Genomic DNA, 57,671 nt, shown 5'->3' with positions numbered 1-57,671 from the left:
GAATCTTATTTACCGAGTCCGCTGTGCAGTTGTTCCCGCAGTTGAGCGACATTCACCCGCTCTTGAGCCAGTTGGACCCTCAGTACCTCCACTTGTTTGCTGAGCTGCTCGGATTGCTGGCGCAGCTCTTGTAGCTGCTTATCCCTGTTGTCCATATACTGCTTCCGTTCCCTGAGCAGCTTGTCGCTCTTCTTCTCATAATCGAGATATTGGGTTTGATCCAGTTGCATCCACTTGAGTAATTGTGGAACCTTGAAGGTGGTGTCAATCGGCTTGCTAATAACATCCTTCTTGCGTCCTGCATAGCATATATATTTGCTCTGTACCTCGACTCTCAGTTCATCAAAATAAGACTCCAGCAGCCTGCACAAGCTCCCAACATAGTAGGAATGCTTATGATCATGGAAGGGGAGGTAGCCGAAGGGCACGGTAATAATGACCCTCCCCCCCTTCTTCAGCAGACGGTAAGCAGCTGACAGCAACTTGTTAGGCTGGGAAAAATGCTCCAGAATCTCCCCCATGATGACCGTGTCATACATTCCTTCCTTGGGCTGCAGCATCGTTATATCCTTTAGTAGAAAGCGGGCCTTCCTCTGTACCAGGATCGATTCCTTCATCAGCTCACTCCTGGCGTACTTGATGCTTGTATCCTCAATATCAATACCTGTGACCTGGAAGCCCTCACGGGCCAACAATATGGAGGTGATCCCTTGACTGCAGCCAATGTCGAGCACTGTGTTCCCGACCACACGCTTGCATATCCAGTGCACGCGCTGTCGTGTAGCTTCATGGGACTGCTCGGAATTCACCAGACCATAATAGCGCAGATTTACCTGATCATTATTCGCCATCTGACTTTCCCTCCCGCCTATTATCCAAGCGGTTATCTGAGCGGACGGGCATCCGCGGCCAGCATGCCGCCTCTTTTCAACAGATTCGCAATCCCCTCTTCATCCAGAAGGTTCGCATTGGAGTGGTATTTGTCAAAGGTAACAGCCGGATATGTCTTGTACCTCTCCACCAGCTCTGCCGAAGGATGGGAAGGCAGTATGACATAATATTGTTCGCTATACTTATAGGTGTAGGGAGTTTCATAAGGCGATACCAAGTCCTCATGCAGCTTCTCTCCCGGACGGATTCCGATCTCCTTGAAGCCTACCTCCTGCTTGGATAAGTACTTGCCCAGCGTCTTCGCTAAGTCCGTAATCAGACAAGCATTCATCTTCATCACGAACGTCTCCCCACCAATTGCGGCATAAGAAGCCTCCAGCAGCAGATCAATGGCCTCTGAGACCGTCAGAAAGAACCGGGTCATATCCTTTTGCGTGAGTGTCAGATCCTTGCCATCCAGAATCTGCTGCTTGAACAGCGGCACCACGCTGCCGTTCGTTCCCAGCACATTACCGCCACGGATACATACGAAGCGGGTATTGGGGCTCAACCGATTGGCTCGAATCATCAGCTTCTCTCCGAGCGCCTTGGTCATGCCATAGAAATTGATCGGGTCCACTGCCTTATCGGTGGAGACATCGATAACCTTTTCGACCCTCTGCTCGATACTGGCCTTAATAATATTCTCCGTACCCAGCACATTGGTCTTGAGCGCTTCCTGCGGATATTCCTCACAGACAGGCACATGCTTGAGCGCAGCGAGATGGAATACATAATCCACGCCGCGGCAGGCCTCATGAACAGCCTCATAATCCCGTACGTCACCAATGATGAACTTGATCACCCCGGACTGGAACGTTCGCTGCATCTTGACCTGTGAGAATTCATTACGGGACAAGATACGAATCTCGCGCGGGGCTTTCTTGAGCAGCTTGCGAGTCAACTCATACCCCCACGATCCCGTACCACCTGTGATCAGAATCGTCTTGTCTTTGAACATGAGAATCTCCTTCCCGTCTTGGAGTATTAAATGTACCACCAGTTCGGCATTCGTCCGCATTCTAGATCAAATGCCCCTGAGATACACATCTACATAAAGTCATTCAGAATGTTCTTCATATTGGCGGGAGTCAGCCTGGTAATATGCGCCGGCAGCCGCTTCTTAGAGGTAATGGAAGGGTGCACGATATTAACGTAGTTCCGCGGCTTCAGCAGCTCATGGCGCATCTTGATGGCATAGCCGTGTCCTCCGGGAAGCTTGTAGCGCTTGCCCGCCATGAAATCTTTGACACTATAGATGAAGGTATAATATTGCGGCGATTCAAAATACATCGGAATCATACTGTTCTCCACGGTATCCCACATGTAGCCATACTGGGTAATCAGCACTTCGGTGGCAGGCATATGCTTGAACTGATGGAGCTGTTGGACGAAGGTTTTGTGAAAGAGATCATCCGAATCCTGACGAGCGATGTACACATCCTCATAGCCTGTAATGTAGGCTTCGGTCTGGCGCTTGGCCTCAATACTGGTCACAAAGCGGATATGAGCCGGAAGTGACGGATATTTACTAAGAACAGACTTGATGATCTGCTCGCAGCCTCCTGCTATCTTAATCAGACACAGATAATCCTGATTCGTCTGCTTCTTCAGGCTTCGCAGCGTGTATTTCTGAAAGATAGCAATCCGATTGGCAATCCACGGCTCCGTCAGCCTTGCAGGGTCGAGGCCATAGTTGTTGAAATTGATTTCAATTACGACTCTTTTGCTTGACATTCACTCACTTCCTTGCGTTGTTATCCTTCTCCTATGCTCGCAGCATATATTAACTTATGAACGATCCTTTCAATTGGAATGGACAATCGCTAGCTATCAGCAAAAGATAGTTATTCGCTAGCTCTGTCGCGATATTGTATCCGGTGCAAAGACAGAACAGGCTGATTTTCTGATGCCAATCAGGTCTGGAGTACAAGCGTGCGCGCTAACTTGTTCATAGAATCTCTTATGAGGAGAGGCAAGCTGCAAAGGAGTGTGCTGTTATGGCCAATAGCGTCCATTTGGGGCAAGATGAAGTCATCCGAAAAATTGGTATGGCCCTGGAGACAGGGCAACCCTTTTCACTGGTTCGGATTGGCGACGGGGAGAACCTGGTACTGTCACAAAATTCCGTCATGTCCATGGATGAGATTCTGCAGGAGCCTTGGGTCATCAAAGCCAATCAGGGACAAAAGGGTGTAAAGCTTCCTAATATTTCGCTCAGGAATCTACTGGTCAGTTCCATTCGCAGAGCCGATATTGTAGGTCTGCTCCCACCCGGGGACCAGATTATCCAGGCTCCTTCTTATCTCAAGCGAGAGCTGACGGACAAGATCATGACTCACTATCAATTGCGTCCAATCCACACCTGTCCGGCATGGATCAACCGCCAGCTGGCGCAGGACCCGCGGTTCTGGGCTATGCTGCGTGGACGACGGATTATGCTCATGTATCAATCCATTGCCCAACTGAAGAGCGTACTCCAGAAGGATCCTTACCGTATGCAGGTTACGTTGACCTTCCCATTCGTCCAATACGAACAGATGACCGAAGCTCTGCAATTCATGCTCCACAACCGCGACAAGTTCGATGTGGCTTTGATTTGCTGTGGCGTGAATGCAGTCGTCCTGGCACAGAAGGTGGCCGAGTTGACAGGTAAGGTAGGAATTGACTTCGGCAAGGCCTCCAACATTCTGATTAAAGGCAAACCAAATTAGAGTAGCTCTACAAATAGGACTTATCTCTCCGTGTGCACAAGCACAAAAAAAATAGCAATCTTCACTAGGAAGATTGCTTCTACATAGCAGCCGTTTGAACAGCTACAGGATGATTGTCCGGATTAGTCGCGGCTGCGCAGCTTAGCGAGAAGACGGACCATTTCCAGATACAGCCACACCAACGTAACCATCAGGCCGAAGGCGCCATACCACTCCATATATTTCGGTGCCCCCTGCTCAGCTCCTCTCTCAATGAAGTCAAAGTCCAGGACCAGATTGAGCGCAGCCACTACAACGATGACGAGCGAGATAATGATACCGATCAGACTGTTATCATGAAGATAAGGTACGGTAATACCAAAAAAGCTCAGAACAAAGCTCAGTAGGTACATTAATGCAATGCCTGCAGTGGCAGCAAATACGCCTAATCTGAAATTCTGGGTAGCACGGATGACTCTTGATTTATAAGCCAGCAACAAAGCTATAAATACACTCATGGTCAACAGAGCGGCTTGCAGGGTAATTCCATAATACAAAGCCTCATAGTTGGCAGACAGTGCCCCAACGAACAGCCCCTCCGCAATAGCATATATAGGCACCAGATAGGGCGCTGTTGTTGGTTTGAAGGAAATGATCAGGGCCAGAATGAATCCCGCGATGGCACCACCGATGATGAGTCCCCCCACCGAATACCCGTTGAAATACATCGTCCAGGAAACGATAGCTGCACCGATCAGGATGGCCAATGTCATGAAAGCCTTATTGACCGTGCCCCCAATCGTCATCGGCTCGTGTGAGCCATAAAAGTCGTCCCTTTCAAAAGTGTTGTCATTTAATGTCGGATTACCACTACGTCCTACCAAAAGTTGCTCCCCCTAATAGTCATATTTTCTCAAATATATCATATCATGCTTATAACAGGCTTATTTTTATTTGCCGCTCCTATGTATATGCTTATAATCTCGTATTTAGACTGCTAGCATAGCCAAAATTCAAAGCTCACATCAATATAACTTAAAAAAGTCTATTTATATCATCAATTTTATCTTTTCAGGAATATTATGGTCTTTCCGACATACGCTAATTAAGGTATAATTTGTCGGATGCTGAATGCTGTGATTAATATTACATATTTTTAAGGAGGAATTTATTTTATTATGGAATGGTACTTAAAGGTGTTGAAAAATTATGTTGGCTTCTCTGGAAGAGCAAGACGCAAAGAGTACTGGATGTTCGCGCTATTCAATGCTATCGCTGTTCTAGTTCTTGCTATAATAGGGCAACTGATTGGCATTGAGCTTCTCCTAGTCTACCTGTACTCTCTGGCTGTTATGCTTCCTAGTTTGGCTGTAATTATTCGTCGTTTACATGATATCGGCAAATCTGGTTGGTGGTACCTGCTTAGTTTCGTTCCATTCGGTGCTTTTGTTGTACTGTATTTCCTTTGCCTTGATAGCGAGCCAACGGATAATCAGTATGGACCTAATCCGAAGTTCTCTGGAGACAAATACTAATTTCTTATAACAGCATGCAGTATACAGCATTTGTGCATAGAAGAGACCTGACTCACTCTGAATCAGGTCTCTTTTTTCTTCTTTTATTCTATTAATCATGAATATACTTCCTGAATAGACTGCAATCACAACTGCTCACTATGTACTGAGCCCCGCAGCAGTAGTCCATTCCCGACACAAAGCTTTCCCAATTTATGCTCTATGCGAACGTGTTCACATCCGTTATACTGTAGGCTGTATCATTTCCGTGCGGAGATGACGAACCCATTATATTGGAGGCATTGGCAACACATGCAAAGCGCATCGCATACTCAAGTCAAGATTGTAACGGCCGATCCTAGCGGGATTGGTCTATTCGGGCTGGCGATCGTCACACTCGTCGCTTCGTCCCAAAAGCTGGGCCTGACTGAAGGCCTTGGCCTCGTCATTCCATGGGCCGTATTCCTGGGAGCTTGTGCCCAGCTACTAGCATGTCTGCTGGATGCCAAGCACAACAACACCTTCGGCATGACAGCCTTCGGAGCCTACGCGTTCTTCTGGTTCTCCATGGCAGCTGGCTGGATGATCAAGCTCGGCACGTTCGGCCCTGAGCTTGCCGCTCAGGTGGACGGACGTCAGCTCGGCTTTGCATTCGCAGGGTACCTGATCTTCACCATCTTCATGACCATCGGGGCTATGGAGACACACAAGGTACTATTCTTCATTTTCCTGCTGATCGACTTCCTGTTCCTTGGACTCACACTGAACGCCTTCGGGATTGCAGAGGAAGCATCACACGCACTGGCAGCATACTCTGAGATGGCGATCGGTTTGCTATCCCTTTATGGCGCAGGCGCAGCAGTACTGAATGTCCATTTTGGACGAGTGTTCCTTCCTGTAGGACGTCCGTTTGGTATTTTCAAGCCTCGCAGCTAGCCTATTCACTTAGGTATTTAGAAGCTATTCAGCGTAAATGAAGCCCGAGTTAGCTCCTGCAATGTATGCAGGGGCTTTTTGGAATTTTGCCTATATGAACAGCTGCATATCCGACTGAAGTGCATCCCCCAAATATGTCTGGGCATCCATAATCTCAACTTCTGGAATGAACTCTTCTGGTTTGAAGCCCATGATCTCGACAGACAGCTTGCAGGCACAGAACCGAACATCCTTCTTGCGTGCCCCCTTAAGGTAATGAATCAGCTTTGGAGCCTCGTGCTCCTCGATCATATCTGTCATCATCTGTTTGCCCAGTCCACTGAAGTTCATATGTGAGAGCGGCAGCTCCTCCGGTCCCTTGGGCGTCATCCAGCTCATCATTTTCTCATGCAGCGTCTTGCCTTCGTTCGTCATTCGTTCCGGGTCACGCAGCACCAACAGCCCCCAGAATGCAAAGAAAAGCGTCACCTCCACGTCCATATCCCGAGCAGCATTAGCCAGAATCAATCCAGCCATGACCTTATCGTAATCCCCACTGAAGATTAGCAGGTTCATCTTTTTGCCCATTACACAGCCTCCCAGCTTGAATGCATACCACAGCCATGGGTCCTACTTTTTGCCCCCTATATCGAAATGAATCCCGATGCTTCACTTCATCCCTTCCCGGATGACTGAACACCAGTCCCTAACCATGCACTGTCTGCATAGTATGGTCCTTCCTGCTCAGGGTATACCAAAAAACCGGATACGAATGTATCCGGCCACATGGTTCATATGATGAACAAGCGTACTCGCTATCATTAGCTAAAGGTTAATTGGTAGCCTAGGTTCACTCACCGCCGAAGAGTGCTTCATACGCCGGGCATGGCAGCTTCTCCAGATATTCCTGTAAGGCCTGTGGCCTGTTCTGATATATATTACTCAGAGACGTACCTTGATAAATATTGCCGATCACCACCGGATGACAGAGCTCACAGATAATGATGTCTCCGTTCCCGTGCAAATGGAGCTGACGAGTACCATCTACGCAATTGGAGAAGTACACCCCAGGCTGGCCTTGAAGTCCGAGACGATCCGCAAAGCGATCCATACATGTAAAGTACAGCATCGTATCTTCCTGCTTGTGCGCAATGAGCTCCTGAACCGAACGAATCAGTGCTTCGCGTGAAGCGATCTTGTTCCAGCCGCGATGATCCATAATGATGCTGTTCTGGATCTCATGGATTCTGACACCCAGATCATATACACGATCACTGATGTCCAGCATCCGGCCCTGTGTCTCATCGAACAGTAGCGTCTCCAGCACGGTGCTGATACCTGCTTCTGTACAAGCTCGAATGTTATGTTCAATCTTCGCATGAACTTGGGCAGGCACTCGATAGTAAGCAGCATACCGCTCAGCATCCGTAAAGTTATATGAAATGTGAATATTGGACACACCAGCTTCATGTAGCTGCATGACACGCCGTTCATTAAGCAGGCTGGCATTCGTATTCAGCTGTGTATCAATTCCATGGCTGGAGCAGTATTGAATAATGTCCAGACAATCCTGAAATCTCAAGGTGACCTCACCGCCCGACAAGCGCACCCGCTTCAGCGTAGGTAGCTCACTAATCACACGAATGACCTCTTGGCCGCTGATGCAATTTCCATCATCGCGCTTATAGGCACAGCAGTAGTCGCATTTAAGATTACAATTCGAAGTTACACCAACCTCCAGCCCATCCAGCTCATATTGATCTGGCTGCTGCAGCTCAAGTGCTTTGTATACATTTCCTACGGTCAAAGAAGATACCCTCCCGGTTCCTGAATTCGCCTCTTTACCTTGACCAGATCGAATGTGAATGTAGAGACGCTTCCCTAGATCATTCACATGAGCTTAGACTCGGTCAAAGTATTAATGGCTTAACTAAATAATTATAGCGAAGGGAACCGGGCTCGGATATGACATACCTTACGTTCGCAGATGAGTCGCCGTTTGCCGTTGACGTGACTTATTCCTTCGGCTGACCTGCTGCCTCCCACGCTGCAATCTCCTCACGCACACGTGGGGCTACCTCCGTCCCGAGCAACTCAATTGCCCGCATGACTTCCTCATGAGGCATGGTACCCAGCGGTACATGCAGCATGAAGCGAGTGATGCCGACTTCCTTGCGCAGGTGAATGATTTTCTTGGCTACAGTCTCAGCATCGCCAACATACAGAGCACCTTCAGGACTACGAGCCGCATCGAAGGTCGCACGGCTGTAATGGCCCCAGCCACGTTCACGACCCAGCATATTCATGACAGCTTGGGCTGGAGGGAAGAACTTCTCAGCTGCTGTATGATCATCGTCCGCAATGAAGCCGTGCGAATGAGAGGCAACGGTTAACTTGGAGGTATCATGTCCTGCATGTGCTGCTGCCTTCTTGTACAGCTCCACCAGTGGAGCGAATTGTACGGGGCGTCCACCAATAATGGCCAATACCAGAGGCAAACCTAGCAAGCCAGCACGAACGACGGATTCCTGATTACCACCGCTTCCAATCCAGACAGGCAATGTCTGTTGTACTGGACGCGGGTATACACCCAGATTATGAATAGCTGGACGATGCTTGCCCTCCCAGGTGATCTTCTCCGACTGACACAGCTTCAGCAATAAATCCAGCTTCTCATCGAATAGCTCGTCATAATCATTCAGATCATAGCCAAACAATGGGAACGACTCAATAAAGGAGCCACGCCCCGCCATAATCTCAGCACGACCATTCGAGATCCCGTCCAATGTCGCAAAATCCTGGAACACCCGTACAGGATCGTCTGATGATAAGACCGTAACCGCACTGGTGAGACGGATTCGGGAAGTCTGAGCAGCAGCCGCAGCGAGTACAACAGCAGGGGAAGAGGCTGCATAATCCACACGATGGTGTTCACCGACACCATAGACATCCAGGCCAACCTGATCAGCTAGTACGATCTCCTCTACTACCTCACGCAGACGCTGCGCATGACTCATGACCTCGCCTGTCTTCACATCCGGTGAAGTCTCCACGAATGTTGTAATTCCAATTTCCATGTTAATGGCCTCCCTGTACGATAATTTTTGAATATCATATTTACAACCTTTTGGTTAGCAACTTACTTAATTCTACTCATAACTTATCTTTATATTGAACTATTTTCTCTTTCCTTGCAAGCCTCATTCATCAAATTTTGTGCGGAATTAAAATGTATGTGGAGACAGGCATCATTTTTAAGGCTTACATTATGTAAATAAAAGGGTATAAAACTAATTATTGCATGAAATCAAGACGAATAATGAGGGTATTTATTCAAAATTCTGTATGTTACTCTGTATAAGAAAGCGCTTACAATATAAAGTGAAGGAGACAAGTTAACCATGATCAAGCGTAAACGAAAAGCCTTTTTACCGTTAGCCGTCATTGCCGCTTTGCTCCTCAGTGTATTCCCCTCCGCCTCTTCTGCTCAGGAATCAGGCCGTGAGGGCATAGTCACCTCCTCCAATGCTACTCCGAGTTCATTGCAGTCCTACGTTGAGGATATGGCTCCCGGCTGGAATCTTGGTAATTCACTGGATGCTGTAGGCTCTGACGAGACTGCATGGGGCAATCCACCCATCACACAGCAGTTAATTCAGAACGTCGCAGCCCAAGGATACAAGAGTATACGTATTCCTGTCACCTGGAACGCCCACATCGGCCCTGCACCTGAGTACACCATTAATCCTGCCTATTTGAATCGGGTAGAGCAAGTCGTGAACTGGGCACTTGACGAAGATCTATACGTCATGATCAATCTCCATCATGATTCCTGGCTGTGGATCAGCCATATGGAACAGAATCGTACACAGGTCCGAGCCCGCTATGATGCTGCCTGGGAGCAGATTGCTGAACGCTTCAAGAACCATTCCTCCAAGCTGATGATGGAGAGCGTCAACGAGCCTCGCTTCAGCGATGGCGGTACTACCAGCGAAGCCCTGTCCTTCAGCATGCTTGAGGAGTTGAACGTATCTTTCCACGATATCGTACGTAGCTCAGGCGGCGAGAATGCCACACGTCCGCTTGTGCTCTCCACATTGGAGGCATCACCAACACAAGAACGTATGGACGAGCTCTACGACACGATTGAGCAACTGGATGATCCGAATCTGATAGCCACCGTCCACTTTTACGGATTTTGGCCCTTCAGCGTAAACCTTGCTGGATTTACCACCTTCAATCAGGAGGTACGCAGTGACATCACGAACACCTTTGATCGAGTATACAACACGTTTGTCGCACGCGGCATTCCCGTCATCCTGGGTGAATTTGGACTCCTCGGCTTCGATAAGAATACCGACGTCATTCAACAGGGAGAGAAGCTGAAATTCTTCGAGTTCCTGGGACACTATCTGCAAGATAAAGGCATAGCCCCGATACTATGGGATAATGGACAGCACTTTGGCCGTCAATCCTTCACATGGTCTGATCCTGATCTATTTGCCATTATGAAAGCGGGCTGGACAGGACGCTCTGCGACAGGGAATAGCGATCTGTTATTCCTGAGAGCCGGAGAGTCCATTACAGACAAGCCACTGCCTGTGAACTGGAACGGACACGGACTGGTCTCGCTGAAGGCAGGAGCCACAGCCTTGGTGGAAGGCGAGGATTACACAATCAGCGGTAATACCCTTACTTTGAAGGCTGGAACACTGCAAGGCCTGATCTCCAGTAATACTCATGGCGAACAAGCCGTGCTGACAGCCAAATTCAGCGGTGGAGCAGACTGGAAATGGCACATCATCGTATACGACACACCGCAGCTAGGCAGCGCTACAGGCACGACTAACAGCTTCCAGATTCCGACTCAATTTAAGGGAGACCGACTGGCCACCATGGAGGCCGTATATACGTCCGGAGGCAATGCAGGCCCGCACGACTGGACATCGTTCAAAGAATTCCATACCACCTTTGTTCCGCAGTACAACGCACAGCACATTCAATTACAGCCTGAATTCTTCAATTCTGTACGTGACGGACAGGTTAAGCTGACCTTCCACTTCTGGAGCGGAGCCAAGCTGGATTACTATATTACAAAATCGGGCAATAGCGTTACAGGCCAATCACAGCCTTAAGCCGTCCATGGAGTGTTCTGGTGAGGCTATGCTAACCTCGCCTTCCCACGATAAACAGCCGATTCCGGAGAGCTTAACCCCCTGGAATCGGCTGTGTTAATGGTTAAGAGTTCAAAAATAACCCTACATTAGTATGTCTAACTATTTGCCCCGTACCGTGTTCACAGCTACTTCCAGTGCAGATATAACCTTGTCACACCACACGTCGAATTCCGGATCCTCTGTCTGCAGCTCAGGATGCTCCAGAATATGCTGCACGGTACGACGGATCCCCTGATCCAGGCGCGTCGTAGCCACGAAGTCAGGGACCAAGCGCTTCAGCTTGGCATTATCGAAGACGACCGAATGTGCTTTGTCGCCCAGCAGCCCACCGCGATAATCCTTGGCACCACCACATGCAGCCAGAAATTCCGACGGTACATATACGGCCTTGAGTGGTACACCCAGCGCATCAGCTACAATACTGTACACCTGGTTCCATGTCACCGTCTCATCAGAAGTGATGTTCACAGCCTCTCCAATCGCATGGATATTGCCCATAAGCCCGATGAAGCCTTTGGCAAAATCACTACTGTGCGTCATCGTCCACAGCGAGGTACCATCCCCGTGAATGATAACAGGCTGATGATTCAGCATCCGCTTGGCAACCTGCCAGCTACCCTTGGCACCCGATACTCCAAGTGGAATGGAGCGCTCACTGTAGGTATGGCTAGGTCTTACGATCGTGACCGGAAAGCCCTGCTCCCGATACTGTGTCATCAGGTAATGCTCACAGTCGATCTTATTCCGTGAATACTCCCAGTAAGGGTTGGCGAGTGGAGTTCCTTCCGTAATCCGATAGTCGGATAGCGGCTTCTGGTAGGCGGAAGCAGAGCTGATGAAGATATATTGCCTGGTCTTGCCTTGGAAAAGGCGAAAATCCCTCTCTACATCCTTCCGATCAAATGCAATGAAATCCACCACCACATCGAACTCGTGTCCCTCCAACAGACTGGACACCTGCGTCTCATCATGAATATCTCCCTGTAGAAGGCGAGCACCTTCCGGCAGAGAAGCATTTCGCGTTCCCCGGTTGAGTAAGTACAGCTCACAGCCCTGTTCCAGCAGAGAGCTTGTAATGGCAGAGCTAATCGTTCCCGTTCCTCCAATGAATAATGCTTTCATGACGTCTGACACCTCCATCTTAAGAATCGACATTGAATCCCTGTCCAATCCCACCATAACATGCAGCTCTATGAATCACAATTCTGGTTGGCTCAATCATCATTTGGGAAGACTAGGCTTCACCATAGCTACAAATGTCTCTGTCTCTAATACAGATCACATCATACAGACCTACAAGATACAGCTTTACAAGATACAGGCTTACAGATACAGGTTCCAGCATGAAAATAACACAAGAACTTGTAACATAACACTCTTTGGTGTTATATTGAACAAAATAAAAAGAACACCTCTAGGTGTCACATTATAAAGGAGGCCATTATGCCTGAAAAATCATCCATTCCCGACATTCGAAAAACCGTGCAACTGAAAGCTCCGATCGAGAAGGTCTGGAATGCCGTAGCCACTGCCGAAGGAATTGCAGCCTGGTGGATGCCAAGTACATTTGAGCCTATTCTTGGCTATGAATTCACTCTTCATGCCGGTCCTTTCGGAGACTCTCCCTGCAAAGTGATCGATATTGACCCTAATTCACGATTGGAGATCGCTTGGGGCAAGGACTGGCGGCTCATCTTTGAGCTGCGGGCTCTTACCTCTCACACGACTGAATTCACATTGATTCACACAGGCTGGGATGAAGAGACGGTCACCGAATTCGGGCAACCACATGCAGCCATCAGGGAACGAATGAACGGGGGCTGGGAAGGCATCGTTCACGACAAGCTTGTCCAGTATGTAGAGGGGTAACTATGTCTGCTACAGCTACCAAATATGATGTATTCCAGGCCATTGCCGATCCTACACGCCGCCAGATTCTGCACCTGCTCGTAGGCCAGGAAATGGCGGTCGCTGCTATCACAAGACAATTTCCCATCACACGGACTGCGATCAACAAGCATCTGTTCGTGCTGACAGAAGCCGGACTGGTCCAGCCGCAGCGAGTAGGGCGCGAGACGCGTTATACCCTTCAATCTGAGCCGCTGTCACAAGTACAGCAATGGGTGCACTTCTTCGAGCCGTACTGGGATGACAAGCTACGGGCTCTTCAGGACTATGTAGAGAACCCTGAACAACCGTAGCACACGTACATTACCCATTACACATCACACCCAGTACCTTTACGGACTATATGTAAATGTAAGTTAAATCTGCTGCAGCGGCAGCCCCGTCAACCGCTGTTCAGCTCCAGCCAAAAAGGATCGGTCATGGGCGATGTTCCCATACCGATCCTTTTCATTACATAACCTGCTCCTGAGATTCATGCCAGTGCAAGAGTCTCTTCTCTGCATACCCGCACAGGGAATATAATATCAGCCCCATGATGCTGAGGATCAGCACTGCTGTCATAATAAGGTTGATATCATAGGTCTCACTGCCAAGGATGACCAGATAACCGAGCCCGGCCTTGGCGCCGATCATTTCTCCTATGACCGCCCCTGTGATCGCGTAGGTAGTTGACACCTTCACCCCCGACATGATGGAGGGGAGAGAATACGGAATCTCCACCGCGAGGAACTTCTGGAGCGGACGGGCTCTAAGGACATGTAACAGATCCTTCATGTTGGATTCTACCGAGCGAATCCCAATAATGGTGTTCACCATGATGGGGAAGAATACAACCAGAATCACCAAGGCAATCTTGGAGCTCGCACCGAGGCCGAACCATAGAATAAACAACGGTGCAATCGAGATTTTGGGCGTAATCTGGGCAAGCACGACATATGGCGTAATTAGACGCTCCATCAGCTCACTTTTGGCCAGCACATATCCGAAGACCAAACCAAGCAAGCAACCAATGCCAAAGCCGACAGCAATCTCATACAGTGTAGTTGTAACATGCTCACTGAAGCTGCTTGTACTGGTTATACGAATGAACTCTGAGGCATATTTCAATGGTCCAGGCAAAATATGCTCAGGTACTTGAGACACAGATACATACATCTGCCACAGGACCAAGAAGATCAGAAAGGTCAACAGTGTAATAGTGGTCTTGCGCACACTCTTCCTCATATTATCACCTGTGTTACTTCAGATTGGTTAATACCAATTCTTCGGCCGGGAATGAATCGGCAATAATACCGAACTTTTGCTGACTGTCGATGGCGGTCTGCCATCTTGCCATGTCTGCTGCTCCATAGCCCTCTGTCTTGGTGAGCTCACTTTGCCATAAGTAAGGAACGAATACTTCATTAAAAATCTTGGCAACAACCTCTTCTTTGCCTGCAAAAGTAGGAGCATACTTCTCTACAGACATTTGAATGGAGGATTCTATGTTACCGCCCTTAATAATGTAGTCCAGCGCTTGATCCAGTGCTGTGGTAAATCCGATAACATTCTCCTTGTTGGATGCTAGATAAGACTCGGAGGTCACGACAACGTTACCAAAGGAGGGGAGGACTTCATCGGAGCGGAATTCTGCGACATCCTCACCGCTATTTTGCAGTTCCACCGTTCTCAGCATGGAGAAGATGATCGCATCTACTTCATCGGCAACCAGAGCATTCACGATCGCGCCGCTGCCTACAATCTTCACGTTAACGTCACGAATACTAAGTCCGTGGCTTTCAAGCAATACTTGCAGCTGTATGTAGTTGGGGCTGCCATAGCTGGTCACGGCAATCGTCTTGTCCTTAAGATCCGCAGGAGTACTGATACCGCTGCTCTTCTTGAAGATCGTGGCACCCAGGCCATGCTGGTATGTAGTGTGTACGACTTTTACCGGGAGATCCTGAGACTTGGCTGTAACTACCGTGTCTGCATTCGGAAAGCCGAACTGTACGTTATTAGCAGCGACATTCCGTATGATAGTAGCGGCATCAGCATACAGGAACTCCACATCCAGGCCCTGCTCCTTGAAGAAGCCTTGCTCCTTGGCGACATACATTGGAGCGTAATAAGGCACCGCTGCTCCGTCAATCTGAACCGTAACCTTGCGTAGCTCACCGTTAGCAGCCTCTTCCTTCCCGGAATCCTGACCTGTGTTCGCAGAGCCATCACTGCTCCCCGCCGCTCCGCACGCTGTCAGCACGCTGATCAACAACACAGACATCAGTAGCATCATTACTTTCTTCATACCATGTTCCCCCTACGTGTTAGATTTTTTTATATCTAGACCTTAAGCATCACTAAGTCGAACAGCTCCGCGCAGGCAAGCTATGATCTGCTCTGCTTGGAGTCGTGCCAGAACAAGAGACGATTCTCCAATAGGCCGATGCACGCATAGAAAATAATACCCACAATAATGGTGTAAATAATGGAGGCGAACAGCATGGGTGAGTTGTAAGTGGTGCTGTTGAAGACCAGCAGGTACCCTAGTCCATTCTCGCCAGAAATCCATTCCGCTACAATAGCCGCAATGACAGCCTGCACCATCCCCACTTTCAGACCAGCAAAGATCTGTGGCATAGCATATGGAAGCTCCACCTGCAGCACCTTCTGCCACCAGTTCAAGCCTGTAATCTGCATCAGGCCCTTCAGGTTATATGTAATACTCTTGAGTCCGAAGATCGTACCCAGCATGACCGGAAAGAAAACCATCGAGATAATGAGTACCAGCTTGGAGGTAAGTCCCAGACCGAACCAAATGACGAACAAGGGTGCCAATGCAATCTTGGGTGCTGTCTGTGCCAAGAGGATATAAGGCATCAAGGCCTCCTCCAGTAGCTTGACTTTGCCAATCAGATAGCCCATTACACAGCCAAGCACAATCCCAAGCAGAAATCCAGCAAAGACCTCGCCTGTGGTCACGGAGAAATGAAACATGAGGTCCTGCGTGGTGAACATGTCAATCATAGCCACTCCTACAGCTGATGGCGCAGGCAGCAGAAACGCTGGAACATCAAAAAATCGAACATATAATGACCAGATTAACACGAGAACGGCAACGGCTGAGACATACTCCCCGATTATTCTAAGTCTAGCCATCCTATCCCAACACTTCCCGAAGTGTCTTGACATATGTAACGAATTCAAGCGTCTCCTTCACCTCTACTGTGCGGGGACGGGGAAGCTCGATATCCATAACCTGATCAATCTTGCCAGGACGGGGAGACATGACAATGACCCGATCAGACAAGAATACAGCCTCGGAAATACTGTGGGTGACGAACAGAATCGTCTTCTTCGTCTCATCCCAGATTCGCATCAGCTCGATGCCCATCTTGTCACGGGTCAACGCATCAAGTGCGCCAAACGGCTCGTCCATGAGCAGCACGTCTGGATTATAGGATAACGCCCGCACAATGGAGACACGTTGCTTCATCCCACCAGATAGCTCACGAGGATAAGCGTTCTCGAATCCTTTTAGCCCAGCCAGCTCTAGGAGCTTATCCAGGTTACTTAAGCTATCCTTGCTTAGCAGCTTCTTAACCTCAAGCGGAAATCTGGCGTTCTGTAGTACTGTTTTCCATGGAAGGAGGGTAGCATCCTGAAATACAAATCCGATGTTGTCGGCCGAGTCCTTCCAGTCCATCTGGCCGCTTGTGGGAGGCTCCAGATTGGCCAGAATTCTCAGCAAGGTTGATTTTCCGCAGCCCGAGGGACCGATGATCGAGATAAATTCACTTTGTCGTACATCCAGATTGATATGGGTTAGTGCCTGAACCTCACGCCCCCCACTGCTTTTGTAGACTTTGCTTACGTCCTGTATGCGAATTGCGGCTGTCGTCACGTCGATGAACACCCCTTTTCTGATATATCGTGCTGTAATTGGTCCTCATACTTAAGAATTCAGATGTCATTCCTTACCGCAAAACATGCATCCAGAACTGCAGTAGCCGCCTTGGCATGAATCGCATGATAATCTGCATCAGGCACCCACTGCTCCGTTGTTCGGCTGACATGAGCCACCAGACAATTCGCTGCTCTGACCCCATACATCGAGGCAAGCACATAGATGGCTGCCGTCTCCATCTCGCAATTCAGAATGCCCCGAGACTGCCAATAAGACATCAATTTCTCCGGGTCAGGTCCTTGCTCGATTGCTGGCTTACGTCCTTGGCCCAGATAATAGGTCTGTGTCGTAAGTCCAATTCCGGTATGTACCGTGAAGCCCTGCTCATGGGCTGCTCGCAGAAGAGCTCCTACAAGTAACGGATCGGCTGCTGCAGGATAACCATCAGACACGTATGCTCCTAATGTCCCCGCTTCACGTGCCATAGCGTGGTTCACGATCAGATCTCCAGGCGCAATGTGTGTCTGCCAGGCTCCGCAGCCACCTACGCGCACCAGCATACGGACTCCCAGCTCAATGAGCTCGATGACCGCGATCTCTGTGGAGCTGATTCCAATGCCCGTGGAGCAGACGGAGACTTTACGCCCCTTCCAGTACCCACTTATCAGCTTGTACTCCCGATTATTGCAGATCTCCTTAGCCTCATCCCAAGCCTCCGCCAATACGGCTACTCGGGCCGGGTCGCCTACAAGCAATGTAACTTCGCCGAGGTCCTCAGGACGGACCTCCTTCAAATGCAGGGGCATGATGTCTCAACTCCTTCTTACCTTCGTACGGTGTTACGACGTTCCACTGTTCCTCGGCCGACTCGATATCAGCCAGATCAAAGAATCCATCATCAGAATCATAGATGAATATCCGCTGTTATCTGCACACCGTCGCCTGTACTCTTTATCGTAAGCTGCTATTTTTATTAGCCTGACAATGAAGGCAGCCTGACTCCAGTCTATTGCAGTAGTCTGTAACAAAAGGGGGGCTTATCCAGTGCTTCCATCCCCAGTATGATTATATACGACTAATTACGAGGGACACAGTGCTCCATATCCCAGAAATCATAAAAAAATACCCGTTTATTCTGTAATTTTCGACACCTTTAGACATTCAGCCCCTGCTAAGCTATCCACCATCGGCACCTTACGCTGAAGATTTAGAACATTTCCTCCTACCTGAGGTCGAACCCCCCTCTCCTATTCGTTTCAAGCTAGATGATTACTGACCAGTAGTGCGTGCACAGTAGCATAGCGATATACAACAAAGAGACCGCCTGAAAAGGCAGTCCCTCTAGATGTTAACCACATTGCAATATGACCCAGACTCGTTCAAAATCACTTTTCTTCAAATCGTCCTCATGTATCCAGAAGTAGATCATTCCGAAGTCGCCCCAGAACAGTCCCAGCTCCTCCACAGAATCAATCTGGAGTAGCAGCTTCCAGCCTTCCGCACCCGGCTCCAGGTCCTCGCGCCTTGGATCTCGGTAGCCGAAGGCATCGCCACAGTTAATTCCGTTTGAGACCAATTGAGTTTGCAACTGCATGTCGCCCTGAATTGGGTCTGGATGTCCGAGGAAGCGATGGATAACTGTATCTGCGCCGTTATGCTCAACCACGCTCTCCCTGAGATCCATGTACTTATCCAGTTCATCAGCATTTGGTCCTAGCCGTTTCATCTCCAGCGTCCTCGGTGGAAGCAACGTCGTCTGCACAGAAAAGTTGACTGCGAGTGCCTCCGCCTCGGCTTCGTCACGATTCACCAGTCCTGCAGGCTTGGCTTTGCGTTCAAGTCCGATCATGTCCGCGACATATATTACCTTCCATTGCCCCGCCTCTTCTGGATCAAAGCCCCACGGCTGATCGACTGCTTCATAGAAGAAGGACAATAGCCCTAACTGCGGTAGTGGTTCAGGCTTCCATGGTACTTCGCCCAGCTGTATTTGTGCGATAAACGTCAGAGGCTTTCCGTCATACATCGGCCAGTCAACGGAAGCAGGCAGGTCGGGATTCCCTCCGATTTTTGAATTCCCGACTGCGATTTCGTCATCGGTCGATGGAGTGACATGTATCCTGTTTGACAAAAGAGTCGTCTGCTCCAGTGCTCCCCCCATACGATCGAGACCACTCTCTGCTATTAGTTGTAGTACGTGTTCGTCTTTTAGCATGATGAGAACCTCCGCCTTAGACTTTGTAGTATCTTTACTCACATATTAAAGAACTTTCGCACTTTAGATATTTATTTGCTTATTCTGTAGGAATTCATGAGGTGGTAAGGTTGTGGGTTACAGTCCAAACCCACCTATTGCGAACACACGAGAATGTCTATATCCGTCCCTTTAAATACCTCTTGAATGATCTGCCGAGTCTTATCCCAACGAAGTCGGTCCAGTCCGCAGCCAATACGAGGCATGGCGATCTTGTCGATTCCAGCCTGCACACACTGGTTCTTCATGTCCACCAGCGCCGCTGTCAGGGTAGCATATGAAGGCTTCTGCCAATATTTTGGCTTCGTGACTAGGTTCAGCACACGGCCCACCTGATAACAGCTTCCTACATCCAGTGGCTTGATGCTTGCCTGCTCCCGCAGCGAATTCAGATCAAAATGCTGACAAAAGGCAACCGCAATGCCCGCGCCCATCTTCGCATCAGCAGAGATACAATGCGCCAGCAGATAGTGCTCTTCTACAGTAAATAAATCCTGTTCCCGCTCTTGAAATGTCATCCTAACCTCCTGAATCAAGACATATCTACTGTGCAGACCAGACAGACATGTAGCAAATTCAACTCTCTACTCTCTACTCTTCAGCAGTGATATTCATGTCACCATTGAAAATGCTATCGATCCCATTTCTGCGAAGCCGATTCTGTTACCGAGACGCAGCCAGCTGGTCCCTCACCTCAGTCAAGGCGAAGCCCAGCAGATTCTGCCCGCGCCATTTCATCGGATTCTCGGCATCCGGGTTGCTCTTCCCCATTCCAATACCCCAGATACGGTCTCGTGGGCTCGCTTCGACAAGAATTCGCTGCTTCGTATTCATCAGCACTTGGCCCAGATCCTGATTTTGCGTGAACTTGGCCACGTTGCCTCGTTTAACGATATCATAGCGCTGCTGCTCCCAGAGCTGCTGATCGAAATCCTTCACTGCTCGGCCATAAGCCTTCATTTCCTTCGGATGACGTGCCTCCAGGATCTTCTCCAGCATCTCTTCATCTCCGAACAGCCGTGCCTTCTCTGCCATCATATACTGCTCGGTGCAAGAGTACGTCACGCCCTCGATCTCAAAGCTACACTTCCACCATTGACTGAAGCAGCTCGCATTCAGTGTGCCGTCAGCAGGCGGTGTGTGGCCCCAGAACATCATATATTTAAAGCGGCTCCCCGCCTGATAAGCACGGCGCAGCTGTTCCACATTATAGATCATAATTTTCGCCTACCTCCCCCATGTATCTACTTGCCCTATGTAGCTTCTTGCATCATCGTCATATGTTGTCTTCTGCATGTTACGTCCAGCGCTACTCTCATTTCCCTACAACAAATTGCTGTAAGATCAACGAAGGCACTAATGAAATGTGTTTGCGACTAAATGAACCTGTCACGTAAAGCTATTTTGTTATTCCTCATTTAATAATAACTAATTGATAATAACAAAATATATTAATATCCCGTTCCTGTCAAGGCCTACACTCCTCAGGTTCACTTAAAATCCCAATTCCCGTACTAGTACGTTCCCTCCTCCTCACTCCTCTTGCTTCAGGCTTCACCAGCCCGCTAATCCATTCTATAATCTTATAATAGGTGTAAGGTACATCGTATAGATCGGAGGATTTGTCATGAATTTGACGGAAAAGGTGAATCATCTACCGCTAACCCCCGGTGTCTATCTCATGAAGGATCAGTTCGGTACCATTATCTACATTGGAAAGGCGAAGGCTCTGAGAAAGCGGGTTCAATCGTATTTTCACCAAAATACGGCCCATTCTCCTAAGGTCAAACGTCTGGTGCAACAGATCCGGGATCTGGAGGTACTCCACACGGATACGGAGTTCGAGGCGTTCATGCTGGAATGCAAGCTGATTAAGCAATGGAAGCCGATGTACAATGCCAAGATGAAAAATCCGCTGGCCTATACTTATCTGGCACTACGTACAAACGGGGTACTGAAGCATATAGAGATCATCGACACTCCTGAGGACATTCAGGTTGAGCGAATCTGGGGACCTTACACAAGCAAAAGCATGATTGAGCAAGCATTATATGGTCTTCAGGAAGCACTGCAGCTATTGTGCAGCCATCCACATCTGAGACGTGGCTCAATGCCTTCAGGCAGCTCCCCTTGTCTGAACTATGAGCTTGGACTATGCCTTGGGGTATGTACAGGAGAGCTGGAGGCCATCCAGCAGTACAATGAACGGGTAGAACGAATCTCTCTTCTGCTACAGGAGGAGGATCAGAGCATACTAGAGGACATGGAGCAGCGCATGTATAAGGCTGGCGAAGCATATGAGTTCGAGGTAGCCGCCCGAATCAGGGATCAGTTAAAAGCCGTACGATTCCTGCTGCGTCATGAGCAGGTCGTGGAATTCGCAGCCGTGAATCATCAGATCGCTGTACTGGAGCGGATGGAAGACGGACGTGCCAAGCTGATGCTGGTCACAGGCAGCCGAATTATAGATTCTACGCTGCTGGATATCCTGGAGCTTACAGCTACAGAGCAGCGCAGAACGCTGCGGTCTGCTATTATACATGGATTGCAGGGCATGCAAGATGATGAAGATTCAGGAAACACTACTCTCGCAGAACCTCAGCATAACATGAGCCGGGATGATATTGATGAAGCCCAGATTGTCTATCGTTACATCCAGAGCGAGGAGTGCTGCTATGTGAATATTAGGCCCCATATGCTAAATCATGGCGATCAGGAAGGAGAACACGCCTTGGACGAAGCCATCACTCACCTGCTGTCAGGTATCGGCTCATTCGGCTCATAATCGCTCAGCTTCCCTTCATAGATCAGCTCTAACCGATCCGTCTGCCTGAAATCGTCCGGCGTGACCAGCGCAGGAAGCTTGTTCCAGATCTTGATTCCTGAACGCTGCAGAATCTCGGCCACGAACTGCGAGCAGAAGTACGAATTGCTGAATTCAACGGGCTCCTTGAGTGTGATCCCGATGACACCAAGAAGATTGTACATGAATTTCTGGCGACTGCGAATGAAGATATCCAGCACCCTTCTCATCTTCTCAACCTCACGCCCTGTGACACGAAGCTCATAGATCACACATGTCGTCTCAGGATATTTGCTGAAGGTGCCCTTCTTGATATCCTCTCGCACGAAGCCGCCATGTAGCGGGTTGTTAGGATGCTTTCTACCGAAGCTATACAACTCGGACAGCTCGCGGTTGAATGCAATCGAGGCATGATTATAAGGTGCCTTTGTATAGGATTGAATCACCTTGGTGAACAGAGTTCCCGTATTGGTGAGTAGAATATAAATGGACTGATCAGCTGTCATCTCGAACATTTCTCCTTATCAGGATGGCATTATTGCTTCATAATACAACATAGGGTGCGGATATAGGAACCCTGACCCGTGCCCGCTCAAGTAACTTCCCATATCGCATAGACAAGTTGGTGATTGCCATAGACCAGTTATTTCACAGTTCACTATTTACGCTTGGCTTGATCTTCGTAGCTCTTGCAGCCGTTCATCTCGCCTACACGATTATAGCCCGCCTCCAGCCTGACAAAGATTATAGCGCTATTGGCGTGCGGATTAAGACCTGGTGGGGCATGTTTTTTATTTTTTGCCTAGCTACCCTGTTTAATCCGGTCGTGTCCTTACTATCGCTTATGTTGCTCACGTTCTTCGCGCTTAAGGAGTACTTCTCCATGATTCGTACCCGCAAAGCCGATCGGCGCTTGTTCCTGTGGGCTTACCTGGCGATTCCCATTCAGTTCTACTGGATCTATATCGAGTGGTATGGCATGTTCATTGTCTTCATTCCACTCTATGTCTTCCTGCTGCTGCCCATTCCACGACTCATTAACAAAGGAACTGTCGGCTTTCTGCGCAGTGTGAGCTCGACCCAATGGGGACTCATGCTCATGGTGTTCGGACTGAGTCATCTGGCGTATTTCCAATTCGCCACCCCGCAATATGGCGGTGGATTGGTGCTGTTCCTCGTCGTGCTGACACAACTGAATGATGTGGTGCATTATCTGGCTTCGCTCTACTGGGGCAGACGTAAGGTCGTTCCGACGGCGAACCCCAGCCTGACCTGGGAGGGCTTCATCAGCGCATTCGTTGTGACGACAGCTGTCTCCTATCTGATCTATCCGTATCTAACCCCACTTGATCCCGTATTCGGTATCGTATGTGGAATGCTGATCAGCCTGAGCGGCTTCTTCGGTAGTCTCACGGTATCCGTACTGAAGCGCGACTTGCTGATTGGAGATGACGATAAATTTGTGGCGCTCAAGCAGAGCTACCTGAGTCGAGTGGACAGCCTGGCGTATACCTCGCCTGTATTTTTCCACGTTGTTCGTTACTTCTTTGATTTCATGTGAAAAAGTTCAGCCCCTCTGTCACAGAATCGTTTCCTGAATGGTCTTCTGTATTGAAGACTAATTCAGGAGGCGATTCACTATGAATCTGAGATTCAATTACAGAACGGCAAATGAAGGAGCATTCAAGGCCATGATGGCGATGGAGGCTCATACATCCTCACGTTTTGCAGACAAGGTATTATATGAGCTACTTAAAATTCGGGTATCGCAGATTAATGGATGTGCCTTCTGCGTAGATATGCACGCCAAGGACCTGATGAAGCTTGGCAATTATAGTGAACAGATCATGCTGCTGCCGGTCTGGCGTGAAGCCCCGATCTTCACAGCCCCACAGCGGGTTATGCTGGAGCTGGCCGAGAAGGTCACTCGAATCTCGGAGCAAGGTGTACCGCTGGAGCTATATGAGCGAGTGCGGGAGCACTATAGCGAGGAAGATTACGTGGATCTGATCGTAGCGATAAATACGATAAATAGCTGGAACCGGATCGCGATCTCAACAGGTATGTATCCAGGCTGCTTCGAGGCCTAAAGGTCACTACCCACCGGAAGGAGATATTCCATGGACGCACAAGCGGCACATCATCAGAACCGACCGGGCAGGCAGAATCCACAGGACAGCAAGTCAACCAATGGCAGCGATGACGTTCCTACTCTGGAGGAGCTGTACCACGATTATCGCAGGTATGCCTTTGCCGTGGCCTATCGCATGCTTGGCACTGTCACTGATGCAGAAGATATCGTTCAGGACTGCTTCATCGAGCTGAAGGCTCGATCCTTGACAGAGGTGCGGGATTTCAAGGCCTACATTGCGAAAATGATCGTCAATCGCAGCATCAACCGCCTGAACTCTGCACGTATGCAGCGAGAGATCTATGTAGGTGCTTGGCTGCCTGAGCCACTCGGAGAAGCTGTCGATAGCCCGGAGGTGCTCACGGAACGCAAGGACCAGCTGTCCTATGCCTTCATGGTACTGCTGGAGCAGCTCAGACCTGAGGAGCGTGCCGTCTTCGTGCTGCGGGAAGCCTTTCAGTATCCCTACAAAGATATAGCCGAGACGCTAGACATGACCGAGAGTAACTGTCGTCAGCTCTACAGTCGTTCCCGGCGTCGCCTGCAGTCGGGAACAGGTACTGGCGAGCATATGGACTCTGTAGAAAAAACAGGGAGCACAGCAGCCAAAGTACCTCACACAGAATTCCTCAAATCAGCCAGGAGCATGACGGCACCCAGCGACCAAGTAGATCGGAACAGAGTGGACCAAGGCAGGGCAGCTCTGTTGGACCGCTTCACAGCGGCCTTTATGGCATATGATATTCATGCCATGCTGGAGCTGCTGGCAGAGAAGCCTATGCTGATCTCCGACGGTGGCGGGAAGGTCTTCACCGTGGCCAGACCGATGCACGGACAGAAGGGTGTCCTTGCGCTTCTGACCTCTCGCAAGGTGTTTACTTCACTGCGGAATTACCCCCTGTCCTCCGCCATCATGAATGGCGAGCTACAGCTTGCCTTAATAGACGCAGGCAAAGTAATTGGCGCGATCTGTCTGAAGCTGACCCCGGATCAAGCACATATTGAGCAGCTCTATGTCATGCTTAATCCGGATAAGCTACGTACTGTTCAGTATCAGCCTCACACCAACCCTAATTAGACACCAAAGTCCGTCAGTCCATCATCAAGATGGCTACTGGCGGCCTTTTTCTGAATACATTCAACCAAAATGTAAAGAGCTCGGGTCAATGAATTGAGATGAATGTATGAACCTCCATCTGCGCTTAGCCCTCTTTATTCCTGTCCATCATTGTTAAATCGCTGCAATTCTGGACTCCAATCTTACGATTCTTCTGAAGTACATGGTATCCATGATCTCTTCCCACTCCAGCTCCTTATAAAAAGGATCACGATACGAAGTAGCCGTGGCCGGGAGATATCCCATCACTACGCCAGAGCCACCGCATAGCAGACTTCCACCATCCCCACCCTTGGGTATGAATGGCTCCGAATGCGGTACCGTCAGCTCGTATTTATAGGGGTCACCTGCGAATTGGATGCCAAAGGCATTAGGTAGCTCCAGGACATAGTCCTGATGCGGGTCCTCCGCCAGTTCTTCCAGATGCCGCAGCTTCATTTTGTAATTCCAGCTGTCCCCCCAGGGAAATAGCGAGCGTGCCCCGCCGCCGAATAGATATTCCCACTCATCCTCCGTCAACAGGTCATAACCCAGACTATGAACCTCTTCGACGAACTCCTCCAAGAGCAGATCCTCGTTGAACAAATAGTAATCAAAGCCCTGACCGTCCTTCCGGCGCTCCACGCGAAAGGATTGATACAGCTCATAGCTGTGGCTGCTGCGTTCCTCGAGATGGGCGATGGCCTCTTGCAACTCCGTTCCCCCATATTCCGCGGCTTCCTCAGCACTTACCTGAGTCCAGCCGAGGGAGTTGAGGCCACATTCGACAAGCAGCGGTGTAATCTCCGCCTCACGAACAGGAGACATCTGCTGACCCAGCAGCTCCTCCAGGTTATCAACGCCAGATTCTGCAGCACTCTCGTTCAGCTCGGTGAGCGTAGCCTCGTCCATCTGGTGCAGAGACGCTTCCCAACCGAGCGTGACCTGGTCACCCGGAACGAACACAAAGCGGGAGCGTGTCCGCTCGAAGACCCCCGTCTCCAGCTCCTGCCCATGACGGGCAAAGCGGCTCAGCCCTGCATAGGTAAATCCCGGTGGCAATTGCCGTGCGAGCTCGCGCATCTGTGTGTCTTTCTCATCGCTAGACAGGCTCTTCCAACCTATTCGATACCATGGATTGTACATACTGCTTCCTCCCCAGGCTAGACTCCAGCTTCTTCAACTCCGACTTCGAGCGAATCAGATCTGCTCAGCAGCAGCCTTCAGACGTGCGATAATATCACTATCCGCTTGGTCAGCCAGCCGGAGCTTGCCCTGATCCCGCAAGATGATGCCCTGCCAATTCCGATCATCCAGCCAGTCTGTAATGAAGGCTTCCGCATAGCCACCCGTCCCGAACCCCGGCGCAAAGGCAATAATGTCCCGATATGCCTCCAGATACTGATCGCGAGTAGGATTCGGATGCACACGGGTATAGAGCAAGAACTGTACGTCATACATCAGCAGAGAAAGCTCATCTGCATGCAACGCAAAGTGCCCTTTCTCCTCCACAATGCGCGCTGCGACGGCACGAAGCCTTTGCCCGATATCCTCAACCTCGGTCACTGCCGCACACAGCTCCGTTAGCAACGGAGAGAATGATCCCGTATTCACCTTGTGCAGCTCTTCTGCCTTCCGTTCCTCCTCGGGAACCTCAAAGTCCTCATCTGGACGCAGGCCACGAATGAAGCTCTCAAAGTCCGCGGCCAGGAACGTAATCTCGTAATCCGCTTCCTGATCGACATGAATGACTGTAGGCTCTCCATCCTTGCCACAAGCACGATAATCCAGCATCACCACATCATGCCCGGCAGACGGGCAGTCACAGATCACTATACCAATGTCTGGATAACCCCAGTCCTCAATCATGAATCGGCTACCGGAATCTCCGCACAGGGATTCTGACTTGTCGCGCCCAATTCCCATAATGCTCGAAATGGCGATATGGTCCTCTGCCCATGAGGTCGATTCCTCTGTTGGAAAGCTCGTATTTCGTGGTACGCCACCATTTTGCACCTTCATTAAGGCGATGTACGAAGCTGGCAGCTTATAGCCCAGTTCCTCCTCCACGGAGGCAATCAGCTCCTCTGTTGGCGGCTCGGACACATAGGTTGTAGTGGCATATTCAGAATCGTCCCAGAACGCTGATAGGTCCATTCCGGCGAATGGCTCCGCATCTGCTAGATTCACCCGACTCTGCTCCAGCTTGGCCCTTGCTGCTGCTGCACGCTGCTCTTGCCGCTCATGACGCTCCGCTTTCTTTTGGCTGATCTCCACCCATTCCGCTACATGTTCATCCGGCTCCAGCTCTTGGGCTTTAGTAAAAGCTTCTACTGCTTTAGGATACTGAAGCAAGTAGTAGTAGGCATATCCGATTCGATACTGCCACACCGGATCTTCCTTGCCTTGCTCTGCTACAGACAGCAGCAGCTGCAGTGCCTCATCATATTCGCCCAGATTGTTGTAGGCTCTTGCCAGATGCCCCACCATATCATAATCTCGCTCAGCAGAAGGGATTGCCGTGATCGCCTCTACAATCTCATCAAATTCATCATCCTCATGCCACTGATTCAAACGCGCTTCTAATTCCTGATCCATCTATGTATACCTCCCTCTTCCACTTGGCCTCCGAATGCATGCAAGCCGTATACCCTGTTTACTCGCATGGGGATAGCGACGGGCGCTATGCAGGAATCCGGATGCATCTGATTAGCTCTCCTTATTCTACCAGAAGCTCAGGGCGATTAGGAAATAGTCGAGAGGTTCTATATTTTCAAATACCAGCTACATATAACTACGTGGCTTAGCACAAAATCATCCCTTTAAATACAGCGAGAGCCTTCCACCACTATATTTCCAGTGATACGGAAGGCTCTCGTTAATATATGAACCTGCTGGGTCCGACTACGGAGTCGGGCAGGGAACTCCCGTAGCTTACGGGAATGAATATCTTAGTTTAGTAAGCGAAATGGAGCATTAGCCTTGGTTGATGATCTGCCCAAGTGCAACCTTCAGAGGAGTCAGCGGACGTCCCAATACGCGCTCGAAGTCAGTGCTCTCTACATCCAACTCGCCCGCACGAATTCCCTGTTGAATCAGTAACAGGAACGGCAATGCTGCCTCAGGCACACCAGCACCCTTTAAGGTCTCGGTATAGGCCTCATCATTAACCTGTTGAACTTGAATGGCCTTGCCACTCGCCTCTTGAACCAAGGCGGCCAGCTCTTCTTGAGTCAGGGGCTTGCCGGACAGCTCATAGATAACATTCTCATGCCCTTCTGTTGCCAGTACTTTAGCCGCAGCCTCAGCATAATCACGCCGTGCAGCCCAGCTTACCTTACCTTCGCCAGCAGAAGTAAGCCATGGAGCTCCCTGCAATGAAGCTTGAATGGTGCTAGCCTCATTTTCCAAATACCAGTTGTTGCGCAGAATGGCATAAGTGATGCCAGACTCACGAATTGCATTCTCTGTCTCTCGATGATCTGGTGCCAGGAACAGCCCGCTCTCTTGAGCCTTAGCCACGCTGGTGTAGGCAATGAATTGAACGCCTGCTGCTTTAGCTGCATCAATAGCCGCTTTATGCTGCGCAATCCGATCGCCGCTAGCGCTGGAGATCAAGAGAAGACGATCAATACCTTCAAATGCAGCACGCAGCGATTCCGGCTCGGTGAAGTCCCCTTGACGCACATCAATACCCAGCTTGCTTAGATGCTCAGCCTTCTTAGGATCACGTACGCTGACCGCCAGATCCTTAGCCTCCACCCATTTTAGTAGGGACTCAACCACCAATGCTCCCAGTTGTCCTGTTGCTCCTGTTACTAACAATTTTGCCATGTTCATTTCCTCCATATTCATCTGAGATCGTTATTGGATTGTATATATCATCACGTCGTAACAAAAACTGTTATAACATATGTAGTTACAACGCGGGGTTAAAAAAAGGCTCATTGATGAGCATCTATATAAAAGATACCAGAGAGTAAGCTCTGGAGCATTCACTCTCCGATATCGTATGACACACCACAAACAGCCATCCTCTTATGTTCGTTCTCGAAAGCTATAGTAGCTGTGGCTGAACTATGATGTGCTGGATCGTAACCTGATTCAAGCGTTGCTCCATCGCATCCTGAGCCGCTTTCAAATGCATGCTTAATTCGGTATTCACCGCATGGCCTACAGGACACGCCGGTACCGGGTTATGGAAGCCAAATAGCTGATTATCCTCCGTAACATCCACAGCACGATATACATCGAGAAGGGTAATCTCCTCAGGAGACTTGGTCAAATGTGCTCCGCCAATACCTGCACGGACCTCGACCAGCCCAGCCTTCTTCAGCATTCCCATAATCTTGCGTACAATGACCGGATTGCAGTTCACGCTATCAGCAATATCATCCCCTGTACACTGTTCAGGCATGCATGAGACATAGGACAGAATATGGACGGCGATCGAGAACCTGCTGCTAATTTGTTTCATTAAGATCACCACCGTTATAACCATTCTAGTTACAACTCGACCAAATGTCAAATCCTTTATTAAAACGGAATAAATCAGCTTCCTCATATGTCGACAATTAGCTAAATAACAGCCATAAGTCATGCTATATTAAGAACACATATGAATTACTGCAAACTATATAAAAGGGGAATTTTCATGAGCTTTGAGCAGCTAAACGCAGTCATCCCGGTATTTGAGCACATAGAAATATTCCATGAGCCTTGTACAATCATACCTGAGACGGGATATGAGAAGCTGATCATTGTGCAGCAGGGATACCTAATTATGGTAACGGGGACGGGGGAGTCCATACCAATCTCCCATGGATACGCCTGCCACTCAGAAGCCGGAACGCTTGAGGTCCGAATCCCGACGGGACGAGCAGCAGAATATGCCGTCATTGTGTATCGAATTTTACCAGAGCATGCGCCTTGGGACTGGAATGGACCCCAACGTCTCTTAAGCGATGTGAAGGTCAGATATATGGTCGATGGGCTACTGCAAGCTCAGGAGAATCCACCGGAACAAAATAAGGATGAGGTGGAGGCACAGCATTTCCGCAACCGCATGATGCTGGAGCGAATTCTGAGCTTCTGTATGTACGAGAGCCAGCTAAGTGGAGAGCTACGAGCCTCGGGTTCGCAGATGGAGAAGTCCATTCAATATATCGAGGAGCACTACATGCTTAAGCTGACACTGCCTATGCTGGCGGAGCGGACAGGCCTTAGCAAGGGACATTACAGTGTCTTGTTCAAGGAGAAGACAGGCCTCACAGTGAGCGGCTACCTCAAACGGCTCCGTGTGGAGCGGGCAAAGCAACTGTTCGCGCAGGGGGAGACGTCTGCCAAGAAGGCGGCACACAGCGTCGGATTTAACGATTATTTTCATTTCAGTCGTACATTCAAGGAAGTCACGGGGAGCAGCCCGACCCAGTATATACAGCAGCTTCATGAAATCGAATAATTCAGCATGATGAATCGTGGATTCAGACATGTATAATCAGAAAATGAAGTGTTAAAATTACCGATAATAATTATCATTATCAAGGGGGAGCATCATGCTGCATCGTATCAAACACTTCTTTTCTTTAAGTCTAATCCTCATTCTTGCGGTAAGTCTCGCAGCTTGTGGCCAAGCAAGTAATACAGGTTCTACAGCAGGCTCAAATCATACTGATTCAGGATCAGCGGCCACTACCAAATCAGGCACGGCTGCCGTCTCCATTACTATACAGGATGCACGGGGGGAGCTGAAGCTGGACAAGATACCGGAGCGGATTGTATCCATGGATTTCAGCTTTACGGATATGCTGGTCTCACTCGGCGTACAGCCTGTAGGTATTGCTGACGACGGCACGCCCGAGCTGTTCATGGATAGCGTCAAGGATCAACTGGGCCAGTACACCTCACTTGGCTCACGCTATGAGCCCAATATTGAATTGATCAGCTCTGTACAGCCGGATCTCATCATTGCTGACATTAACAAACACAGTGCAGCATTGTCTCAGCTGGAACAAATTGCACCTGTTCTGGTGCTGGATGATTTCCAGGCAGACTATGATCAGATGCTAAAGAACTTCGATATCATTGCCAAGGCTGTAGGCAAAGAGAAAGAGGGCGCAGAACGCCTGCAGAAGCATGAACAGCTCGTGAAGGAAGCCCAGCAGAAGCTGTCCACTTCAGGCCTTACTGTGCTTCCAGCTGTCGTGAATCCCAAAGGCTTCTTCGGCCACTCGGATCATTCGTATACCGGCTCTATCGTCAAGCTCCTGGGCTTCACCGATCCTCTGCAGAACGAGAAGTCCTATCCTGAGCTGACACTTGAACAGCTTGTAGAACTGAATCCTGAGGTGCTGTTCCTGATGCCGACCGAGGAAGTAACCGTTGTCAATGAATGGGAGAAAAATCCGCTGTGGAGTAAAGTCGATGCTGCAAGTCACAATCGCATCTTCACGGTAGAGCGTCGCAACTGGTCTTTGTCCCGTGGCTTGCTTGGATCGGAGCAGATCATGACTGACATTACGACAAGCTTGGGTCAATAAGATGAGCGATGCAACACATACCCAGCATGCCAAGCAAGAGCAGAACCGCTATGCGGTTCTGCTGCTTCTGTTTTTCGGCAGCTTCGTGCTACTCATCATTTGCTTCCTGATCAGTCTCAAGGTCGGACCTGCTCAGATTCAGTGGCGAACCATCTTTGAAGCCATTGTGCATGCTGATCCAACGTCCAAAGAGCATCTATATATCAGTACGCTTAGGCTGCCGAGGGCCATTCTAGCCAGCATCGTCGGTGGAATGCTCGCACTAGCGGGCCTACTCACTCAACTAGTAACTAAGAATCCACTCGCCTCTCCGCATGTGTTCGGCATTAATGCAGGGGCTTCACTGGCGGTGGTAGGAGGGCTCCTGTTCCTGCCAGTCACCAGCCTGCTCTCCTCAATCGGTCTAGCGTTCGTAGGAGCTACCGTCGGTGCATTAACCGTCTGGTCCTTGGTTGGAAGCGGTCCTCGGCGAACCGTCACACTTGCACTGGCGGGTATCTCAGTGCATTTCCTGTTCGCCGCGTTGACCGAAGGAGCCATGATACTAAATCAATACTCAACAGAGAGTATGATCGTCTGGCTAGTAGGCTCGGTGAATCATGCCAGCTGGCAGCATATACAACTGCTGCTTCCTATCCTGTGCGGGGCACTAATCATCCTTGTGTGCCTGCTACCCTCGCTGCGCATGCTAGAACTGGATGATGAGGTCGCTGTCGGACTTGGCACGAGGCTTCATGCTGTCCGAGCCGGGGTCATGCTGCTCGTAGTGCTGCTCGCTGGCTCGGCAGTCGCCATCTGTGGGCCGATTAGCTTCGTCTGCCTCATCGTTCCGCATATCGCGAGGGCATTGCTTGGCAAGAGCAGCAGACTAACCTTGCTTGCTCCATTCACGATCCTGCTGGGCAGCATTCTGCTGCTGCTGGCCGATGTCATTAGCCGCTGGATTGCTTTCCCGTTCGAATCACCAGTAGGTATCGTAACGGCACTTGTCGGAGCTCCTGCCTTCATTTATCTAGCACGTCGCCAAGGAGGGGGTAAAGGATGAAGAGAGGCATACTGCTTATCGGCGGTCTCATATTAATGGTGCTGCTCTGTTGGCTCTCGATTGCAGCAGGAGCAGTATCTATCACTGCACCACAGGTTCTTAGCGGACTGACAGAACCGCAGAGCCCGTCCTATTTTATCGTGCATGAGCTTCGCTTGCCCCGGGTACTGGTCGCAATCTGCGCTGGCGCAGGTCTTGCGGTAGCTGGTGCTATCCTGCAATCGCTACTCCGCAATCCACTCGCGAGTCCTGACGTGATTGGTATAACTCAGGGAGCAAGCTTTGCCGCCGTGGCACTGATCTTCTTGCTTCCGGGCGCGGCTGCACAATGGATGCCTGTAGCAGCCTTTGCCGGAGCCATGCTGTCCTTCCTGATTCTAATCCTGACTAGCCGTAGACTCACACTGTCTCCGGCGTCGCTTGCTCTGGTCGGAGTCGCTGTCGGTGCCGTATTCCAGGCTGGCATTCAATATTTCATGGTGACCCATCCAGCCAATGTGAATATGGCGCTGCTGTGGATGTCAGGGAGTCTGTGGGGGAGAGGGTGGGATCAGTTAACTCCCCTCGCTCCGCTGATCGTACTAATGCTTGCCATCGTACTGCTCCAAGCTCGAAAGCTGAATATTCTGCAGATCGGAGACGATCTCAGCCAGTCACTGGGATTGTTCGTACGTAAAGAACGTCTGTTGCTAATGCTGCTATCCGTTACCCTGGCAGGGGTGGCCGTCTCCGCTGTTGGCGCGGTCAGCTTCATCGGTCTGCTGGCTCCTCATATCGCAAGAGCACTGGTTGGAGCCCGCAATCAATGGCGTCTGCCTGTGGCGGCGGTGATCGGAGCCGATCTGATGCTACTGGGAGATTGGGTAGGTCGGACTGTCTTGATCCCGCGCGAGATCCCGGTCGGAATCGTAATCGCCATCATTGGTGCACCTTACTTCATCTATCTGCTACGCAGGGAGCATAAAATGAAATGAAAAAGGTGCCCTTAACTATTTACATGTGTGAAACGTTTCTATTATTAAGCAGTGGTAATGCCACAGTGAATTTATCCATTTCAAAAATAACAGCAGGAACATATAGGAATTCTGGTTCATTATAGGTCTGGAAGGCGTTATAATCTGGGGTGAGTGGCAAATATGTGAAGAGGCGAGGTGGGTTTAAGCTTTCAAATTCACAGTAGGCACACATGTCAGAAATGTCAGGTTACTGATGACTCACATTATTTCAGACAGGGGAAGAGCATATATGGCATACACCATTAACAACCTGAAAGATAATCCAAATGTTGTAATTAAGCAAGAGATCGGCGGCTTTGCAGTCATAGAATATAAAGAGGATTTGAGCAGCACAACACTGGCCGAGGCACAGTCCAATTTCTTCATGAGCAAAAGTAATATGCGCAGCAAGCAGCTCATGATCGAGCTCAACAACAATGAAGTGACTCTGAATTCAGGAGCTATGCAATACATGGTCGGTAACATTGAGATGACCTCTGGAGTACAGGGCGTAGGAGGCCTGGTACGAAATCTCATATCAAGCAAAGTGACGGGGACCAGTGCTGTCAAGCCAGTCTATCGGGGCAATGGCACAATCCTGACAGAGACCACCTATAAATACATATGGCTGATTGATGTGGATAACGATGAAATTGTCATGGAGGATGGTATTTTCCTGGCGTGTGAGAATTCGCTTAAGCTGTCTGTCGTCGCGCGCAAGACACTATCCTCTGCCGCCTTGGGCGGAGAGGGGTTGTTCAATCTTAGTGCCCGAGGTAGAGGCGTACTAGCTGTGGAAGTAGCGATCCCAACCGAAGAGGCTGTAGTCGTCGAGCTGCAGAATGATGTGCTGAAGGTGGATGGTGACTTTGCCATCATGTGGTCGCATTCCTTGGACTTCAGTGTCGAGAAATCCGGTAAGACCCGGTTAGGATCGGCTATGTCTGGTGAAGGACTGGTCAACGTATATCGGGGGACTGGGATGGTGTGGCTGGCTCCGCAGACGAAATACTCGAATAGCATTTTTCACTCTCCTCCAACGTCATAAATTATTTTCAAGAGAAGGTTAAAAAATACACACTCAGCGGATGCCCTCAGCTGGTTCATTCATTGGGCATCCCTGTGCTTACATGACGGTGACTGCTGCAATATCACGTCCCGCCCACAACTCGAAAGTAAAGCCCGGAGCCAAGAGGTGCCACGGCGCCTCGTCCGTAATAAAGGCGACATCTCCGAATGTATCCCATGTACCTTCGCTGCGCTCCATAATTCGTACAAGTACTGTCCAGGAGCCACCCACAGACCTGCCATCCTGACGATTCTCATGGTCACCAAGCATCACAATCATGTCCCGCATCCATTCACCATCAGGAAAACGAGCCGGATCCAGATGCCACTGAATCATCGCTGGCATATGCCTTCTATTCATTCTTATGACTCCTCCAATCCAACTGAAAGACACATGCTTGTCTGGCGGTGACGCAAAGCGTCAGCCACGATCATTACAGAACTGATAAGGCCCCATTGCACGCTTCTTTATATGCAACATTTACCTATAATTATTCGTCTAAGATAGGACCTCCGTTTATTATCGGAAGCAGAAGGAGAGGTTCTCTATCTATGAACACAACAAAATTCAATCCAGCCAAAAGAATACTTACACTCACAGCTGCAACTTTACTGTTCGGGGGGCTGCTGGCCCCGGTCTCTGATCTATATCCAGTAACTGCAGCAACGAATGAAACGGTCCAGACAATCGAGCCACCTTGGCAAAAGGTTGTAGCGGCTCAAGATAAAACGCAGTTCGATACCACGATTACCAACGAAGGCCTAGTCATCTACAAAGCGGGTGTATATCTCGCCGCTGCTGATCTTAAGACAGGTAAGGCAAAATGGACGTACAAAAGCACACCAGCTTCTCCCCCTGCATATAGCTCCAATTATGTATACTATACTGACACAGCTGGACGAATCCACAAGGTCAATGGCAAGACAGGCAAAGGGGTATGGGTGAAGCCTGGTGTCGGTGCCAAGACCAAGGAAGGTCCCTACGAGGCAAGCGGTGTGGAAGTATATGATGGAATGGTCATCGTAGCCGATCACCATGGGATGGCAGCATATGACGTGAACTCTGGCAAGCTGAAGTGGAACGCCGAGAGCAAGACGGGCTATGGCTACAAAATAGAGTACATGGGTGGAACAATCGTCGCCAGCTCCGTGAGTAGCGGTGCTATCACAACTAACCCAATATACGGGATCAGCACGTATACAGGTCAAGTAAAATGGGCCCTGGATGGTGATTACAAGCAGATCATGAGTGGAGATAACGGCACCCTTAACGCCGTAAGAAATAATAACGGTCTGGACCAAGGCTATGCGCTGACTATAGACCGGATTGAGTATGGTACCGGAAAAATGCTTCAGACCTTCCAGTATGAACCTGTAGACTTTGTAGAGCAGCAGTCCGCTTATCTTGTAGATGCAACACAGGACTTCATTTATTTTGTACAGGCGAATGATCATGGTGGCAGCACATTGTCTCGCATCGCCTTTAACGCACCAACACAATCCAAGGCAATGCCTGTCTACACCTCAGACTCTCGCATCACTCATCTGGATATGATGGATAAGCTATGGGTTGGACTGGCAGATGGACGCCTATTAGCAAAAGATGCTAACACCTTGGTGGACGAAGCCATCTACAAGGTCGCTTCAGGTCATTTCATCGGGATCGAGATCGTAGACCAACAGCTACTGATTCAATCAGGTGGTCGAATTTATGGCGCCACACTACCTAAACACAGCAAATAACATCATGCATGGCCCAACAGCTGCGCCCAGTAACCGTGGCTAAAAAAATGGGCTAAAAGATATGAAGCATTACAAGCTACAAGCCGTGGACATGTTGGGTATCCATTGGGCTACATCATAGTGACCACGGCTATGCCAAGCCATAGCTACAGCGCTTAGGACTGCATTCCGTCATGAATGCGTTGCATGAATTCTTCAGCCGCACTATAGCCTAGCTGCTTGAGGTACCAATTATTGGCCGCAGCCTCAATCAATCCAGCTACATCGCGCCCTGGCTGAAGCTGGACCTCAATATGGGGGATCTGGACCCCCAGATATTCCGTGAACTGTGGTACTACCTCAAGCTCGTTATTGAGTGCATTTTCCCGCCACGGAGACAGCTCGATATCGAGCACAATGCGCGTCTCATCCTGGAACGCCCTCCGCCCATATTGCCTGACGACATTAATCAGCCCAATACTACGCAGCGCCAAGAATTCGCGGGTCGTCTCATTGTGTGTTCCCAGCAGCGTCTCAGGTCCGAGCTTCTTCAAGACCACAATATCATCCGCCACGAAGCGATGACCACGACGGATAAGGGTATGGGTCGTCTCACTCTTGCCGATGCCGGACTTACCTCTAAGCAGGATGCCGATGCCCGAGACATTGACGCATACGCCGTGGATTGCCATTTCAGGAGCTAGAGCCTTCACCAGATAGCTATCCAGCTTCGGCATGAACTCAGTCGTCGTCTCGGATGTACGCAGCAGGGGGATGCCTTCCTGATCGCAGAATAGCTGCAGGTATGGGATCTCCTGCTGTCCCGTCGTGACAATGAAGCATGGCGGATGATATTTGACAATATTTCCGATATGTAGCTTGCGTTCCTCTACACTAAGCGTTAGTAGATAGGTGATTTCCTTACGCCCGAGCACCTGTACTCGTTCCATAGGAAAAAAATCGAAGTAACCAACAAACTCCAGACCTGGCCTATGCGTACGTGGACGCGTAACCGTGCGATCCAGGCGACTGGCTCCCGCAAGCACCTCCAATTTGAACGTGTCGATTAATTTCTGCACGGTGATTGACTTCATATTTTATCCTCCTTCTGCGACTAGGCGTATCCTGAATACATAGTTATTACACATACTATATGAAAACAGGCGGCAATGTACAATTCCCGCCCTAGTAAAGACCCGCTAGAGCTTATGGGGCAAGGTCAACTCGCTACAATCTATCCCTGTATTGCTTATTTTATAGAAGAAGTATAGCTTACTTCCACTTTCATGTGAATATATTCACCAATATACTGATCCGTGTACCTATAACTAGATTCAATCCACTCAGCTTCAAGTGCTCAACTAGAAATAGAGCCAGCTTGCCGGCCCGTATTGTCGATATGAAAAAAATCCCCTTGCATTCAACCGCACCTGAGCTCCATAGCTCTCAGGATACCGCCTTTTGTAAGGGGATTCTCATCTACTATCTTGGTCTGAAGCCAAGGTTCAACCTATTCAAATAAATACTACATCTAGTCCAGGCCTAGCTTAGTTCTACTCCGTTGTCGCTGTGGCAATATCCGCAGAAGCCCAATGTCCAGACGGCACATCCGACCATGGGGAGATAGCTGCATGGCCTGCAGCCTCCAGCTTGAGTACCCTGTTGAACAACGTGACAGCTTCAGCCCGGCTCAGGGTCTGGTCTGGACGGAAGGTACCGTCAGGCATGCCCTGAATGTAGCCTGCTTGCTGCACAAGCGCGATATCAGTCTGTGCCCAGTGTCCAGCTGCATCGGGGAACGAAGCCGTGGCTTCCCCATCCAGCTTCGCCCAACGAGCGAGCACGGCTGCCATCTCGGCTCTCGTCACCGGCCGTTCAGGTCCGAAGGCCGTTACGTTGTAGCCCTTCATCCACCCTGCTGCTGTCACGGCTGCAATCGGCTGCGATGCCCAGCTTGCTCGTGATACATCAGCATAACTTACACTTTGGTCCGCCGTAGAAGAGGAGATAAACTGCTCTTCCTGCCCTGTGCTTAGACGGAACAGAATAGCGGCCAGCTCCGCCCGTGACACAGTGTGGTCTGGACGGAAGGTACCATCCGGATAACCCTGCATATACGGCTGTGAGCTTGTCTGTCCTTCATTAGCCTGTTCTGTACCCGTTTGTTCACCTTGCTCCAGATACAGCAGCGCAAAGGTACTGAATCGGTTCACGGTAAAGGCAAGACCCGTAGGTACATCGCCTGCTTGTACAATAGTTGGCTGTACCAGTTCCTTGGTGCCATCACTATGCTCCACATACACGACCAGCTTGCTGAGGAACGCCTCACGCGCTTCTCCTGCAGCCGGAAGCGACTGCTGTGAGAGTGGTAGTACCAGCTCCACCTGTTGTCCTTGAATATTCGTATCTATGGTAACAGGGCGACCAATAACGCTTACCTCACCTTGCCCCGCGGCAGCTTGCACGATACGCTCTTGCTTCGCACGATTCGAGAGCTCTCGAATGGCAGTCTCGTTCTTGATCGGCTTGAATGTCATCTGACGGTCTCCATTCAATGCAGCCAGTGTGGAGGCTGGAAGAATGAGGCGCACGGCATTCATGTGCAATTCAAGACTAAGCTTCCCAGTCGCCAGCGTCCGGGCCGTATCTACTGGCAGATTGAACTCCAGCTCGGATACTTCATCCTTGGGATCTGGCAGCACCAGCCGGATACCTGTCTGTCCTGTGCTCTTGTCCTTGCTCAGTGCTGCTACAGCTTCAACTGCCTGAGCTGCTTGGTAAGTGAGCTTGTCCTTCTTGGTGCCATCCGCCTGTGTGGAGCGCTCAATCGTCACATTAGCGAGTGATGACTGGCCGTTCGAGCCGTTATCAACCTGGACCTTCACCTGCTCACTTGGAGCGGACACTCCGCCACCGGAGGAGCGATCCTTGGAGCCTTCAGAAGGCGTTGGAGTCGGACTCGGTGTTGGGTTTGGTGTTGGGTTTGGTGTTGGGTTTGGTGTTGGGTTTGGTGTTGGGTTTGGTGTTGGGTTCGGGTTCGGGTTCGGCCCAGGACCTTCTCCCTCGCCTGGACCTGCGCCCTCCAATTCTCTAACGAACGTAAGATAGAAATCATCCAGCGTTCCCCATGCTCCACCATCGGCCCGGATCCGCGCACCAACCGTGAGTGTGCCATCCGTTACCTTCACATCACGAAGCTCTGGCTGATCCCACTGTACCCAGCCACTCACTCCTGTTACCGCCTCCAGCTTCTGTTCTGCGCTCTCTGCGAACAGCTTCATGTCTGCGTTATTCGCATTGCCTCCCTGGATGAACATGGAGACATCATAGTATCCCGGTTTCAGACCAGTGACTGTCTGTTGTACTTGGAAATCCACAGCTTGATCTGAATTGAAATGCAAGGAATATTCCCCTGATTTTGCATCGGCTGCTTTATGCTGATAATCCGTATGCGGTGCTAATCCAGCACCATACGTGATCTCCCACATGCTTCGGTCGCTCTGCTCGAAGCCACCATTACTCAGCAGATTCCGACGAAGAATCTCCAGCTGTGCCTGCACTGGATATCCACCTTTTGCGGTCCCTGGAATGATATAGCTACCAGCCCCCTTGCTCAGAGCCTGAGATAACGCATCCTGATCCCACACTACCGTGAGCTTGCCAGTGCTGCCATCATTATAGGTGGCTGTGACCACACTTGGCAGGGTTACGGGTTCACCATCATGAACAGTAAGCAACACGTCCTTGACCCCGTCTACCTTTAGTGGGGCCACTGCTCCGGTGTTTACATACTTGAACACATTAATGGATGGCAGCGGATGGCCTGTAAAGTCAAACAATGCCTGATTATCGACCGCACTGCCGCCATACCATTTGCCTGCATCGTCAGGATCGTACTCGGATGCATAGCTGGTTGCCCAGCCCGAGCCATATTGCTCCCATAACAGCTTGTTCTGCTCAAGATTCTCCTTCGGTCCGACTGGCAACCAGGCTGGCTCCCAATAGAATACACCGATCCCTGCATCACCTACCTTGGCAACTGCCTCAATTACATCCCGGACAGAGTTCGCCTGTCCCTGTACCGTGATCGGGTAGTTCAACGTCTGACCTGAGCTTTTCGGCGCAGTATTCCCATGTCCGTCTCCTTCCTCCGCCGTATAGGCATAGGACGTCTCTGCGACCATGACCTTCTTGCCATAGGTGTCTGCCACGTGCTTCAGGACGGATGTAAGGTTGCTCAATGAACCGTGCCAGAACGGATAGTAGGAGCTAGCGAATACATCGTAATCCACTTGATGATCCGCCAGAGCCTTGGCATAGGATTCATAGCGACCAGACGACTCTGGATTCGCAAAATGTAACGCAATTAGAATATTCGGATCGACCGACCGTACGGCCTGACTTCCTTTATTGAACAAAGCACTGATCTTCGCCCAATCCGTCTCGCCCACGAACGACTTGTTCGTCTCGTTGCCGACCTGAACCATACCGACATCTACGCCCTCTGCGAGCAGTTGCTCCAGACTATGCTTGGTGAAATCGTACAGAGCCTGCTCCTTCTCAGCAAAGGACAAGCCTGTCCACGCCTTTGGCACATGCTGCTTGGCTGGATCGGCCCAGAAATCAGAATAGTGGAAGTCTACCAGAACCTTCATTCCATTCGCGGTAGCCCGCTTACCCATCTCGATGGCCTTGGCCAAATCATTATTACCTCCGCCGTAGCCACGACCTGCATTATCATACGGATCGTTCCAAATACGCACCCGGACGTAGTTCACGCCAGATTCCTGGAAGGTCTGGAACAGATCCTGCTGCAGCCCTTCCTCGTTGTAGAAGCGGACCCCACTCTGCTCCAGAGCAATCACGCTCGATATATCCACACCTTTGATGAAGTCAGACTTCAGTCCCTCAACCTTCTTCACGAAAATATCTGCCTGAACCGGCTGGCTGGTATCCGTGCTCAATTGCTTCAATACGAAGCCGTCCAGATAGCCCCATGCCTCAGGTAGGCCACTGATCTTCGTACCAATGCTCAGCTGTGGAGCATCCTCGGTCAGCACGAACTTGAGCGTCACCGCCCCCCACTGGTTGTAGCCCGTAGTAGGAGCTACACTGCTGCTGTCTCCATTGGCAAACACCTGCACCTGACCTGCCTGTTCCCCATCTCCACCCATGGAATGGACCGACAGCTCATAGCTGCCTGCTGGCACGTCCGACAGCGTCTGGGTAATCGTAATATCCTGCTGAACCGACGCCGTATCCTTGATCCAATATTTGAAGGCATAAGTGTCTTCATACGGTGTGATGAAGGAATCATCGGCATAATTATAGCGCTCGATGCTCACCTGTCCCCAATCTGATGGGGTCACCTGCCATGAGGCATCGGCCCACCAATCCGTCTCGAACCCTCCGTTTGCCACACTCCATGCCTTTCCTGCCGCAGCCGCAGGCGCCTGCCGCCACGACCACATGCTCAGCACCATGGCCACGACAAGTAGCAGCGACCAGGCCTGTCTAGTAGTTCTCATTCGCATATCCCCTCTCACCGTCTTGTTGAGCGCAGCACCCTCTATGTATATGAAGCGCTTTCAATTCGAACTGCGCTTTCACTATATCAGACCTGTCGCTACGGCAACATGAGACAATCACAACATTTTGTGTGCTTATGCAATCAATTAGGACAAGGTTAGTGAAAGACTTTCATATAAATATATATTTGTCTATATTTCCTAATTAAAATTCATGCGTAATATCCTGCCAGCCATCGAGATTCGGAAGCTTCTCTTGTCCCCAATAATCAAGGAAGAGAGGGATAATTTCTTGAGGATCATCTGTGATGTGACTATAATGCTTGAAGCTACCATCTTCATATTGCAGTCGGGTTTCTACTACTAGCCGACCTTCGTCATGCATAAAGGCACTTTGCAGATATATGCTATTCTTTATCGGTCTGGACGGCGCCAGCACAACGTAATCCTGTAGATCGAGATTGGTAATTAACTCGGTAATCAGTGAGGCGTTAATATTCTCATTCGTGTAGGTTGTGCCGTCGCTCTCCAATCTGTAACTGATGAATTGAGGTTCCATAGATGTGGTATCCACCCTTCTTTTAGCTTCTTTTAGCTTCTTTTAGCTTCTTTTAGTTTCTTTTAGTTTCTTTTAATATCTTTTAACCTAATTTCACTTCTTCATTATACCTTGAGCCTTGCCGCGTCCGTCCCAAATTTCTATAATTTTCATTATACGGCATCCAAATCTCTTTTTTTCAGGAGTGAACTACTATTCAATTTTCTATCGCTGTTGTGTCCAAAAACAGAGCATACACGAAAGCATACCGCCGAATCACTCCCGAGTTGATGGGCTTAATGGACAAGCTGGAGCAAGTCGAAATGGCCTCACCGTTCGGTGAGGCCGTATTGATCATGGCTACGGATGACAACGATTTATTGCCTGGTGAAATGAAAGAACTCCCTAATCGTGATGCTTATTTTCAGTATGCGGCAGGGATAGCCCCCTACACTAGCGATGAGCAGCTGAAGAGTGACCTTTTTACTGTGATTCGGCAGGTTATCGAGTGTGTGCCGTTTGCCAAGCCTGACCACGAGCAATATGCCAGTATCTTGAAGACGTGGGAGTCAGGCTTCATTCATCATCGCTAACCTCACTGATTAATGTCGGGCACACTTGCTTCTACGCGATCGCAATGCACACTTCTGCAGCTTCTGTTGTCTGATTCGCATGGCTCTCTTCTTCGCATACAGACGCTTAAGCAGCCCCAGACGCACGACTACCAAGGCTTTGCCAGAACGGGATCGCGCGCAGCGACGAGCTTTGGCGCGAAGCCATTGCTTTCTTCTCCATTTGATCTTCAAGCGCCGTGCTTTGCCATAAGATAGTCTATGCCGCTTCGCGGGACATCTCTTCGCCTCACGTGGCTTCACCCCGATAGATAGCGGCTGAAGTGGCAGCACAGGCGCTGGCTGTATGGTTGCTCTTGCTTCCACAGGCTGTGCCTCTGTATGGTGCACATCCGCAGCATGCTCTTCTGCTTGCTCGACAGCTGCATGATAAGCCTCATGCTGGGCTGCTACCAGCGGTGCAGCTTCTTGATGGGCTGCTTCATGCTGTACGGCTGCCTGATAGGCTGCCGCTTGCTGCGCTGCATGTTGAGCTACTATATGTTGTGCTGCTCCATGTCTTGCTGTTGCTTGCTGTGCTTCAGCTTGCTGTATTGCAACATGGTGCGCTTCAGCTTGTTGTACTGCGGCATGGTGCGCTGCTGCGTGCTGGACTTCAATTTGCTGGACTGCGGCATGGTGCGCTGCTGCGTGCTGGACTTCAATTTGCTGGACTGCTTCATGATGCGCTGCTGCGTGCTGGACTTCAATCTGCTGGACTGCTTCATGATGCGCTGCTGCGTGCTGGACTTCAATCTGCTGGACTTCAGCGAGATGTGCTGCGGCGTGCTGCACTTCAGCCTGCTGTACTGCAGCATGATGTGCTTCCTGCTGAGCTTCAGGCGTCGACTCTCCCACAAGATGTACAACTTTTGAAGGTGCATCCACAGGGACAACAGCCTGATCTGTATGAACTCCTTCGGCTGCCGGCAGCTCCTTACCCCATGGCGTCATGGATAAGAAGTGATTATACAATGGAAATGCTGGAGAGTCGGGCTCCCACCATTTCGAATCGCCGGCGAAGTGAACAATCTTATTGCTCAGATCCAGCTCATCATAGGCAAAGGTATTGAATCGTTTAGCCAGTGTCAGATAATTGGAACCATACACCGCATTCAGGATATCCTGATCCGGCAATCTCATGAGTGGGTATCTTTGCATGAATTGAAGCACTTCTTGATACCAGCTCGGATGATTGCGGATGTTATCCAGATGGAACAAGATCACCCCAGAGTTAAAGTACCGCGCTCCATTCAGACCTATGGAAGCACAGTATTCCTGCATGTTGGCCCCTTGGTCCAGAACAGCACCGAGGTAGCGATTACCGAGATCAATACTCCATAGCTCATTGATGTCCAGACTGACCAGAATATCACAATCCAGATAGATCACGCGCTCTGCCTCGATAAAGTTCGTGAACAGCAGCCGGAACATGCTCGCCATCGTCCAGTAGTTAATCTTCTTTACAGTGGCCGCTACAGCCCTAAGATCCTCCGGGATCTCTACACGATAAAAGTAAATGTTATGACCGAAGTCCTTTGCCAACTGGATCAGTTTCGAAATATTCTCTTCACTAACGGTGTCATCATGCGCAATGTGTACATTCAGTGTCTGCTGGGTGTGGGAGAACACGGATGCAAGCACTACGCCTGCATGCTTCGTGTAGCTCCCGTCTTTATCATTGAGCGTTAATACCAACTCAACCATGCTCAGGATCACCTACCCCTTGGAAGTTTTCTTTTGCATAATGGTCTAATGCATTAGAATACTTTAGGGTATGTGTATCCCCAGCACTGGATTGGACTCATCCCCAAGGCATGCCCGGTTTATTTTGAACCATCCTTCACATTGGCTGGGCTTCTCGTGACGATCGCCTGATCTCCCAGGATATGACGAGCAGGGCTGGCTTGAGTTGTCTGTTCCTGTAGTCGTACGCGAGACCCGAACACACTGCTCTCCGCATGTATATGGGACAGCTCCACTTGCTCGGTCAGAATACTGTTCCTCAGAATGCTATGCTCAACAATACTGCTTGGTCCAACATAGACATAAGGTCCAATGACGCTGTTCGTAACACGGGCCGTCGGATCAACTCTGACTGGAGGTATACACTGCACTGAAGGGTCCAGATGGGCTGGTCTCGTAAAATTATCAGGGTCCTGATCCATTGTATACTGGTTGGCCTCAAGCCAACGCTCGTGTGTGCCTATATCAAAAAATCGAGCTGAAGTAATACTGTAAGCTACATGCTTGTCCCCTGCAATCAGCCGTTGGATCGCGTCAGTCATCTCGTATTCACCGCGTGCAGATGGCTTCAGTTGCTCAATGGCTGGCCAGATCGCCGCAGTCAGGGCATACACACCGATGATAGCCAGATCAGACTGGGGAACACTAGGCTTCTCTTCAAGATGAATGATCCGTCCCTCCCGGACGACCGCTACCCCAAATTGACGTGGGTCCTTCACCTGCTGCAGCAATATGGAAGCCGCCGCCTTCCTGTTCTCCAGCGATTGAATCAGTGGCAACAGTTCCCCCTCGTACACATTGTCGCCAAGCATCAACAAAAAGGGTGAGTCCGCTACAAATGACTGCGCACATCTGACGGCATCCGCCAATCCCTTCGCTTCTTTTTGCTGGAGGTAGGTGATCGATGCGTTCCAGCGCTCCCCCGTCCCGATCGTCTCTTGAATTTCGCTCTGTAAAGGGCTTACCACGATGCCAATCTCACTAATTCCCACAGCAATCAGTCGCTTGATGATCGATACCAGAATATACTCTCCATTGACAGGCAACATGCACTTGGGCTTGGTATACGTGGAAGGCTGGAGTCTTGTCCCGCGTCCGGCACACAAGATTAACCCTTTCATCCCATCTCCCCCCCATGATTAGACTTCGCTTGTCGAACTCTGGTTCTTTTTGAGTTCTCTATATACTATGCATATTTCGTAGGAAGGCTTGGGTATCTAATAGACCGCCATGACACATTCAGATCCCCCTGCCAATTCTCCAGAACATTTTATAACGACTAGTACCTTGCAGCCTCACAGAGCCCAGACATGCAGAAGCTACCACCACAGCAGGAATACAGCTACGATCCATGAGTACACGAGCATGCCAAAACGCCCATCCCTCGTGGAATGAGCGCAATTGATGTTGCTATACCGCTATGCAGGATAGAGCTACTACTGACGTTTTTTGCGAACAGGAATCCATATCTCACTTTTATAGTTGGGCGAAGAAGTATCCTTGTGCTCATTCCAGAGCATCTCCGGCCCCTCGCTCAGCTCATAATCCGAGGACGGGAACCATTCAGCGTAGATTCTTCCCCAAGTCTCCTGAAGTGCTGATGGAAAAGGGCCCACCGCCGTAAAAACAGCCCACGTAGAGGGAGACACCTCGACATGATCCATCCCCTCTGGCGCGTCCTCTGTCGTGGCGGCACCAATATAATGATCGAGTTCTCCCTTCTCTTCCATTCGTCCATCACTGAAATGAATAGATGCACTAATTAGTCCTGCTGGTTCCATATTCGACAGCTCCTTGATCCCGGCAATCCATGCAGGTGTCAAGGTCGCATACATAGCGGCGATCTCAGGGTTGACACCGTGGAATTGGATCGGGACCCTTTTCCTGATTCCTACAATGCGAAAAGCTTCCTTGGCTTCCAAACGATAGTTCATCTCACTGCCTCCTCTGATCGTTAACTGAAATGTCATTCTCGGGAAGGCCTTTAGCGGCTGACCATGAACCTTGGCTTCTGATGGCGTGATACCATGCAAGGCCTGGAAGGCTCTCGTAAAGGAATCTGGCGAGGTATATCCATACTTCAGCGCAACATCTATGATTCTGTTGTTCCCCCGGCTTAGCTCCGAAGCAGCCAGTGTCAGGCGGCGTCGCCGGATATATTCCGATAGAGGTACACCCGCAAGAAATGAGAACATTCGTGTAAAGTGGTACTCAGAGCAGCAGGCGATTCTGGCCGCCTCCTTATAGTCCACAGATTCCGTCAGATTCGCCTCAATGTAGTCCAGCGCTTTGTTCAATTGTCCCAATGAATCCATGTCAGCACCTCCCTAATCAAGCATAGCAAAGGCAATGTCGCCCTTTCCGACATTTCATGCACCATACGGCAGGCAGCCGTGACGTAGGATGAGCACACCAACGTGACTAATTATTATCAGCATAATCGTCACTAACCGTTCTAGAACTGCTCGTCACTCCAACCATCATATCAATAATATTGAAGAAACAACAAAAAAGAGGGGCTCCCCCCTCCTTCATGCCACACCCTCTAATATGATGTGTATATCCACGCTCCCAATGGAGCATGATTTAATTAATTGCTGACCGCCTTCTTCTCCTCTTGCTCCCATGTTTCGTTGGTCAATGCCAGCGCACGATTGGTATTTCTGTGTATCTCCTGCAGAAGCTCCGGATTTTTGGACAAGGACACCCCATACGACGGGATCATCTCCTTGATCTTCGCTTCCCAGGCAGGTAGCTGCTGCGGGAAGCATTTCTGAATGACCTCCAGCATAACGGAGACTGCTGTTGATGCACCTGGCGAGGCTCCCAGCAGAGCAGCGATCGAGCCATCTGCTGCGCTGATGACCTCCGTACCGAATTGAAGCGTCCCGCGACCAGCTGGCGTATCCTTGATAATCTGTACCCGTTGGCCTGCGACGACCAGCTCCCAATCTTCACTTTTCGCATCAGGCACAAATTCACGCAGAGCTTCCATGCGTTGCTCCTTGGATAGCATGACTTGCCCGATGAGATACTTGGTCAACTGGAAGTTCTTCGCACCTGCTGCCAGCATCGTCACCAGATTATCGTGCTTGACAGAGGTGAGCAGATCCAGGATTGAGCCGAACTTCAGGAATTTGGGTGAGAATCCTGCAAAAGGCCCAAAGAACAATAGCTCCTTCTTATCGATCACTCGTGTATCCAGATGCGGTACAGACATTGGCGGTGCACCGACGGAGGCTTTTCCATAGACCTTGGCACGATGCTTGGCAACGATCTCCGGCTTCTTACATACCATGAAGAGCCCGCTGACCGGGAACCCTCCCACTCCTCTGCCTTCTGGAATACCCGATTTCTGGAGCAAATGCAGACTGCCGCCGCCGCCGCCGATGAAGACAAACCGGGCGGAGCGACGCTCTGTGACACCGCTTTCCAGATTTTTCACCTTCAACTCCCACAGGCCTTCCGCATTCCGTGTTATATCTTCGATCTGATGATTATAATGAATGTTCACGTTGCTCTGCTGCAGATGCTTGAATAGTATGCGCGTTAAAGCGCCAAAGTTAACATCTGTACCAGAGTCGATCTTGGTCGCTGCTAGCGGTCTGTTGCTTACCCGATTCTCCATCATTAGCGGAATCCACTCAGCCAGCTTGGCCGGGTCGTCTGTAAATTCCATGCCTTCGAACAACGGATTTTCTGAAAGCGCTTCAAAACGCTTCTTTAAAAAAATCACATCTTGTTCGCCCTGCACAAAGCTCATATGTGGTACGGGTACGATAAAGTCTCGCGGATCTGAAATCCGGTTGCTGCTCACAAGATATGACCAAAATTGCTTCGAAAATTGATACTCTTCATTGACCTTGATAGCCTTGCTTATATCAATAGATCCATCCGGTTGTTCTACGGTGTAATTCAGCTCACACAGCGAGGAATGGCCTGTACCGGCATTATTCCATTCGTTGGAGCTTTCTTCGCCTGCACTGGCTCGCCGTTCATACACGGATATTGACCATTCCGGCACTAATTCCTTTAGCAGTGCTCCCAGCGTTGCACTCATAATTCCGGCACCAATTAAAATAACGTCTGTGTTCAATTCTCGGTTACTCATTATACCGTCCTTCTCCCCTACAATTTGCAGGAAGGATGCTTGCGCTCCTGCTTAGTCGCCTAACAAATCCGTGTGTCACCTACTCACACACAACTTTCTGGATGATTTTGATATTAGTGTATCACTATTACTTAAAGATTTTAATAATTTTTCGAAATTTTTAAGAAAAATTGTATGGTAAAACCGTTAAATAAAGAAAGAACCATATCCCTCCCCGTAGCGGAGGGATATGGCCCTTCTCTCTAACTCATTCTCTCTAACTCATTTGGATATCATTACAGCCCTTCAATCAATGCACTAATAGAGCTATCCGTCTTCAGAGCACGGATTATGATCGTCAAGGCTTCGGCACGAGTAGCATGATTCTGAGGAACGAAGGTGGATGCGGACATCCCCTGCACCAGATTCGCAGACGATGCTTGCTGGATGGCTTGCGCTGCCCAGTAATTACTGCTCACGTCCGTGAAGCTGGATGGCGTACCTGTAGCCAATACCTCAAGATTCAGTACACGCGAAATGATCGTTACCATTTCAGCACGGGAGATGGTCGCATTCGGCTTGAAGCTGCCATCCTCGTATCCGTTCACAATGTCTTTCTCCGCCAGCGTTGCAATATAGCCTGCTGCCCAGTGAGCAGAGGTATCCTTGAAATCAGTGGAAGCCGAGCCTGCTGTCAGACCAAATGCGCGAGCCATCATGGCTACGAACTCCGCTCTCGTCACCGTGGCGTCAGGGCGGAAGGTACCATCACTGTATCCATCAACGACGCCCAGCTTGACCGCTGTTCCAACGGTATCACTACCCCAATGATTAGCTGTATCGTTGAATGATGTCGTTCTGTTGCTTGCCGCAGCAATAGCATCAGTGATCGCCTTCAGCACAGCTTGCCTTGTAATGACGTTCGACTGGAACGGGTTCACGCCGCTTGGCTGCTCGGATGGTGCACCATTATCCGCAGGTGTCGCAGGAGTCGTCCCGCCACTATTTGTTCCGCCAGTAGTTGTGCCACCGGTCGAGGTTCCTCCGTTGTTCGTTCCACCAGATGATCCACTTGTAGAGCCTGAGCCATCGGATGAGCTGTCAGAGCTTGACTTGGACGTGATGGAGAGCACAACCTTGTCTGTCTGATAGACGATCTTGGCATTATACTGACTTGGTACGCCAGTGATCGTTACGGTATCGAAGCTTCCTGTCCGCTCGTTAGCCCCATGTGTGATCAGGGTAATCGAGCCTCTGCCTGGCACATAGCCATCTGCGAATTTTACGTGCAGGGCCCCTGCCAGTTCGACTGTACCTTGGACATCGACTACGTCATCGGAACGAATCAGGTTCAGCTCCAAAGTACTGCCGGCTGTCTGTGTGAAGTTACCGCCAATCGTCATGGCACCATATACATTCTCTACAACGGTACCCCCATTATTGAATACATCACCGCTACCGAAGGCTGTTGCGGAGTCCCCTTCCAGGGTACCTGCATTAATCTGCGTACCACCGGAGTAAATATTGCTGCCTTGCAGCTTCAGGGTACCTGCCCCCTCCTTCGTCAGCTTGCCGACGCCGGAGATGTTATTGCGCCAGCGATCTTCTGCATGGAATCCACCTTGATAGGCATCCATCGTCACCGTTACATCGTTATGGAAGGCACCGTATCCGTCTGCCGCTGCAAACAGATTCAAGCGTCCCCAGCCCTCTGGATCATCCAGTAAAGGATAGCCTGATGGCAGTCCAGTAGTAGCCAGCACTGCACGGCGCTGTTCACCACTCAGGTAAGGCAGACGAGTCTCCAACAAGACCTCCGCGCCCTTAGGTACACTCACAGGCTTCGTAGTCGAAGTAATTTGTGGGAAATTGTAGGTCAGACGCTGGTTGAATTGCGCCTTGTTCTGCTCATAATTGGTAAAGCGATCTTCTGCGGTCCCTGTCTCGGTCAGCAAGATTTCGTGTGCCTGATCATAGGCTGCCTTCTTGAGCTCAGCATTGTCGGGATCATTCAGCGTAGCTGCAGCCAGCGCCGTTGCCAGGACACGCCCACCCATGACATCCAATGGGGAGTGCATCCCGGCTACAATACGGCTATCCCCCATCTCGGAAGCTCGGGTCAGCATCTCTTGATAGCGCTCAGGCACAGCATAGGCGAGTGACAGAGCCGCCAGATACGAAGCATTCGTATGACCACTCGGGAATCCTCCGTCCTTCGCTGGCGTCTGGCTGATCGCTGGCACCAGTGTAGGCACGATGATCGAAGTATCGTTAGCCCAACGGTATGGACGAGCATAGCTATAGTAATTTTTTGCTTGTTGAGTCGAAGCATAGTTACCGCGCAGCTTCCCGATCAGGTCAACCATCTTGCCCAGCTCGGAGTCGGAGTCTCCCGCCTTATTGGAGCCGTTGCCATCATTGTACTTGACCGATGTAGCATTCTCAGGAATGCTGTTAATCGTCGTATATGTTCCGGACTTCTCACGGTACACCTCAGTTAAAGACCCCAGACCCTCAACAGCACCATAGGACTGATTCCGGCGGTCATCGTAGTAGGCTCGTTCCTCATCTGCCGCACTACGGGTCTTAGACAAGTCGACCACATACTGAATGTTGGCATCCAGCACGCTGCTGTTCAGCTTCGTTCCGTTATTCCAGGAATCGCCTGGGGTCCACAGATCCAGGAAGCCTGACAGCATTCCAATGGCAGAGTTCGAATAGACCTCCATATTGACGGGGGTATTATTTTTGTACGTGTCTACAAAGTGCCCCCAAATGGGTGCTGCTGGCAGCTCGATCGAGGGTGGAGTCTGAGACTCGCCTGATGCAGCATAAGAAGGATGTAAGGCAACGCCATTAGACAGCAACATTAATCCCAACGTCACAGATACTAGCTTTCGAGTGGACTTCTTTTTCAATTTGTATGCTCCCATCTTTTTGGATATCGAACGATTCGACCCCAATCTAGCATCGGAGCTTGCTCTACAGCAATATAACAATTTCTCCTTTATATCAATTTGGGATGCTCTCACTAGTTTATGAAGATTTATGTAAAAAACAAGCAAATATCGTCTATAATGAAGGTGCTAATTTTACATTCCGTTAATGAAATTCGACAGTTTCTTGTGTATAAGCCCTTAAAGGTGTGGTGTATAATCGCAGCGGGAGGGAGAGTATATCTTGAAAAAGTGGAATTCCGTATTCGCCAATCTGGCATTTTCCTATATTTCTATTGTGCTTGTCATTGTACTGCTGCTCTGCTCTGTCTTCTATATATACTTCTCCAATAACTACAAGCAAGAATTACACGACAAGCATCAGATGATTCTTGAGAATACAGCTCATACAATTGAGACCGCCGTTCTGGAGCGAGTCCAGCAGATCTATCTGGATATCTCACTGAACAGGAACGCTGATGTGCGATGGTTCGCCGATTCATCCCTGGACAGCAACCTGAGCAGGGTCATTGATCTGCAGGAGCTGCTTAAGTCCAAAGTAGCCAGCAACTCGGACATCGTGCATGCTATTCATCTATATAATCCGAAGCAGAATATTCTGCTCTCTTCCATCTACGGGCTTGAATATCAAGCAGATCAAGGCAGCAGCTCTAGCGTGCTGTCCGATTGGGTCCAAGGTATGCGGAGCAACGAGCATAGCAGTCTATGGACGGGAGCTCGTCCTGTTCCTGTTGATGTTCTATCCGATATACCTGATAACCATGACGCTGGCTTGATCACCTATGCCCATAGCTACCCCTTTCAAGCCTCTGGCGAGAACGCCGACCTGATGATTGCTATTGATGTCAAAGAAAGCGCCATTAGCGGTATCATTCAGAATATGATGCCGTCTCCATATAGTAGCACGTTTATTGTGGATTCTTCCGGCACCAGTATATCCGGCCTGTCGCAGGAGGAGCCGACCCACGCTTACAGCTCTGACGCGACCAGTGCCCTCATATCCGCTGCGGAGAGCGGCAGCTTTCACAACATGGTCAATGACACCTCCTATGTAGTATCCTATGAGACGCTTCCATCCACAGGCTGGAAGATCATGAGTGCCATGCCTGCCAGTTCTTATTATGAGAAGACCATTGTCGTGCAGAAGCTGATTCTCGGTATCTGTCTGCTGGTCATTCTAATCGGTATTGCACTATCCGGCTTTCTGGCCAGAGCAAGCTACAGTCCGATCAAACGGCTGGTCGGCAAAATTAAGGATTCACTCGATCCTGCGACTGCGCAGGTCACGAATGAATTCAAGCTGATCGACACGGCCTTCCTTCGATTAAGCGATAAGGTCTCAAGCCTCGAAGAGACCCTGCTCGCGAGCAGCTCGGTCATTAAGCATAATACGATACTGACCTTGCTCCGCAACGGCTATTCCCGCGAGGAATGGTCGAATGAACGAAGTCACCTGCGTCTCCCGCATGATTTTCGCCATTATGCCTGTATAGTCGTGAACTCTGGAGAAGTGTTCGCCCGGCTAAGCTCCATCCATATGGAATATGTGGTACATGAAATGATCAAGCAGCTGGAGGAGGCTACCCTGTCGCATAGTCCTTCACAAAGCTATCCGCGAAGCCACATCATTGCCGAAGAGCTGCCTGACAAAAAGCTGGTGATCATACTGGGTGCCGAAGAAGCGAACGATCTGCTACTGGAGAAGCTGTCTGCATTTGTACTCACTGTAGGACGGCAGCAACTCAGTCTGGACTTTCAGCTCGCGTGGGGCTCCTGGGTGCAGGAGCTGACGGACATCCATGAGAGCTATAACAAGGCCCAAGTCTTGATGAAATACGGGTATTTCCTGCCGGAAATGCCGATTCTGCGGGATCATCATTTACTGGAGCGAGAGCATAGCCTGGAGGAGCTGCCACAGTCCATTCTCGTCCGCTTCCGTGAGAAGCTGCATGCCAGACAAGCGGATGAAGTCACAATCGTGCTTGACCAGCTCGTCGCCGCTATGCGCGAGGATAACTATCCTGCGGATTACTGTCATTTTATACTATCGAACACGGTGTTCACCGTCTCCGATTATATGAAGAATGTTCGGTACAGCCACCCTGAGCAAGGGAAGCTGGATTTGTACTATCAGTATATGGAGATTCAGAATATTCTGGAGTTCCGGAGTTGGCTCATGGATGTGGTTGCCGACTTCATGATGCAGATGGAAAAGCGCAACAGTGAACGTGCCGTCTCCAGCATTGAACTTGCGAGGGAATATATCCATAGCCACCTGGCAGAGGATCTATCACTTGAGGCGGTAGCTGCACAGGTGTATATCAGTCCAAAGTACCTGAGCAAGCTCTTCAAGGAAGAACTCGGTGTCACGTACACAAGCTATATAACCAACCAGCGTATGGAGCAGGCCAAAGCGCTGATTGAGACCACCGACATGACCGTCGAGCAGGTCGCTGCTACAGTAGGCTATGGCACAGCGGCTTATTTTATCAAAAAATTCAAGGAAATCCACGGCTGTACACCAGGCAATTACCTGCGTACTTTGAAGCAGACCTAACACAAGTAAAGCAGACATAGCACACGTAAAGCAGACGTAACGGACGTGAAGCTGACATCTTGTACATGAAAAGCATCTACCGCTGGCCTGCAGCCCACGAGTCCGAATAACGCATAGGAAGGTTCCACAGCATGCAAATGAAGAGATTACAGCGCTTCGGCGTTCTTGCCGCAGTCATATGGTTAGGCATCATTAGCGGCTGTGATTCGGTAGTGAGTTCCACTACAGACATAGACGAACCGCGGGCCTCCGTAGCCTCTGCTGCTCCTGAATTCCATATTTCCTGGACGATGCATCAGAATCTCCCCGTGCCGGAGGATGCCGAGATGGTTCGGTATGTCGAGAACAAATTCAATGTACGACTGGATATATGGAACCTTGAGAATAACCGCTATGAGTCACTTCTCGACATGAAGCTGGCACAAGGAGCCATTCCTGATCTGTTCAGGATAAGACAGCCGCAGGATCTTCTGAAGTATCAGCAGCAAGGCATGCTCGCAGAGATACCAAGGGACATGCTGGAGCAGAACGCCCCCAACCTCTTGAGGGCGATTCGTGAGCATGCTCCATCCTATGAGAACTATGGCACCATTGATGGCAAATATTACGGTATCCCTGTCGTGAATCCTACGAATATCTACCGGATTCCAGTGGTGTATCGCCAGGATTGGCTGGACACGCTTGGTCTGAAGATACCTGAGACGCTGGAGGAGTTCGAGAAGGTCATCTACGCCTTTGCGAATGGCGATCCCGACGGCAATGGCCTGAAAGATACCTACGGTCTATCGAGTGAAGGCATGAATGTCGTCTTTGGCGCCTTCGGTCAGATCGTCTTCGCAGATCAGCTGTATTTTGGTAAGAAGGATCAAGAGCTGGTCATCGGCGCTCTGGAGCCAGAGATGAAGGAGTCTCTGCAATACCTCCGCAAATGGTACCAGGATGGCATCATTGATCCCGAATTTATCACTGGTGAGAACAAGGGCGGCTACAAGCACCTCTCGCACGCCTTTATTCAGGGCAGAATCGGCATGACCTCCAAGGGTAATTATTATCATTGGGTCCAGCAGGGCGATTACAAGACCTTGCACTACCGCGAAGGGATGGCTGCGGAAGAGTCACCTGTAGAGGCAACCTTCAATGCTCGGGAGCTGCTCGCGAAGGAGCCCGACGCAAGAATTACCTTCGGTCAGCCCTTCACGGGACCCTATGAACAACGAGGCTCCAAGGCATACGATATGCTGATGAGCTTCACGGCTATCGGGGCCGATGCCGCCAAGGAGCCAGGCAAGATGGAGCGAATTCTGCAAATGCTGGATTACGTCAGTGCCAATCCCGATCTGGACGAATATACGTCCATGAATTATGGCGTCATGGGCAAGCATTGGGAATGGGCTGATGCCAACAGGAAGGATGTCATCGTCCTGCCGCCCTACAACAGCATGTTCAGCTATCAGAACAAGATCGGCGCCAATCTTGGCATGACGGTACCACGGATGCCTACAGACCGGGGCGCAGAGTGGGCCTCGACGCAGAAGCTTGACCGAGACGGTATCTACAATGCCTTGGAGATTGCCACTCCAGCCTTGAGCAGGTATGGGCCCGAGCTGATGAAGCTGAAGAACAAAGCCTACGTTGCCATCATCACGGGTGAGAAGCCCCTATCGTATTTTGACGAATTCGTTCATGAATTCATGGGTGCTGGGGGAGCCGAGGTGCTGCAGGAGGCCAATGATTGGTATCGTGAGCATACGGGACAATGAAATACGGATTTAACTAGTCGATACGCCCATACTCAACCTGGGGGAGTTACTATAAGTGCGGCTTGTTCTTGACCATTAGCGTCAGAATTTCCTTCCTTCTCTTTAACTTCCCTCACTTTTCCCTCAATGATGTTAAACGTGTAGTCACATAACAAATGAATATCTTCTTTGTTATGTGATGTCATCACGATTAGCTTACCTTCTGCGCGATACCCGAGGTTAACGAATGCAGCAATGCGGCGACCACTGTTCCAGCGAGCGTCAGCTTCATGGGGGTTAATCCGCCCGGAGTTCCTGCGCCAAGGAGGTAAATGAAGCCTGTACTGGCGAGTGCACCTAAGAAAGCCAGCAGCACCAGGATCGTGAACGGAAGATGGGGGAACAGCACAAAGCTAATCGCCACAACAAACATCGCTCCTGCGTTGATGCCTAACACGCCTACATCGGCTAGTGGATTACGGGTGACACCCTGCATTAAGGCTCCTGCCACAGCAAAAGCAGCTCCTACCAAGGCAGCGGCGATTACCCGGGGAAGTCGTACCTCTTGAATAATCTGATGCGCGGTTGAGCTGCGGTCATAGCTGAATACGGCCTCCCACACGTTACTGATCGTTAAATCCTTGGCTCTAAAAGAAATTGCCATGAACATGGAGCAACCGAGCAGCAACATAGCCAGAAGCAAGACGAGAGTGAACCGGAGGGGCTTCACGGTATCATTCATGGAGTAGGTATCACATCACTTTTCTCAATGATAATCATTTTCAATTAATTGATTTTAATCGAAACCTATGATCACGTCAATTATGCAATTTCATTCATATTCATACCTTTCTTTCCTGTTACTAGAAATCAAAGATTAATAATAGTCATAAGAATAATGGATTGTAGAGCTTAAGAAAGGTGGTAGACAGACGCAAGAAAAAAAACCGTCAGGGGAATTCGCCCTGACAGTGATTTTGAGTTTGGAGAATTTCCGTGATTTTGTAAACCTGCCCGTGCCCCCTTTTGGGCAACTGGATGCAGATGCCCCTTATGTACCGACTCCGTTAATATTTATTGTGTACTGTCTGCGGCCTGACTAAGCTGCTGCTGAATTTGCTCCATCTGTACTTTGGTTAATGGTCCAAACTCTGCCGCTTTTGCATTTTCCATCACCTGATTGATATTGCGAAATCCTGGTATGGGAAGGCTGGATTCACTTCTTGCCC

The 57,671-nt window shown here is 49.9% G+C and carries 51 protein-coding genes and 1 pseudogene (1 of these 52 only partly in view); 19 read left to right on the top strand and 33 right to left on the bottom strand.

What is annotated here, in order from left to right; all coding sequences use genetic code 11:
* Window positions 1-5: 5 nt before the first annotated feature.
* From K331_RS0113085 to K331_RS0113075, 3 genes are all read right to left on the bottom strand, one after another.
* The gene (locus tag K331_RS0113085) at window positions 6-851 is read right to left on the bottom strand and encodes a methyltransferase domain-containing protein (RefSeq protein ID WP_028590653.1); all 846 of its coding nucleotides are present in this window, start codon (window positions 849-851) and stop codon (window positions 6-8) included.
* A gap of 32 nt (window positions 852-883) precedes the next feature.
* On the bottom strand, window positions 884-1,891 hold the full coding sequence (locus K331_RS0113080; RefSeq protein WP_028590652.1) for a polysaccharide biosynthesis protein: 1,008 nt from the start codon (window positions 1,889-1,891) through the stop codon (window positions 884-886).
* 89 nt (window positions 1,892-1,980) lie between these two features.
* Window positions 1,981-2,667: a glycosyltransferase family A protein gene (locus K331_RS0113075; RefSeq protein ID WP_028590651.1), complete on the bottom strand. Its 687-nt coding sequence runs from the start codon at window positions 2,665-2,667 to the stop codon at window positions 1,981-1,983.
* A gap of 263 nt (window positions 2,668-2,930) precedes the next feature.
* Between K331_RS0113075 and K331_RS0113070 the strand changes: the two genes are divergently transcribed.
* Entirely contained in the window at window positions 2,931-3,644 is a 714-nt protein-coding gene (locus K331_RS0113070; protein ID WP_028590650.1) for a GT-D fold domain-containing glycosyltransferase, read from the top strand.
* 122 nt (window positions 3,645-3,766) lie between these two features.
* On the opposite strand, the gene K331_RS0113065 is transcribed toward K331_RS0113070, so the two are convergent.
* On the bottom strand, window positions 3,767-4,507 hold the full coding sequence (locus tag K331_RS0113065; RefSeq protein WP_028590649.1) for a Bax inhibitor-1/YccA family protein: 741 nt from the start codon (window positions 4,505-4,507) through the stop codon (window positions 3,767-3,769).
* Between the two features lie 294 nt (window positions 4,508-4,801).
* Here K331_RS0113065 and K331_RS0113060 point away from each other — a divergent pair, with 294 nt between their 5' ends.
* Both K331_RS0113060 and K331_RS0113055 read left to right on the top strand, forming a co-directional pair.
* Complete coding sequence (locus K331_RS0113060; protein ID WP_028590648.1) at window positions 4,802-5,158, top strand: DUF805 domain-containing protein; 357 nt, start codon at window positions 4,802-4,804, stop codon at window positions 5,156-5,158.
* A gap of 291 nt (window positions 5,159-5,449) precedes the next feature.
* Entirely contained in the window at window positions 5,450-6,073 is a 624-nt protein-coding gene (locus K331_RS0113055) for an acetate uptake transporter (protein ID WP_018883838.1), read from the top strand.
* A gap of 90 nt (window positions 6,074-6,163) precedes the next feature.
* On the opposite strand, the gene K331_RS0113050 is transcribed toward K331_RS0113055, so the two are convergent.
* The 3 genes from K331_RS0113050 to K331_RS0113040 form a co-directional block, all read right to left on the bottom strand.
* Complete coding sequence (locus tag K331_RS0113050; protein ID WP_025681560.1) at window positions 6,164-6,640, bottom strand: DsrE/DsrF/DrsH-like family protein; 477 nt, start codon at window positions 6,638-6,640, stop codon at window positions 6,164-6,166.
* A gap of 262 nt (window positions 6,641-6,902) precedes the next feature.
* Window positions 6,903-7,859, bottom strand: a complete 957-nt coding sequence (locus tag K331_RS0113045) for a radical SAM protein (RefSeq protein WP_028590647.1) — start codon at window positions 7,857-7,859, stop codon at window positions 6,903-6,905.
* Between the two features lie 208 nt (window positions 7,860-8,067).
* Entirely contained in the window at window positions 8,068-9,129 is a 1,062-nt protein-coding gene (locus K331_RS0113040; RefSeq protein ID WP_028590646.1) for an LLM class flavin-dependent oxidoreductase, read from the bottom strand.
* 324 nt (window positions 9,130-9,453) lie between these two features.
* On the opposite strand from K331_RS0113040, the gene K331_RS0113035 reads away from it, so the two are divergent.
* Window positions 9,454-11,187 carry a cellulase family glycosylhydrolase gene (locus K331_RS0113035; RefSeq protein WP_028590645.1) on the top strand — a complete coding sequence of 578 codons (1,734 nt, stop codon included), beginning with the start codon at window positions 9,454-9,456 and terminating at the stop codon, window positions 11,185-11,187.
* A 141-nt stretch (window positions 11,188-11,328) separates the two neighbouring features.
* Here K331_RS0113035 and K331_RS0113030 read toward each other — a convergent pair whose 3' ends face one another.
* Entirely contained in the window at window positions 11,329-12,351 is a 1,023-nt protein-coding gene (locus K331_RS0113030; protein ID WP_028590644.1) for an SDR family oxidoreductase, read from the bottom strand.
* A 321-nt stretch (window positions 12,352-12,672) separates the two neighbouring features.
* Between K331_RS0113030 and K331_RS0113025 the strand changes: the two genes are divergently transcribed.
* Both K331_RS0113025 and K331_RS0113020 read left to right on the top strand, forming a co-directional pair.
* Entirely contained in the window at window positions 12,673-13,098 is a 426-nt protein-coding gene (locus K331_RS0113025; RefSeq protein ID WP_028590643.1) for an SRPBCC family protein, read from the top strand.
* 2 nt (window positions 13,099-13,100) lie between these two features.
* Window positions 13,101-13,430, top strand: a complete 330-nt coding sequence (locus K331_RS0113020) for an ArsR/SmtB family transcription factor (RefSeq protein WP_028590642.1) — start codon at window positions 13,101-13,103, stop codon at window positions 13,428-13,430.
* Window positions 13,431-13,587: 157 nt separating this feature from the next.
* On the opposite strand, the gene K331_RS0113015 is transcribed toward K331_RS0113020, so the two are convergent.
* From K331_RS0113015 to K331_RS0112980, 8 genes are all read right to left on the bottom strand, one after another.
* Complete coding sequence (locus K331_RS0113015) at window positions 13,588-14,361, bottom strand: ABC transporter permease (RefSeq protein WP_051289819.1); 774 nt, start codon at window positions 14,359-14,361, stop codon at window positions 13,588-13,590.
* Between the two features lie 13 nt (window positions 14,362-14,374).
* Complete coding sequence (locus K331_RS0113010; protein WP_028590640.1) at window positions 14,375-15,424, bottom strand: ABC transporter substrate-binding protein; 1,050 nt, start codon at window positions 15,422-15,424, stop codon at window positions 14,375-14,377.
* 80 nt (window positions 15,425-15,504) lie between these two features.
* Window positions 15,505-16,275, bottom strand: a complete 771-nt coding sequence (locus tag K331_RS0113005; protein WP_028590639.1) for an ABC transporter permease — start codon at window positions 16,273-16,275, stop codon at window positions 15,505-15,507.
* A gap of 1 nt (window position 16,276) precedes the next feature.
* Window positions 16,277-17,020 carry an ABC transporter ATP-binding protein gene (locus K331_RS0113000; protein WP_028590638.1) on the bottom strand — a complete coding sequence of 248 codons (744 nt, stop codon included), beginning with the start codon at window positions 17,018-17,020 and terminating at the stop codon, window positions 16,277-16,279.
* Between the two features lie 59 nt (window positions 17,021-17,079).
* Complete coding sequence (locus K331_RS0112995) at window positions 17,080-17,829, bottom strand: nucleoside phosphorylase (protein WP_028590637.1); 750 nt, start codon at window positions 17,827-17,829, stop codon at window positions 17,080-17,082.
* A gap of 542 nt (window positions 17,830-18,371) precedes the next feature.
* Window positions 18,372-19,238: a YwqG family protein gene (locus tag K331_RS0112990; protein ID WP_028590636.1), complete on the bottom strand. Its 867-nt coding sequence runs from the start codon at window positions 19,236-19,238 to the stop codon at window positions 18,372-18,374.
* Between the two features lie 134 nt (window positions 19,239-19,372).
* Window positions 19,373-19,795, bottom strand: coding sequence for a macro domain-containing protein (locus K331_RS0112985; protein ID WP_028590635.1), 423 nt, complete (start codon window positions 19,793-19,795; stop codon window positions 19,373-19,375).
* A gap of 145 nt (window positions 19,796-19,940) precedes the next feature.
* Window positions 19,941-20,495 (bottom strand): NADAR family protein, encoded by a 555-nt coding sequence (locus K331_RS0112980; protein ID WP_018883823.1) that lies wholly within the window; start codon window positions 20,493-20,495, stop codon window positions 19,941-19,943.
* Between the two features lie 409 nt (window positions 20,496-20,904).
* On the opposite strand from K331_RS0112980, the gene K331_RS0112975 reads away from it, so the two are divergent.
* A complete protein-coding gene (locus K331_RS0112975) occupies window positions 20,905-22,062 on the top strand; it encodes a GIY-YIG nuclease family protein (RefSeq protein ID WP_028590634.1) in 1,158 nt (385 codons plus the stop codon).
* On the opposite strand, the gene K331_RS0112970 is transcribed toward K331_RS0112975, so the two are convergent.
* The gene (locus K331_RS0112970; protein WP_018883821.1) at window positions 22,026-22,586 is read right to left on the bottom strand and encodes a hypothetical protein; all 561 of its coding nucleotides are present in this window, start codon (window positions 22,584-22,586) and stop codon (window positions 22,026-22,028) included. The two genes, K331_RS0112975 and K331_RS0112970, sit on opposite strands and share 37 nt — an antisense overlap.
* 122 nt (window positions 22,587-22,708) lie before the next feature.
* Here K331_RS0112970 and K331_RS0112965 point away from each other — a divergent pair, with 122 nt between their 5' ends.
* From K331_RS0112965 to K331_RS0112955, 3 genes are all read left to right on the top strand, one after another.
* On the top strand, window positions 22,709-23,641 hold the full coding sequence (locus tag K331_RS0112965) for a phosphatidate cytidylyltransferase (protein ID WP_264177751.1): 933 nt from the start codon (window positions 22,709-22,711) through the stop codon (window positions 23,639-23,641).
* A 79-nt stretch (window positions 23,642-23,720) separates the two neighbouring features.
* Window positions 23,721-24,170: a carboxymuconolactone decarboxylase family protein gene (locus K331_RS0112960; RefSeq protein ID WP_028590633.1), complete on the top strand. Its 450-nt coding sequence runs from the start codon at window positions 23,721-23,723 to the stop codon at window positions 24,168-24,170.
* A gap of 30 nt (window positions 24,171-24,200) precedes the next feature.
* Window positions 24,201-25,289: a sigma-70 family RNA polymerase sigma factor gene (locus K331_RS0112955; protein WP_028590632.1), complete on the top strand. Its 1,089-nt coding sequence runs from the start codon at window positions 24,201-24,203 to the stop codon at window positions 25,287-25,289.
* 153 nt (window positions 25,290-25,442) lie between these two features.
* Here the strand turns inward: K331_RS0112955 and K331_RS30995 are convergent, their stop codons facing one another.
* The 4 genes from K331_RS30995 to K331_RS0112935 form a co-directional block, all read right to left on the bottom strand.
* Window positions 25,443-26,453 (bottom strand): formylglycine-generating enzyme family protein, encoded by a 1,011-nt coding sequence (locus K331_RS30995; protein ID WP_051289818.1) that lies wholly within the window; start codon window positions 26,451-26,453, stop codon window positions 25,443-25,445.
* Between the two features lie 54 nt (window positions 26,454-26,507).
* Window positions 26,508-27,905, bottom strand: coding sequence for an SMI1/KNR4 family protein (locus K331_RS0112945; RefSeq protein ID WP_028590631.1), 1,398 nt, complete (start codon window positions 27,903-27,905; stop codon window positions 26,508-26,510).
* 378 nt (window positions 27,906-28,283) lie between these two features.
* On the bottom strand, window positions 28,284-29,141 hold the full coding sequence (locus K331_RS0112940) for an SDR family oxidoreductase (protein ID WP_028590630.1): 858 nt from the start codon (window positions 29,139-29,141) through the stop codon (window positions 28,284-28,286).
* 223 nt (window positions 29,142-29,364) lie between these two features.
* Entirely contained in the window at window positions 29,365-29,784 is a 420-nt protein-coding gene (locus tag K331_RS0112935; protein ID WP_028590629.1) for an Rrf2 family transcriptional regulator, read from the bottom strand.
* A gap of 177 nt (window positions 29,785-29,961) precedes the next feature.
* Between K331_RS0112935 and K331_RS0112930 the strand changes: the two genes are divergently transcribed.
* From K331_RS0112930 to K331_RS0112910, 5 genes are all read left to right on the top strand, one after another.
* The gene (locus tag K331_RS0112930; RefSeq protein ID WP_028590628.1) at window positions 29,962-30,768 is read left to right on the top strand and encodes an AraC family transcriptional regulator; all 807 of its coding nucleotides are present in this window, start codon (window positions 29,962-29,964) and stop codon (window positions 30,766-30,768) included.
* 94 nt (window positions 30,769-30,862) lie between these two features.
* Window positions 30,863-31,846: an ABC transporter substrate-binding protein gene (locus tag K331_RS0112925; RefSeq protein ID WP_028590627.1), complete on the top strand. Its 984-nt coding sequence runs from the start codon at window positions 30,863-30,865 to the stop codon at window positions 31,844-31,846.
* A 1-nt stretch (window position 31,847) separates the two neighbouring features.
* The gene (locus K331_RS0112920; protein ID WP_028590626.1) at window positions 31,848-32,891 is read left to right on the top strand and encodes a FecCD family ABC transporter permease; all 1,044 of its coding nucleotides are present in this window, start codon (window positions 31,848-31,850) and stop codon (window positions 32,889-32,891) included.
* Window positions 32,888-33,865 (top strand): FecCD family ABC transporter permease, encoded by a 978-nt coding sequence (locus tag K331_RS0112915; protein WP_028590625.1) that lies wholly within the window; start codon window positions 32,888-32,890, stop codon window positions 33,863-33,865. Before K331_RS0112920 ends, K331_RS0112915 begins: the two co-directional genes overlap by 4 nt.
* Before the next feature lie 271 nt (window positions 33,866-34,136).
* Window positions 34,137-34,934, top strand: a complete 798-nt coding sequence (locus K331_RS0112910; RefSeq protein WP_018883809.1) for an AIM24 family protein — start codon at window positions 34,137-34,139, stop codon at window positions 34,932-34,934.
* Window positions 34,935-35,012: 78 nt separating this feature from the next.
* Here the strand turns inward: K331_RS0112910 and K331_RS0112905 are convergent, their stop codons facing one another.
* A complete protein-coding gene (locus K331_RS0112905) occupies window positions 35,013-35,315 on the bottom strand; it encodes a hypothetical protein (protein ID WP_226383590.1) in 303 nt (100 codons plus the stop codon).
* A gap of 191 nt (window positions 35,316-35,506) precedes the next feature.
* Between K331_RS0112905 and K331_RS0112900 the strand changes: the two genes are divergently transcribed.
* Window positions 35,507-36,697 (top strand): outer membrane protein assembly factor BamB family protein, encoded by a 1,191-nt coding sequence (locus tag K331_RS0112900; RefSeq protein WP_028590623.1) that lies wholly within the window; start codon window positions 35,507-35,509, stop codon window positions 36,695-36,697.
* A gap of 155 nt (window positions 36,698-36,852) precedes the next feature.
* Here the strand turns inward: K331_RS0112900 and hprK are convergent, their stop codons facing one another.
* From hprK to K331_RS0112885, 3 genes are all read right to left on the bottom strand, one after another.
* Window positions 36,853-37,770 (bottom strand): HPr(Ser) kinase/phosphatase, encoded by a 918-nt coding sequence (hprK, locus tag K331_RS0112895; protein WP_028590622.1) that lies wholly within the window; start codon window positions 37,768-37,770, stop codon window positions 36,853-36,855.
* Between the two features lie 459 nt (window positions 37,771-38,229).
* A complete protein-coding gene (locus K331_RS29475; RefSeq protein WP_036634837.1) occupies window positions 38,230-42,204 on the bottom strand; it encodes a glycosyl hydrolase 53 family protein in 3,975 nt (1,324 codons plus the stop codon).
* Between the two features lie 205 nt (window positions 42,205-42,409).
* A complete protein-coding gene (locus tag K331_RS0112885) occupies window positions 42,410-42,763 on the bottom strand; it encodes a hypothetical protein (protein ID WP_028590621.1) in 354 nt (117 codons plus the stop codon).
* A 278-nt stretch (window positions 42,764-43,041) separates the two neighbouring features.
* Here K331_RS0112885 and K331_RS0112880 point away from each other — a divergent pair, with 278 nt between their 5' ends.
* Window positions 43,042-43,335 carry a hypothetical protein gene (locus K331_RS0112880; RefSeq protein WP_226383589.1) on the top strand — a complete coding sequence of 98 codons (294 nt, stop codon included), beginning with the start codon at window positions 43,042-43,044 and terminating at the stop codon, window positions 43,333-43,335.
* Between the two features lie 9 nt (window positions 43,336-43,344).
* Here K331_RS0112880 and K331_RS0112875 read toward each other — a convergent pair whose 3' ends face one another.
* The 5 genes from K331_RS0112875 to K331_RS0112855 all read right to left on the bottom strand — a co-directional run bounded on the left by K331_RS0112875 (window position 43,345) and on the right by K331_RS0112855 (window position 52,122).
* A complete protein-coding gene (locus K331_RS0112875; protein ID WP_028590619.1) occupies window positions 43,345-45,060 on the bottom strand; it encodes a glycosyltransferase family 8 protein in 1,716 nt (571 codons plus the stop codon).
* A 119-nt stretch (window positions 45,061-45,179) separates the two neighbouring features.
* Window positions 45,180-46,220 (bottom strand): sugar phosphate nucleotidyltransferase, encoded by a 1,041-nt coding sequence (locus tag K331_RS0112870; protein ID WP_028590618.1) that lies wholly within the window; start codon window positions 46,218-46,220, stop codon window positions 45,180-45,182.
* Window positions 46,221-46,535: 315 nt separating this feature from the next.
* Window positions 46,536-47,414, bottom strand: a complete 879-nt coding sequence (locus K331_RS0112865; protein WP_028590617.1) for an AraC family transcriptional regulator — start codon at window positions 47,412-47,414, stop codon at window positions 46,536-46,538.
* A gap of 275 nt (window positions 47,415-47,689) precedes the next feature.
* Window positions 47,690-49,210, bottom strand: coding sequence for a malate dehydrogenase (quinone) (gene mqo / locus K331_RS0112860; RefSeq protein ID WP_028590616.1), 1,521 nt, complete (start codon window positions 49,208-49,210; stop codon window positions 47,690-47,692).
* Window positions 49,211-49,485: 275 nt separating this feature from the next.
* Window positions 49,486-52,122: an S-layer homology domain-containing protein gene (locus K331_RS0112855; RefSeq protein WP_036634833.1), complete on the bottom strand. Its 2,637-nt coding sequence runs from the start codon at window positions 52,120-52,122 to the stop codon at window positions 49,486-49,488.
* Window positions 52,123-52,369: 247 nt separating this feature from the next.
* Here K331_RS0112855 and K331_RS0112850 point away from each other — a divergent pair, with 247 nt between their 5' ends.
* A complete protein-coding gene (locus K331_RS0112850) occupies window positions 52,370-54,703 on the top strand; it encodes an AraC family transcriptional regulator (protein ID WP_028590614.1) in 2,334 nt (777 codons plus the stop codon).
* Between the two features lie 131 nt (window positions 54,704-54,834).
* On the top strand, window positions 54,835-56,463 hold the full coding sequence (locus K331_RS0112845) for an extracellular solute-binding protein (protein ID WP_028590613.1): 1,629 nt from the start codon (window positions 54,835-54,837) through the stop codon (window positions 56,461-56,463).
* 32 nt (window positions 56,464-56,495) lie between these two features.
* On the opposite strand, the gene K331_RS32485 is transcribed toward K331_RS0112845, so the two are convergent.
* The 3 genes and pseudogenes from K331_RS32485 to K331_RS0112835 all read right to left on the bottom strand — a co-directional run.
* Entirely contained in the window at window positions 56,496-56,651 is a 156-nt protein-coding gene (locus K331_RS32485) for a hypothetical protein (protein ID WP_211237337.1), read from the bottom strand.
* A 17-nt stretch (window positions 56,652-56,668) separates the two neighbouring features.
* Window positions 56,669-57,184: pseudogene (locus K331_RS29470) on the bottom strand (iron chelate uptake ABC transporter family permease subunit); the annotation flags it as partial.
* A gap of 332 nt (window positions 57,185-57,516) precedes the next feature.
* A protein-coding gene (locus tag K331_RS0112835) for an aldo/keto reductase (RefSeq protein ID WP_036634831.1) crosses the window boundary here: on the bottom strand, window positions 57,517-57,671 show its 3' portion. The gene runs 853 nt beyond the window's last position; only the last 155 of its 1,008 coding nucleotides appear in the window; the start codon falls outside the window, past its right edge — the gene reads right to left on this strand; it ends in the stop codon at window positions 57,517-57,519.

This window comes from Paenibacillus massiliensis subsp. panacisoli DSM 21345 (assembly GCF_000426545.1).
Lineage (GTDB): Bacteria > Bacillota > Bacilli > Paenibacillales > Paenibacillaceae > Paenibacillus > Paenibacillus panacisoli.
Note: the sequence above shows the minus strand (reverse complement) of the source record. Positions and strands in the feature narration are given on the sequence as shown.

Coding starts and splice junctions, on each gene's coding strand:
- K331_RS0113020 (WP_028590642.1), top strand. CDS start 13,101: ATGTCTGCTACAGCTACCAAATATGATGTATTCCAGGCCATTGCCGAT.
- K331_RS0113055 (WP_018883838.1), top strand. CDS start 5,450: ATGCAAAGCGCATCGCATACTCAAGTCAAGATTGTAACGGCCGATCCT.
- K331_RS0112865 (WP_028590617.1), bottom strand. CDS start 47,414: ATGGATTCATTGGGACAATTGAACAAAGCGCTGGACTACATTGAGGCG.
- K331_RS0112990 (WP_028590636.1), bottom strand. CDS start 19,238: ATGCTAAAAGACGAACACGTACTACAACTAATAGCAGAGAGTGGTCTC.
- K331_RS0112875 (WP_028590619.1), bottom strand. CDS start 45,060: ATGGTTGAGTTGGTATTAACGCTCAATGATAAAGACGGGAGCTACACG.
- K331_RS0112945 (WP_028590631.1), bottom strand. CDS start 27,905: ATGGATCAGGAATTAGAAGCGCGTTTGAATCAGTGGCATGAGGATGAT.
- K331_RS0112915 (WP_028590625.1), top strand. CDS start 32,888: ATGAAGAGAGGCATACTGCTTATCGGCGGTCTCATATTAATGGTGCTG.
- K331_RS0113050 (WP_025681560.1), bottom strand. CDS start 6,640: ATGGGCAAAAAGATGAACCTGCTAATCTTCAGTGGGGATTACGATAAG.
- K331_RS0112870 (WP_028590618.1), bottom strand. CDS start 46,220: ATGAAAGGGTTAATCTTGTGTGCCGGACGCGGGACAAGACTCCAGCCT.
- K331_RS29475 (WP_036634837.1), bottom strand. CDS start 42,204: ATGAGAACTACTAGACAGGCCTGGTCGCTGCTACTTGTCGTGGCCATG.
- K331_RS0112955 (WP_028590632.1), top strand. CDS start 24,201: ATGGACGCACAAGCGGCACATCATCAGAACCGACCGGGCAGGCAGAAT.
- K331_RS0112920 (WP_028590626.1), top strand. CDS start 31,848: ATGAGCGATGCAACACATACCCAGCATGCCAAGCAAGAGCAGAACCGC.
- K331_RS0112975 (WP_028590634.1), top strand. CDS start 20,905: ATGAATTTGACGGAAAAGGTGAATCATCTACCGCTAACCCCCGGTGTC.
- K331_RS0113080 (WP_028590652.1), bottom strand. CDS start 1,891: ATGTTCAAAGACAAGACGATTCTGATCACAGGTGGTACGGGATCGTGG.
- K331_RS0112910 (WP_018883809.1), top strand. CDS start 34,137: ATGGCATACACCATTAACAACCTGAAAGATAATCCAAATGTTGTAATT.
- K331_RS0113025 (WP_028590643.1), top strand. CDS start 12,673: ATGCCTGAAAAATCATCCATTCCCGACATTCGAAAAACCGTGCAACTG.
- K331_RS0113030 (WP_028590644.1), bottom strand. CDS start 12,351: ATGAAAGCATTATTCATTGGAGGAACGGGAACGATTAGCTCTGCCATT.
- hprK (WP_028590622.1), bottom strand. CDS start 37,770: ATGAAGTCAATCACCGTGCAGAAATTAATCGACACGTTCAAATTGGAG.
- K331_RS0112980 (WP_018883823.1), bottom strand. CDS start 20,495: ATGATCTATAATGTGGAACAGCTGCGCCGTGCTTATCAGGCGGGGAGC.
- K331_RS0112935 (WP_028590629.1), bottom strand. CDS start 29,784: ATGAAACAAATTAGCAGCAGGTTCTCGATCGCCGTCCATATTCTGTCC.
- K331_RS0113010 (WP_028590640.1), bottom strand. CDS start 15,424: ATGAAGAAAGTAATGATGCTACTGATGTCTGTGTTGTTGATCAGCGTG.
- K331_RS0112885 (WP_028590621.1), bottom strand. CDS start 42,763: ATGGAACCTCAATTCATCAGTTACAGATTGGAGAGCGACGGCACAACC.
- K331_RS0112985 (WP_028590635.1), bottom strand. CDS start 19,795: ATGACATTTCAAGAGCGGGAACAGGATTTATTTACTGTAGAAGAGCAC.
- K331_RS0113075 (WP_028590651.1), bottom strand. CDS start 2,667: ATGTCAAGCAAAAGAGTCGTAATTGAAATCAATTTCAACAACTATGGC.
- K331_RS0112900 (WP_028590623.1), top strand. CDS start 35,507: ATGAACACAACAAAATTCAATCCAGCCAAAAGAATACTTACACTCACA.
- K331_RS0113070 (WP_028590650.1), top strand. CDS start 2,931: ATGGCCAATAGCGTCCATTTGGGGCAAGATGAAGTCATCCGAAAAATT.
- K331_RS0112855 (WP_036634833.1), bottom strand. CDS start 52,122: ATGGGAGCATACAAATTGAAAAAGAAGTCCACTCGAAAGCTAGTATCT.
- K331_RS30995 (WP_051289818.1), bottom strand. CDS start 26,453: ATGTACAATCCATGGTATCGAATAGGTTGGAAGAGCCTGTCTAGCGAT.
- K331_RS0112925 (WP_028590627.1), top strand. CDS start 30,863: ATGCTGCATCGTATCAAACACTTCTTTTCTTTAAGTCTAATCCTCATT.
- K331_RS0112905 (WP_226383590.1), bottom strand. CDS start 35,315: ATGAATAGAAGGCATATGCCAGCGATGATTCAGTGGCATCTGGATCCG.
- K331_RS0112995 (WP_028590637.1), bottom strand. CDS start 17,829: ATGCCCCTGCATTTGAAGGAGGTCCGTCCTGAGGACCTCGGCGAAGTT.
- K331_RS0113040 (WP_028590646.1), bottom strand. CDS start 9,129: ATGGAAATTGGAATTACAACATTCGTGGAGACTTCACCGGATGTGAAG.
- mqo (WP_028590616.1), bottom strand. CDS start 49,210: ATGAGTAACCGAGAATTGAACACAGACGTTATTTTAATTGGTGCCGGA.
- K331_RS0112940 (WP_028590630.1), bottom strand. CDS start 29,141: ATGGCAAAATTGTTAGTAACAGGAGCAACAGGACAACTGGGAGCATTG.
- K331_RS0112880 (WP_226383589.1), top strand. CDS start 43,042: ATGGACAAGCTGGAGCAAGTCGAAATGGCCTCACCGTTCGGTGAGGCC.
- K331_RS0112845 (WP_028590613.1), top strand. CDS start 54,835: ATGCAAATGAAGAGATTACAGCGCTTCGGCGTTCTTGCCGCAGTCATA.
- K331_RS0113035 (WP_028590645.1), top strand. CDS start 9,454: ATGATCAAGCGTAAACGAAAAGCCTTTTTACCGTTAGCCGTCATTGCC.
- K331_RS0112970 (WP_018883821.1), bottom strand. CDS start 22,586: ATGACAGCTGATCAGTCCATTTATATTCTACTCACCAATACGGGAACT.
- K331_RS0113015 (WP_051289819.1), bottom strand. CDS start 14,361: ATGAGGAAGAGTGTGCGCAAGACCACTATTACACTGTTGACCTTTCTG.
- K331_RS0112930 (WP_028590628.1), top strand. CDS start 29,962: ATGAGCTTTGAGCAGCTAAACGCAGTCATCCCGGTATTTGAGCACATA.
- K331_RS0113005 (WP_028590639.1), bottom strand. CDS start 16,275: ATGGCTAGACTTAGAATAATCGGGGAGTATGTCTCAGCCGTTGCCGTT.
- K331_RS0113085 (WP_028590653.1), bottom strand. CDS start 851: ATGGCGAATAATGATCAGGTAAATCTGCGCTATTATGGTCTGGTGAAT.
- K331_RS0112960 (WP_028590633.1), top strand. CDS start 23,721: ATGAATCTGAGATTCAATTACAGAACGGCAAATGAAGGAGCATTCAAG.
- K331_RS0113060 (WP_028590648.1), top strand. CDS start 4,802: ATGGAATGGTACTTAAAGGTGTTGAAAAATTATGTTGGCTTCTCTGGA.